Source organism: Methanobacterium petrolearium, assembly GCF_017873625.1.
In the GTDB taxonomy this organism is placed as follows: domain Archaea; phylum Methanobacteriota; class Methanobacteria; order Methanobacteriales; family Methanobacteriaceae; genus Methanobacterium; species Methanobacterium petrolearium.
The window spans coordinates 198014-255684 of record NZ_JAGGKL010000001.1 but is presented as its reverse complement, the minus strand read 5'-3'; the positions used below and the strand labels follow the sequence as shown (position 1 = coordinate 255684).

The 57671-nt window shown below is 40.1% G+C and carries 56 protein-coding genes and 1 tRNA gene (2 of these 57 running past the window's edge); 32 read left to right on the top strand and 25 right to left on the bottom strand.

The annotated features are described in order from the left end of the window. The 8 genes from cfbD to J2743_RS01170 all read left to right on the top strand — a co-directional run. A protein-coding gene (gene cfbD, locus J2743_RS01205) for a Ni-sirohydrochlorin a,c-diamide reductive cyclase catalytic subunit (protein WP_209624568.1) crosses the window boundary here: on the top strand, positions 1-226 show its 3' portion. It extends 842 nt beyond the left edge of the window; the window shows 226 of its 1068 coding nt (coding positions 843-1068); the start codon falls outside the window, past its left edge; the stop codon is at positions 224-226. A gap of 9 nt (positions 227-235) precedes the next feature. Beyond that, positions 236-844 carry an imidazole glycerol phosphate synthase subunit HisH gene (hisH, locus tag J2743_RS01200; RefSeq protein WP_209624566.1) on the top strand — a complete coding sequence of 203 codons (609 nt, stop codon included), beginning with the start codon at positions 236-238 and terminating at the stop codon, positions 842-844. A gap of 68 nt (positions 845-912) precedes the next feature. Then, positions 913-2277 carry an AIR synthase-related protein gene (locus tag J2743_RS01195; RefSeq protein WP_209624564.1) on the top strand — a complete coding sequence of 455 codons (1365 nt, stop codon included), beginning with the start codon at positions 913-915 and terminating at the stop codon, positions 2275-2277. A gap of 80 nt (positions 2278-2357) precedes the next feature. After that, complete coding sequence (locus tag J2743_RS01190) at positions 2358-2789, top strand: hypothetical protein (protein ID WP_209624562.1); 432 nt, start codon at positions 2358-2360, stop codon at positions 2787-2789. A 97-nt stretch (positions 2790-2886) separates the two neighbouring features. Then, complete coding sequence (locus J2743_RS01185; protein WP_209624560.1) at positions 2887-3495, top strand: PAP2 family protein; 609 nt, start codon at positions 2887-2889, stop codon at positions 3493-3495. An 80-nt stretch (positions 3496-3575) separates the two neighbouring features. Continuing rightward, the gene (locus J2743_RS01180; protein ID WP_209624559.1) at positions 3576-4043 is read left to right on the top strand and encodes an HIT family protein; all 468 of its coding nucleotides are present in this window, start codon (positions 3576-3578) and stop codon (positions 4041-4043) included. 185 nt (positions 4044-4228) lie between these two features. Further along, a tRNA-Arg gene (locus J2743_RS01175) sits at positions 4229-4300 on the top strand. Between the two features lie 69 nt (positions 4301-4369). Beyond that, positions 4370-4822, top strand: coding sequence for a DUF3795 domain-containing protein (locus tag J2743_RS01170; protein ID WP_209624557.1), 453 nt, complete (start codon positions 4370-4372; stop codon positions 4820-4822). A gap of 21 nt (positions 4823-4843) precedes the next feature. Here J2743_RS01170 and tfrA read toward each other — a convergent pair whose 3' ends face one another. Further along, a complete protein-coding gene (gene tfrA, locus J2743_RS01165; protein ID WP_209624555.1) occupies positions 4844-6490 on the bottom strand; it encodes a fumarate reductase (CoM/CoB) subunit TfrA in 1647 nt (548 codons plus the stop codon). 134 nt (positions 6491-6624) lie between these two features. Here tfrA and sepS point away from each other — a divergent pair, with 134 nt between their 5' ends. The 4 genes from sepS (at position 6625) to ribB (ending at position 10236) form a co-directional block, all read left to right on the top strand. After that, positions 6625-8286 carry an O-phosphoserine--tRNA ligase gene (sepS, locus tag J2743_RS01160; RefSeq protein ID WP_209624553.1) on the top strand — a complete coding sequence of 554 codons (1662 nt, stop codon included), beginning with the start codon at positions 6625-6627 and terminating at the stop codon, positions 8284-8286. Positions 8287-8361: 75 nt separating this feature from the next. Beyond that, on the top strand, positions 8362-9018 hold the full coding sequence (locus J2743_RS01155) for an endonuclease V (RefSeq protein WP_209624550.1): 657 nt from the start codon (positions 8362-8364) through the stop codon (positions 9016-9018). A gap of 25 nt (positions 9019-9043) precedes the next feature. Beyond that, a complete protein-coding gene (locus J2743_RS01150; RefSeq protein ID WP_209624548.1) occupies positions 9044-9418 on the top strand; it encodes a DUF120 domain-containing protein in 375 nt (124 codons plus the stop codon). 140 nt (positions 9419-9558) lie between these two features. Further along, the gene (gene ribB, locus J2743_RS01145; RefSeq protein ID WP_209624546.1) at positions 9559-10236 is read left to right on the top strand and encodes a 3,4-dihydroxy-2-butanone-4-phosphate synthase; all 678 of its coding nucleotides are present in this window, start codon (positions 9559-9561) and stop codon (positions 10234-10236) included. Positions 10237-10350: 114 nt separating this feature from the next. Here the strand turns inward: ribB and J2743_RS01140 are convergent, their stop codons facing one another. From J2743_RS01140 to J2743_RS01130, 3 genes are all read right to left on the bottom strand, one after another. Further along, positions 10351-11859, bottom strand: coding sequence for a nucleotide-binding protein (locus J2743_RS01140; protein WP_209624544.1), 1509 nt, complete (start codon positions 11857-11859; stop codon positions 10351-10353). Between the two features lie 119 nt (positions 11860-11978). After that, positions 11979-13355 carry an Asp-tRNA(Asn)/Glu-tRNA(Gln) amidotransferase subunit GatA gene (gene gatA / locus J2743_RS01135; protein ID WP_209624542.1) on the bottom strand — a complete coding sequence of 459 codons (1377 nt, stop codon included), beginning with the start codon at positions 13353-13355 and terminating at the stop codon, positions 11979-11981. A gap of 159 nt (positions 13356-13514) precedes the next feature. After that, positions 13515-14294, bottom strand: a complete 780-nt coding sequence (locus tag J2743_RS01130; protein WP_209624540.1) for a heparan-alpha-glucosaminide N-acetyltransferase — start codon at positions 14292-14294, stop codon at positions 13515-13517. Positions 14295-14563: 269 nt separating this feature from the next. On the opposite strand from J2743_RS01130, the gene ala reads away from it, so the two are divergent. The 3 genes from ala to J2743_RS01115 all read left to right on the top strand — a co-directional run bounded on the left by ala (position 14564) and on the right by J2743_RS01115 (position 17221). Continuing rightward, positions 14564-15547, top strand: a complete 984-nt coding sequence (gene ala, locus J2743_RS01125; protein ID WP_209624538.1) for an alanine dehydrogenase — start codon at positions 14564-14566, stop codon at positions 15545-15547. 174 nt (positions 15548-15721) lie between these two features. Continuing rightward, positions 15722-16354 (top strand): LysE family transporter, encoded by a 633-nt coding sequence (locus tag J2743_RS01120; protein ID WP_209624536.1) that lies wholly within the window; start codon positions 15722-15724, stop codon positions 16352-16354. 78 nt (positions 16355-16432) lie between these two features. Further along, entirely contained in the window at positions 16433-17221 is a 789-nt protein-coding gene (locus J2743_RS01115) for an HAD family hydrolase (protein WP_209624534.1), read from the top strand. Positions 17222-17260: 39 nt separating this feature from the next. On the opposite strand, the gene J2743_RS01110 is transcribed toward J2743_RS01115, so the two are convergent. The 4 genes from J2743_RS01110 to J2743_RS01095 form a co-directional block, all read right to left on the bottom strand. Further along, positions 17261-17947: a TMEM175 family protein gene (locus J2743_RS01110; RefSeq protein ID WP_342451622.1), complete on the bottom strand. Its 687-nt coding sequence runs from the start codon at positions 17945-17947 to the stop codon at positions 17261-17263. Beyond that, a complete protein-coding gene (locus J2743_RS01105) occupies positions 17916-18446 on the bottom strand; it encodes a DUF6790 family protein (RefSeq protein ID WP_209624532.1) in 531 nt (176 codons plus the stop codon). Before J2743_RS01105 ends, J2743_RS01110 begins: the two co-directional genes overlap by 32 nt. Positions 18447-18642: 196 nt before the next feature. Next, complete coding sequence (locus J2743_RS01100) at positions 18643-19746, bottom strand: DUF362 domain-containing protein (protein ID WP_209624530.1); 1104 nt, start codon at positions 19744-19746, stop codon at positions 18643-18645. A 76-nt stretch (positions 19747-19822) separates the two neighbouring features. After that, the gene (locus J2743_RS01095; protein ID WP_209624528.1) at positions 19823-20572 is read right to left on the bottom strand and encodes a sugar phosphate isomerase/epimerase family protein; all 750 of its coding nucleotides are present in this window, start codon (positions 20570-20572) and stop codon (positions 19823-19825) included. A gap of 290 nt (positions 20573-20862) precedes the next feature. On the opposite strand from J2743_RS01095, the gene J2743_RS01090 reads away from it, so the two are divergent. The 4 genes from J2743_RS01090 to J2743_RS01075 are packed head-to-tail and all read left to right on the top strand — an operon-like array spanning position 20863 to position 24899. Continuing rightward, entirely contained in the window at positions 20863-21318 is a 456-nt protein-coding gene (locus tag J2743_RS01090) for a PadR family transcriptional regulator (protein WP_209624526.1), read from the top strand. A gap of 12 nt (positions 21319-21330) precedes the next feature. Continuing rightward, positions 21331-22419: an ATP-binding cassette domain-containing protein gene (locus J2743_RS01085; RefSeq protein ID WP_209624523.1), complete on the top strand. Its 1089-nt coding sequence runs from the start codon at positions 21331-21333 to the stop codon at positions 22417-22419. Further along, a complete protein-coding gene (locus J2743_RS01080; protein WP_209624521.1) occupies positions 22416-23615 on the top strand; it encodes an ABC transporter permease in 1200 nt (399 codons plus the stop codon). Before J2743_RS01085 ends, J2743_RS01080 begins: the two co-directional genes overlap by 4 nt. A gap of 45 nt (positions 23616-23660) precedes the next feature. Continuing rightward, positions 23661-24899: an outer membrane protein assembly factor BamB family protein gene (locus J2743_RS01075; protein ID WP_209624519.1), complete on the top strand. Its 1239-nt coding sequence runs from the start codon at positions 23661-23663 to the stop codon at positions 24897-24899. A 123-nt stretch (positions 24900-25022) separates the two neighbouring features. Here the strand turns inward: J2743_RS01075 and albA are convergent, their stop codons facing one another. From albA to J2743_RS01040, 7 genes are all read right to left on the bottom strand, one after another. Continuing rightward, positions 25023-25307: a DNA-binding protein Alba gene (gene albA, locus J2743_RS01070; RefSeq protein ID WP_209624517.1), complete on the bottom strand. Its 285-nt coding sequence runs from the start codon at positions 25305-25307 to the stop codon at positions 25023-25025. A 224-nt stretch (positions 25308-25531) separates the two neighbouring features. Then, positions 25532-26308 carry an ATP-binding response regulator gene (locus J2743_RS01065; RefSeq protein WP_245247900.1) on the bottom strand — a complete coding sequence of 259 codons (777 nt, stop codon included), beginning with the start codon at positions 26306-26308 and terminating at the stop codon, positions 25532-25534. Positions 26309-26361: 53 nt separating this feature from the next. Beyond that, the gene (locus tag J2743_RS01060; protein ID WP_209624514.1) at positions 26362-27105 is read right to left on the bottom strand and encodes a response regulator; all 744 of its coding nucleotides are present in this window, start codon (positions 27103-27105) and stop codon (positions 26362-26364) included. A gap of 126 nt (positions 27106-27231) precedes the next feature. Further along, positions 27232-28749, bottom strand: a complete 1518-nt coding sequence (locus tag J2743_RS01055) for a 2-isopropylmalate synthase (protein ID WP_209624512.1) — start codon at positions 28747-28749, stop codon at positions 27232-27234. Between the two features lie 124 nt (positions 28750-28873). Further along, entirely contained in the window at positions 28874-29668 is a 795-nt protein-coding gene (locus tag J2743_RS01050; RefSeq protein ID WP_209624510.1) for a DUF63 family protein, read from the bottom strand. An 85-nt stretch (positions 29669-29753) separates the two neighbouring features. After that, positions 29754-30401 carry a PHP domain-containing protein gene (locus J2743_RS01045; protein WP_209624509.1) on the bottom strand — a complete coding sequence of 216 codons (648 nt, stop codon included), beginning with the start codon at positions 30399-30401 and terminating at the stop codon, positions 29754-29756. After that, positions 30401-31432: a DUF1786 domain-containing protein gene (locus tag J2743_RS01040; protein ID WP_209624507.1), complete on the bottom strand. Its 1032-nt coding sequence runs from the start codon at positions 31430-31432 to the stop codon at positions 30401-30403. Before J2743_RS01040 ends, J2743_RS01045 begins: the two co-directional genes overlap by 1 nt. A 291-nt stretch (positions 31433-31723) precedes the next feature. On the opposite strand from J2743_RS01040, the gene J2743_RS01035 reads away from it, so the two are divergent. Beyond that, positions 31724-33016 (top strand): TrpB-like pyridoxal phosphate-dependent enzyme, encoded by a 1293-nt coding sequence (locus J2743_RS01035; RefSeq protein WP_209624505.1) that lies wholly within the window; start codon positions 31724-31726, stop codon positions 33014-33016. 209 nt (positions 33017-33225) lie between these two features. Then, on the top strand, positions 33226-34446 hold the full coding sequence (locus J2743_RS01030; RefSeq protein WP_209624503.1) for a bifunctional 5,6,7,8-tetrahydromethanopterin hydro-lyase/3-hexulose-6-phosphate synthase: 1221 nt from the start codon (positions 33226-33228) through the stop codon (positions 34444-34446). Positions 34447-34564: 118 nt separating this feature from the next. Here the strand turns inward: J2743_RS01030 and J2743_RS01025 are convergent, their stop codons facing one another. Then, positions 34565-35497, bottom strand: a complete 933-nt coding sequence (locus tag J2743_RS01025) for a DUF4013 domain-containing protein (protein ID WP_209624884.1) — start codon at positions 35495-35497, stop codon at positions 34565-34567. A gap of 229 nt (positions 35498-35726) precedes the next feature. Between J2743_RS01025 and J2743_RS01020 the strand changes: the two genes are divergently transcribed. The 5 genes from J2743_RS01020 (at position 35727) to J2743_RS01000 (ending at position 38519) form a co-directional block, all read left to right on the top strand. Beyond that, positions 35727-36326, top strand: coding sequence for a flavodoxin family protein (locus J2743_RS01020; protein WP_209624501.1), 600 nt, complete (start codon positions 35727-35729; stop codon positions 36324-36326). A 190-nt stretch (positions 36327-36516) separates the two neighbouring features. Continuing rightward, positions 36517-36744: a 4Fe-4S binding protein gene (locus J2743_RS01015; RefSeq protein ID WP_209624499.1), complete on the top strand. Its 228-nt coding sequence runs from the start codon at positions 36517-36519 to the stop codon at positions 36742-36744. Further along, entirely contained in the window at positions 36707-37285 is a 579-nt protein-coding gene (hisB, locus tag J2743_RS01010; RefSeq protein ID WP_209624497.1) for an imidazoleglycerol-phosphate dehydratase HisB, read from the top strand. Before J2743_RS01015 ends, hisB begins: the two co-directional genes overlap by 38 nt. A 54-nt stretch (positions 37286-37339) precedes the next feature. Then, complete coding sequence (locus tag J2743_RS01005; protein WP_209624495.1) at positions 37340-37930, top strand: TMEM175 family protein; 591 nt, start codon at positions 37340-37342, stop codon at positions 37928-37930. A 118-nt stretch (positions 37931-38048) separates the two neighbouring features. Then, complete coding sequence (locus J2743_RS01000; protein ID WP_209624493.1) at positions 38049-38519, top strand: flavodoxin family protein; 471 nt, start codon at positions 38049-38051, stop codon at positions 38517-38519. Positions 38520-38600: 81 nt separating this feature from the next. Here J2743_RS01000 and J2743_RS00995 read toward each other — a convergent pair whose 3' ends face one another. Next, positions 38601-39800 carry an HD domain-containing protein gene (locus J2743_RS00995; RefSeq protein ID WP_209624491.1) on the bottom strand — a complete coding sequence of 400 codons (1200 nt, stop codon included), beginning with the start codon at positions 39798-39800 and terminating at the stop codon, positions 38601-38603. Positions 39801-40255: 455 nt separating this feature from the next. Here J2743_RS00995 and J2743_RS00990 point away from each other — a divergent pair, with 455 nt between their 5' ends. Then, positions 40256-40645: a hypothetical protein gene (locus tag J2743_RS00990; protein ID WP_209624489.1), complete on the top strand. Its 390-nt coding sequence runs from the start codon at positions 40256-40258 to the stop codon at positions 40643-40645. A gap of 214 nt (positions 40646-40859) precedes the next feature. On the opposite strand, the gene J2743_RS00985 is transcribed toward J2743_RS00990, so the two are convergent. From J2743_RS00985 to J2743_RS00970, 4 genes are all read right to left on the bottom strand, one after another. Continuing rightward, a complete protein-coding gene (locus J2743_RS00985; RefSeq protein ID WP_209624487.1) occupies positions 40860-41690 on the bottom strand; it encodes a F420-dependent methylenetetrahydromethanopterin dehydrogenase in 831 nt (276 codons plus the stop codon). A 427-nt stretch (positions 41691-42117) separates the two neighbouring features. After that, complete coding sequence (locus J2743_RS00980; RefSeq protein ID WP_209624485.1) at positions 42118-43284, bottom strand: oligosaccharide repeat unit polymerase family protein; 1167 nt, start codon at positions 43282-43284, stop codon at positions 42118-42120. Between the two features lie 447 nt (positions 43285-43731). Beyond that, complete coding sequence (gene cfbB, locus J2743_RS00975; protein ID WP_209624483.1) at positions 43732-45084, bottom strand: Ni-sirohydrochlorin a,c-diamide synthase; 1353 nt, start codon at positions 45082-45084, stop codon at positions 43732-43734. 132 nt (positions 45085-45216) lie between these two features. Then, positions 45217-47034 carry a DUF2207 domain-containing protein gene (locus tag J2743_RS00970; RefSeq protein ID WP_209624481.1) on the bottom strand — a complete coding sequence of 606 codons (1818 nt, stop codon included), beginning with the start codon at positions 47032-47034 and terminating at the stop codon, positions 45217-45219. Between the two features lie 246 nt (positions 47035-47280). Here J2743_RS00970 and J2743_RS00965 point away from each other — a divergent pair, with 246 nt between their 5' ends. Next, entirely contained in the window at positions 47281-48402 is a 1122-nt protein-coding gene (locus tag J2743_RS00965) for a radical SAM protein (protein WP_342451621.1), read from the top strand. Between the two features lie 160 nt (positions 48403-48562). Here J2743_RS00965 and J2743_RS00960 read toward each other — a convergent pair whose 3' ends face one another. The 4 genes from J2743_RS00960 to J2743_RS00945 all read right to left on the bottom strand — a co-directional run bounded on the left by J2743_RS00960 (position 48563) and on the right by J2743_RS00945 (position 53122). Then, positions 48563-48958 (bottom strand): AAA family ATPase, encoded by a 396-nt coding sequence (locus tag J2743_RS00960; protein ID WP_209624477.1) that lies wholly within the window; start codon positions 48956-48958, stop codon positions 48563-48565. Continuing rightward, entirely contained in the window at positions 48955-49782 is an 828-nt protein-coding gene (locus tag J2743_RS00955; protein WP_209624475.1) for a ParA family protein, read from the bottom strand. Before J2743_RS00955 ends, J2743_RS00960 begins: the two co-directional genes overlap by 4 nt. 171 nt (positions 49783-49953) lie before the next feature. Then, entirely contained in the window at positions 49954-51144 is a 1191-nt protein-coding gene (locus tag J2743_RS00950; protein WP_209624473.1) for a M24 family metallopeptidase, read from the bottom strand. A gap of 142 nt (positions 51145-51286) precedes the next feature. Next, on the bottom strand, positions 51287-53122 hold the full coding sequence (locus J2743_RS00945) for a threonine--tRNA ligase (RefSeq protein ID WP_209624471.1): 1836 nt from the start codon (positions 53120-53122) through the stop codon (positions 51287-51289). A 275-nt stretch (positions 53123-53397) separates the two neighbouring features. On the opposite strand from J2743_RS00945, the gene ilvD reads away from it, so the two are divergent. The 4 genes from ilvD to J2743_RS00925 form a co-directional block, all read left to right on the top strand. Beyond that, the gene (ilvD, locus tag J2743_RS00940; protein WP_209624469.1) at positions 53398-55053 is read left to right on the top strand and encodes a dihydroxy-acid dehydratase; all 1656 of its coding nucleotides are present in this window, start codon (positions 53398-53400) and stop codon (positions 55051-55053) included. An 8-nt stretch (positions 55054-55061) separates the two neighbouring features. Further along, a complete protein-coding gene (locus tag J2743_RS00935; protein ID WP_209624467.1) occupies positions 55062-55556 on the top strand; it encodes a signal peptidase I in 495 nt (164 codons plus the stop codon). 73 nt (positions 55557-55629) lie between these two features. After that, on the top strand, positions 55630-57324 hold the full coding sequence (gene argS, locus J2743_RS00930) for an arginine--tRNA ligase (protein WP_209624465.1): 1695 nt from the start codon (positions 55630-55632) through the stop codon (positions 57322-57324). Positions 57325-57533: 209 nt separating this feature from the next. Continuing rightward, positions 57534-57671, top strand: the start of a protein-coding gene (locus J2743_RS00925; RefSeq protein WP_245247899.1) for a TetR/AcrR family transcriptional regulator. It continues 444 nt past the right edge of the window; only the first 138 of its 582 coding nucleotides appear in the window; its start codon is at positions 57534-57536; its stop codon lies off the right edge, out of view.

The window sequence follows — 57671 nt, the reverse complement described above, 5'->3', positions numbered from 1 at the left end:
AAACAATTTTGACTGGGTGGTGGTCGCAGGAGTTCCCCATGCTCTGCCCATTGAGAAATTGAAGTGTAAATCCATTGCAATTACTGATGGTCCGAGATTGGTGGAACCACTTAAGGATTTAGGGTATAATTGGGTGGTTACTGAACTGGATGCTCATGCGAAAACTTTAGGGACTGATAAAATCGTTTCTTCAGATTTCGGAACTGTTTTAAGGGAAAAATTATAATCTAAAACTATGATAGCTATTATCGATTATGGCAGCGGAAATCTGAAAAGCATCCGCAACGGCTTCCAGCATGTTGGTGCTGAGGTCCTGGTTACCCACGATAAGAAAGAACTGGGAAAAGCAGATGTAATGATCCTCCCCGGTGTAGGTGCCTTCGGAACTGCCATGCAAAACCTAACCAAATATAAAGAAGTTATTTATCAGCATATTCGCGATGAAAAACCATTTTTAGGAGTTTGTTTAGGTCTGCAAGTTCTTTTTAGTGAAAGTGAAGAAAATCCTGGAGTGGAAGGACTGGACATATTCCCAGGAAAGGTAGCTCGATTCCCAGGAACTCTAAAAAATGAGGGCCTGAAGGTTCCCCATATGGGCTGGAATAAGCTTAACATAAAAAAGAAATCACCCTTACTTAAGGGAGTAGGCAGTGATTACATGTATTTTGTCCACTCCTATTATGTGCAACCAGATGATGATGAAATAGTGGTTGCAACCGTTGATTATGGTGTGGATGTTCCAGCAGTGGTGGTCCAGGACAATGTATTTGCCACCCAGTTCCATCCGGAAAAAAGCGGTGCAATTGGTCTGAAAATACTGAAAAACTTCCTTAAACGAGTTTGATGATATTTTTTACACACAACAAGAGTAAGAAAAATTTATATATTCGTAATACATAAGAAGGTGTAAGTGTGGATATAGAAGGTTTCACCAGGCGCGCCCTGGTAGATGGTGACGAAGAATCCGTTCAAAAAAGTCTCCAGAATAAAATATTAGAATTTAAAGACATTTCCCCCCAACAGGCTAACCAGATGGCAGAGGCGGTGCTTGATGAAGTTAAATACACTCTGAAAATCGAGGAACACCCTGATGAATCCCTGAAAAACCTCATAAATTACCCTAAATCAGGAATAGGTATGGGAAAGATGGGTGTGGGTTCTCGAGGTGCAGGAGACTTCTTTGTTCACCGTCAAATCGCTGAAATCGTGAAAAGCAGTCACACCGATGCCTTCATAAACCCCACAGCCCAGGATGACGGAGGAGTTGTTAAGGCACCCGCCGGAGCAGAAGAAGTATACATAACCACTGCAGTGGATGGAATACACTCCCGACTGAGTGAATACCCATTTTTGGGCGGTTTTCATGTGGCCAGAGCATCCATGCGGGATGTTTGTGTCATGGGCTCCCAGCCAGTGGCCATCTTAAGTGACCTGCACCTTGCAGATGACGGAGAAGTGGGAAAACTCTTCGATTACACGGCAGGAGTCTGTGCTGTGTCAGAACTAACTGGAGTGCCCCTGGTAGCAGGAAGCACCCTCCGAATAGGTGGAGACATGGTCCTGGGAGACAGGTTGGTCAGTGCCGTAGGTACAGTGGGAATATCACCACATCCACCCACTGCCAGGAAACGAGCCGAGGCCGGTGATGTGATCCTACTAACTGAAGGTTCAGGAGGGGGAACCATAACCACCACCGCCCTATATCATGGTCTTTTTGACGTGGTATGGGAGACCATGGACATCAGCTTCATACAGGCTTCAGATGCCATACTACAGGCAGGTTTGCTTCCAGAAGTACATGCCATGACTGATGTGACCAACGGCGGACTCAGGGGTGATGCTCATGAGATATCCCAAACCACAGGATTGGGATTGGCTTTCTGGGAGGATGAAATACGAAAACTGGTAAACCCCAAAGTTCTGGAGATGCTGGAAAACCTGGATATCGACCCTTTAGGTGTTTCTGTAGATTCATTGATGATCATAGCCCCGGAAAATGTGGCACGTGAAGTAGAAAATACAATTTCCGGAGTTGGTGTTAAAATAGGCCAGATAGGGGAGGTAGATGATACTGGAATTCCCCGACTGGTAGGTGAACAGGGGGAAACAGAGTTGAAACCACTTTTCCGTGAAGCAGCCTACACCAAGATCAAGAAATTTGTGGGAGATGTGCAGCCCGAGGACTTTGAAGAAATGAAGCAAAAAGTAGAAAAAGCAGCCCATGAAGCAATTCTTAAAAAAGACAAAGTTGTAGAAAGAATAAGGGAAAATCAATAGGAATTACAATAAATTGTAGAATTACGCTGATGGTAGTTTAATAAAATAATCAAGGAGTCACTAAATTAACTGTGAGAGGTATGGATGAAAAGGGATTTGCTTACACCCTGGATGCGGTTCTAGCTTTAATACCAGTTATGATTGTTCTTTTAGGAATTAGTAACCTTGCTGTACCTCCTGAATCCCACTCCCAAATCCAGTTCACCCAGAAAGCCCAGGATACCATGGATTTGATGGTTCAATATAAAGATGGTAATGGGAGGTCTGTTTTAGACACCATATCATCCATTCTAAAATCAGGGAACAACAGCCAGGCCAGTGTAAGAAGTGCTGGAAGGATTGCCTCCTGTTTTCTCGACGAACAATTGCCGGGTGGGGATTACCTTTTTACCGAAGAAAACCAGCTAGGTGGGGAAGTCCTGGCCGGTGAACTGGACCCTGAAAACACAGAAAAATTGGCTACTGCCTCCCGGAACTGTGGCAACTACACTTTCCGCATTTATGTTGAATAAAATCAGGACCCCTCCTTCTATAAGTCAATGAGAATATTTTATTAGTTACTATTTTTAAAGAGGATATAACCTAAAAAACATTATACACGAGATTTGCATGGCCAGTTCTAATCAAAATCAAACACAGTTTAAAGAAAAACTTGCCAATAACATATCCACTCTAACTAACCCCTCATTTGTGGCTATTCCTGTATTTCTGTTGATCAATTACACGGTGTTGTCTGGTGGGGAATGGTTATGGTTTTCTGCTGTCAGCATCTTTTTTGTAAGTCTGATGCCCATTATAACCAGTTTTTTGTGGATAAAAAAGAATAACCTGGAAGTGGACATGCCCAACCGGCAAGATAGGATTTATCCCCTGTTACTGGTGATCTTCGCCTACATTATAGGGTTTGTGGTCCTGTACATAATAGGAGCACCGCAACTGACTACAGTCTTAATGTTCTGTTACCTTACCAACACCATTGTGGTGTTATTGTTCAGTTTGTTCTGGAAGATCAGCATACACGCCATGGGCATTGCTGGTCCGGCAACTGCAATGATTTACCTGTTCGGATGGCCTGGATTCCTATTCAATTTACTGGTTCCTCCTGTAATTTGGAGCAGATTCTACCTGAAAAGACATAGTGCATCCCAGCTTATCACCGGGACGGTTTTGGGTTATTTTTTAACTGCTATCCAGATCTATATTCTAATAGGGTTTTGATAATTGAAAAAAAATGGTTCTAACGATTACAAACACCAACGTAAATTATTGCAGACCTTGACGTGATGGAGGTGTTCTAAGTGGAATGCGAGTATTTTGAGAAAATAAACCATCGTAAGTATGGTGAACTCCTGGCTGAAACTGGACACTGGCTTATCATCCTGGCCCCTGATCAGAGGAACCTGGGAACCTGCGTTGTGGCCCTTAAAAGGAATGAAACCGAACTTTCTGGTCTGAATGCCGATGAATGGGCTGACCTGGCATTTGTTGTCAGGAAACTGGAATTTGCTGTTAAAAAGGCGTTCCATCCCACCATGTTCAACTGGGGCTGTTTGATGAACTCTTCCTATCTTGAAGATCCTCCTTCACCCCATTTACACTGGCATTTCATCCCCCGTTACCAGGACACCGTGGTATTCCATGGTAAAACATTCGAAGATCCCTGTTTCGGTAGGAGCACCATGCATGACCGGGGAAGATCAATGAAACTTTCAGAAGAGTTCACAACCAAGATCAAAAATGAAATAACAAAATATCTGGAAATTTAGGTTAGTTACTGTAGCTTATTTGCAACCAACCACTGGTAGGTATTCAACTGGCCTGAAAATTATCTACTGACCGGTAAAATAAATACCTGAGAAATACCTAAAAAACACTTAAATACAAAAAAAATCAACTAGTTTATAGGTTTCAACTAATTCTTGTTGGAACATTTAATTACTATTTTACTTATGCCCTGATAGTGTAGTGGATATCACGTAGGATTGCGGATCCTATTACCCGGGTTCAAGTCCCGGTCAGGGCACTACCACTCTCTGATTTTTAGAAATAAATTTATTCTTCAATGTTCAAAATATCATTCAGGTGATTAAAAATGGGGGAAGAAGAACTAATCAGTTATTGCGGGCTTTACTGTGGTGATTGTTTCGGTTATCATGGTAAAATAGCTTCACTTGCAGATGAACTGAATACAGAACTTAAAGAGATTAATTTCAAAAAAAATGCGGATTTTTTCGCAGAAATACCTGTTTTTAAAGCATTTAAGAATTATGATAGCTTTGTAGAGCTATTAGAAACTTTGAAAGAACTTAAATGTGAGGGTTGTAGGACTGGGGATGGACCTCCTTTCTGTGAAATCCGGAAATGCTGCGGTGAAAAAGGTATTATGGGTTGTTGGGAGTGTGATGAATTTAAAGATTACACTGAATTAAAAGAGTGTGAGAAACTTCAATTTCTAAAAACCCACGGAGATGGCCATATAAAAAATTTAGTGATATTAAGGGATAGGGGAGTTGAAGAATTTATAAAAGGGGATAGGAACTGGTAAAACAATTTTTGTAAAATAATTTTATCTTTTTTTAAACCTAACCTCTTCATTTTTATTCAATATTATACTTTTATTCCATTCATCCCTGGTTTCCGGATAATCCCCACGATAATGTGCCCCTCTACTCTCCTCACGTATAATGGCAGATTTAGTGACCAGTTCCGCGATTAAAATCATGTTTTCAAGTTCCAGGGCGTCTTGAAGGTGCCGATTATAGCCAATAACATCAGGAACAATCATGCGGGTCATTTTCTCTTTAAGTGCATTGATTCTTTCAAGAGCAGATTTCAGACCTTCTGACTGTCTGATGATAGCCACATCATTCCACATTACTTCCTGCAGTTCTTCTTTGAGCTGGAAGGGATAGTAATCTCCATCTTGGAATAGTTTAGTAATTCTTCCCTGTTCCATTTCTACAGAAGCAGGGTTCAATGTGAATTTCGATTTTGATACATTTAATGCGGCTGTTTCACCGGCTCGTTTTCCAAAGACCTGGGTGTCAGCCAGTGCATTCCCACCTAGGCGGTTAGCTCCGTGAACTCCTCCTGATGCCTCCCCTGCCACGTATAAATTAGGGATGTTGGTTTCACAGTGTGGGTTTATTCTGGCCCCTCCCATGAAGTGATGGGCTGTGGGTGCTACTTCCATTGGTTCTTTTCTGATGTCTGCTCCCACGTCCTGGAATTGTAGGAGCATGGTTTCCAGTTTTTCTTCAATAACTTCTGCAGGTAGATGAGTGACATCCAGATATACCCCACCATTTTCTGTACCTCTGCCTTCCATTATTTCATTGTAGATGGCACGGGCAACCACATCCCTGGTGGCCAGCTCTCCGCGAGGGTCATAGTTAGCCATGAACCTTTCACCCTCAGAATTTATGAGTTTACCCCCTTCCCCTCGCACTGCCTCAGTTACCAGGACTCCGCGACGGGAATCCGGGTATAACATGCCAGTGGGGTGGAATTGGACCTGTTCCATGTCCAGAAGATCGGCCCCTGCATTCCATGATAGGGCATAGCCGTCTCCTGTTTTTTGTAGGGCATTGGAAGTCACTGGATAAATCCAACCTGCGCCTCCAGTGGTTATGATGGTTGATTTAGCCAAAAAGGTTACAAAATGGGTGTTTGATAATGATATTCCACACGCTCCACCTACATTTCCTTCACTGTCCTGTAGGAGGGTGGTGATCATGACCTCATCTACCGTTTCTATATCCAGACGGGTTACTTCCTCTCTAAGGGCAGTCATCATCTCATGACCGGTGCGGTCCCCCTGGAAACATGTTCTGCGGTAGGTTTGGCCTCCAAATGGCCGTTGGTTCAGTTTTCCTGATTCCTGGCGGTCAAATAATGCTCCATAACCTTCCAGTTCAGTTAACCTGTCAGGTGCTTCTTCCACCAGGACATGTACCAGTTCCTGGTCATTTAGGTAGGCCCCCCCTTTGAGGGTGTCATCCAGATGGGCTTGTGTACTGTCTTCAGCATCCACATAGGCAAATGCTGCATTGTATCCTCCTTCTGCCAGGGTGGTGCACCCTGATTTATATGATAATCCTTTGGATACTATTATTACATCTTTTCCATGTTTTTTGGCTTCTATGGCTGCTCTGCATCCGGCTCCTCCGGATCCGATCACCAGCACATCAGTAGAGTAGGTCTCCTTTTCCATGATATGAGATTGCACCCGGTTTTATTTAAGTTTTTAAAGTAGGCCAACAGAAGTTTAAGAGTACAATTAAAAACAAATATAAAAATGATCTTAAACAATTTCTTATTATCTTATAACCACTAGGAGGATGTGCAGTGAAGAAGAAGGAGATATTGAAACTGGCAAAGAGGGATTTTGAAAAGGCCTGGGTAAAATCTGGCCTGAACCTTAAAAAACCCCATCATGATGACGAATATCCTCGACTGCACCTTAAAACTGGGCAAACTCACCCGTTAAATGACACCATTGCCAAATTAAGGCAAGCATATCTTTTACTGGGTTTTTCTGAGGCTATCAACCCATTATTCATTGAAGATGATCATATTTACCGTCAGTTCGGACCAGAAGCCCCTGCAGTTTTAGACCGCTGTTTTTATCTGGCTGGCCTACCACGTCCCGATATAGGGATCGGAATGGATAAAATTGAGCAAATAGAAGGATTGGGAGTAGGCTTAGATGAAGATAAGATCCAGTCCCTGAAAGAAGTGTTCCGCAGTTACAAAAAGGGCAATACCAGTGGGGATGATCTGGTACACGATGTTTCTGTTGCCCTGGAAGTGGAAGGGGAAACAGGTCTCAGAGTACTGGAGAGAGTTTTCCCAGAACTTAAAGAACTCACACCCATCTCCAGTAAAACCACTCTACGTTCACATATGACGTCAGGATGGTTCATAACCCTGGAATCAATGGTTAAAAATTATCCATTGCCAGTAAAACTGTTTTCAATTGATCGTTGCTTCCGTAGAGAACAACGAGAAGATGCAAGTCACCTCATGACTTATCACTCAGCTTCGTGTGTCTGGATGGATGATGAGGTATCTTTGGACTTAGGAATGGCTGTGTCTGAGAGTTTACTGGAGTATTTTGGTTTTAAAAAGTTCAAATTCTTACCTGATGAGAAGAAATCCAAATATTATATTCCTGGCACCCAGACTGAGGTTTACGGTTACCATCCCCAATTAAACGACTGGGTGGAAGTGGCCACCTTTGGATTATACTCCCCCATAGCCCTGGCAAGATATGGAATCGGCCAAGAAGTTATGAACCTTGGTGTAGGGGCAGAAAGGATGGCCATGATCCTGGGAGGATATGAAGACATCAGGGAAATGGTTTACCCCCAGACATATACTAAAAGAAGTCTTACTGACCGTGAATTAGCATCTATGCTTCGTATGAACCTTTATCCTGTGACTGATGATGGGAGGAAACTTGCAGAATCCATTATTAACACCGCAAGGGAACACAGTGATGCAGAATCACCCTGTGAGTTTACCATCTTTGAAGGAGAGTTTTTGGATAAAAACATTGCTGTCAAGATCGTGGAACCAGAAGCAGGCACCAAACTACTGGGACCAGCCAGCTGGAACCGAATATATGTTTATGATGGGAACATTGTGGGAGTGCCCCATCCCCGCACCCTCAACACTGTGCAACCACTGGATGATGTGATTGAAGATATCATTGATAGTATGGGGAATGAGATCGTGGATGATCTGGCTATACAGGCACTTAGAAAGGGCATCCCAACGGGTATCACCTACTTGGATGGGGTGGCAGCTCAGGTTGCCTATCGTGTGGAGGAAATGGTGGTTAGTGGGGAAGAATCTACTCGTTTAAGGACAACAATAGCCAAATTACCCTCTGATGTTAACCTTAAACTGGATGATGTGGCCATGCGTTATATCACCAGTAAAAACAAGGTTATTGACATTCGTGGCCCTATATTCTGCACGATTACTGGGGAAGTTAAAGATTGATCCGTGATGAATACTAATGTGTGTGGAGATAATTGGAATTCTATTACACTGAACAATGGTGGAATATGAAAGATAATGCCTTCTATTAACCTTACCCAACTTTTAACCAATATTCAACGTTCATTAGCAGACAAGGTGGTCCAAAAAAACTGTTTCAACAACATTACGAAGGTGGCAGGTGTTGATGTTTCATTTTCCATTGATAATGAAGCAGTTGCCGCTGCTGTGGTTCTGGAAACCGAAGGTCTGGACCTATTAGAGAAAAAAACAGTGGATATTGAATTATTTTTCCCATATATGTCTGGTTTTTTAGGTGTAAGGGAGGTTGATGCTGTAGTTTCTGTTGTTAACTCCCTTGAACATGATTTTGATGTTTTGATGGTTAATGGCCATGGGGTTATGCATCCTGCAGGTTTTGGCCTGGCTTCCCATGTGGGTGTACTTATGGATGTTCCCACTATGGGTGTGGCAAAAAGGTTAACTGGTGGAAGTTATATAATGGAGGCCACCCAAAAAGACCACACCCCCCAAGAAGTTCAACTTTTAAAACAGGATAATCGTGTGGTTGGGGCCTTTTTTAGGGGAATCTATGTGAGTGTTGGCCATAAAATGTGCCTTGAAACCGTCTTAGACGTTGCACTGCAAACAAGCATCTACAAAACCCCTGAACCTGTAAGACAAGCCCATATGCTGGCAACTGAAACCTTTAAAAATCAGTTAAAAAAGTGTTGATGATTTAAAATATTGAGGATTTAAAATGGAAATTATCGGAACCGTAGTCTCTGGAACAGGTAAAGGCAGTTATTTCATGTCTTTGGAATTTTATAAGGAGAAATTTCTGGAAAATCTTGGCTTTGAACCATTTCCTGGGACTCTTAACCTGAAAATTTCAGGAAAAGATGCCAAGTCATTAAATGATCTTGATGATGAAATGGGGATCATTAAGGGTGACGAAGGATTTGGTGATGTTAAATTTCTAAGAGCTCAGTTAAACGGAGAAATGGATGGAGCAATCTTGTTTCCAGTTAAAACCCAACATTCCAGTAAGACTTTGGAGTTCGTGGCCAGGGAAAAACTCAGGGAAAAACTCAAACTTGAAGATGGAGATGTGGCCACCCTTAAAATAGAATAAATGATTTGCTGAATCAGATTGATTATTGGTTTTGAAGATTTAATATATTACAAAAACCAATCAGTAGACGTGAACAACGGAATTGAGTTTAAAAAAATAATAACCAATTTACTACGGAAAAAATCTAATCCTGTGATTATATGATAAAAAAAGCAGTAGAAGCGTTTAAAAATGGAGAAATAGTTTTAATATTTGATGATGATAACCGTGAACGGGAAACAGACATGATCATGTCTGCAGAGTTCATGACCCCCTCTCATATGACCACCATTAGAAATGATGCTGGTGGACTGGTTTGTGTGCCTATATCCTCAGAAATCTCAGATCAGTTGGGTATACCATTCATGACCGATGTAATGGAAGCTGCCACTGATAAATATCCAGTTTTAGGTGAATTATCACCTAATGACATTCCTTACGATGAGAAATCAGCATTCTCCATAACCGTGAACCACAGAAAAACCTTTACTGGCATCACCGACAATGACCGGGCCTGCACCATCAAAGAACTTGGATTTTTATGTAAAAATGGGAATTTCGCTGATTTTGGCAAATATTTCCGCGCCCCAGGACATGTAACTCTTCTTAGAGCCACTGAAGGCCATGTTTTAAATAGAAAAGGACACACTGAGATGAGTGTGGCCCTGGCAGAAATGGCAGGGTTAACTCAGGTGGCAGTTTGTTGTGAAATGATGGATGATGTGACTGGTAATTCCATGGTCACCGACGATGTGGCCAAGTATGCTAAAAACCATGATCTTGTGTTTTTAAGCGGTGCAGAATTAATTGAAGGTTACCATGAATTTAAAGACATTTAATTTACCTTAAAAAAATATTGCCTTAAAAAATCCATGCTATAACATTGAAATCCATCTAAAAAAAAATTTTCAATGGTCTGTAAACATTAATGATCTATGAAAACCCCACGAAAATTAGTTCATGAAATCCTTTAATATCTCTTTATAGGATATATAACCATCGAAATATGGTTTTTGAGCCATTTTCATAATTCCGGCAACATCCAGATGTTTTTCAACAGTTTCCATAGCTTTCAGGCAAAAGTCTTCCAGTTTTATCTCCACCTCAGGAGTTCCTCCCCGGGCAGCCAACTGGGTCTTGGGAACTCGGCCCACCCATTCAAGTCCGGTGGTTTTTTTAAGATAATCTGATGCAGTTTCAGCTATTCCTTCATGGTAAACCTTGTTTAAGATAACTCCGGTGGTTTTTATACCTAAATTATCCATGATATTCACATGAGAGGCCAAATCAACGGCGGCAGTTTCAATACCACCCTTGTTACAGCCAGTGACCAGTAATGTGGGAATATTTCCCGCCCTAGCAATTTCAGCTGCTGAAAATGGAGTTTTTTCGTTCAAAAGCCCTGTGAAAATGCTCATAACACCTTCTATTAAAATTAGATCATAATTTTTTCCTTTAACATTTCTAATTACTTCTTTTAAGTCTTTCCAGCCCAGGCCACCTATCTGGATGGATGAAAAGTTCTCCATTTTCTCTTTATTCAAGTAGAGTGCTGGTACCAGGTCCCTTATATCCGGACCAACCTTTAGCACCCCCACCCGGTAACCTTTTTTCCGTAGTGCCCCCACCAGTCCAGTGGTTAGGAATGTTTTCCCAGAATCAGATCCGGTGCTGGCAATCATAAGAAATGGAGGCATTTGTGAAATATCATTTAAACCTTTAAAAACACGATTATCTGAGTGAATATCCCACCCTATCCCTATTTCTCCTTTGATTTTCTCAACCAGATCTTGATTGGCTGATTGAATCTCCTGAATATCTCGTTCATCTGTATCCAGGTAAGCTAAAATGTTGTCCCTGAGGGAGGGGTTTTCATCCAAGGATGCGTGGACCATGGTTCCCACCACATTACCCTCATCATTCCGGACTCCTGAAAGTATTTTCCGAGGATTATCTGTGTAATCCGTCCTTTTAACCTTTGAAAAGAAGACTGGTTGTGCATCACCCTTTATATCACCATAGGTGTGGCAGTGAAAACCAGTTACACTTTCTCCAATCATTCCCTTAGTCAGAAAGGATTCATCCATTACTTCAGCTTCCACTCTATCAGTGCCTATGAGGGGATGAAAGGTAACATCTAGTATTCCCAGGCCAGGTCGTTCCACTGGACAGGGAGATTTCCGCCCAATATCTGTTTTATGGGCAAGAACCTGGAATCCAGAGCACATTCCCAGTATGAATTTGCCCTGGTTGTTCATTTTCCTGATGACATTTTCAACTTCCGGGCTGATGCTCACAGACTCCATGATACTTCCACCTGGAATTATGAGGCCATCCAAGACTTTATGACCTTCTTTACCATTTACCAGACCATTATCCTTTAAAACATGAGTAGGTAACTCTCCGAAGTTCTCGAAGTTGGGTAGTGATCCTTTAACATAAAGGATGCCTATTTTTTTCATGAAATCCTCTTTTTAGTCGTTTAGGTAATTTAATTAGGATTTTAGATATTCACTATTTTAGATATTCGCTTTTCTAAAAAAATATTCAGTTTTCTAAAATAAATAAAATATTAAATATGTTAATTCAGTACTTCATTGGCAGCCATCAGTTTAACTATTTTTTCATCATCCAATGGTTTGGCCTGTAACTGCATTCCCACGGGTATTCCATTAACATCCCCAGCAGGGGTGCTGGCTGCGGGTATGCCTGCCAGGTTGGCTATTACTGTCAAGATGTCATAGGCATACATTTCCATTGGTTCCAGTTCCGTGCCCACTTTATGGGGTAGTTTAGGAACGGTTGGACCTACCAGCACGTCAACATCCTTTAAAAGTCCGGTTATTTCTTTTCTTATTAGTGAACGGGCCTGTAATGCCTTTTTATAATATTTGCCACTGAATTCTTTCTGGCTGATGTATGATCCCATGTATATCCGGCGCAGCACTTCTTCTCCACACACTTCTTCGATGCGTTCACCATATTTTCGACCATCATATTTTCTGGTGGCTGAGAAGAACTCCACATAGTTTATGAGGTAGTAGGTAGGCAGACATAATTTGAGATAATCAAAGTTTAATTCAACTACTTCCGCCCCTGCCTCTTGCATTTGCTGGATGTTTTCTTCAATAATATTAACGATTGCCTCATCAGAGACATCAAAGAATTCCTTTACTACACCCAAACGCATGCCTTTAAGTGCATCTTCTGAATCAGCTATGCTTTTGGTGAACTCTGGCACCTGCCAGTTGATGGTGGTACACTCACGACGATCCTCCCCAGCGATGACCTCTAACATCAGGGCCACTCCACTGGCATCCAGAGAGAAAGGACCAATCTGGTCAAAACTCATGGCCAGATCCAGTAGTCCTTGGCGGCTTACCACACCATAAGTTGGTTTGAACCCCATCACTCCACAGTGCGAGGCAGGATTACGTATAGATCCACCAGTATCAGAACCTAAAGCAATATCACACATGCCAGAGGCCACTGCTGCAGCACTTCCACCACTGGACCCACCAGGAATTCTGCCTGGTGCCCGGGGATTATCTGTGGGGCCTCGGAATGATGTTTCAGTGGAACTTCCTGCGGCAAATTCGTCCATGTTGGTCATTCCAATAATTATCCCGTCTTTATCCTTTATGCGCTGGACTACTGTGGCATCATAACTACCAATATAGTTTTTCAGGGTAGGAGAAGCAGCAGTGATATGGAAATCTTCTACATTGATATTGCTCTTTATTCCTACAACTAAACCAGCCAGTTTTCCAACTTTTTCACCATTTTTAATCTTAGAATCTATTTCTATAGCTTTTTTGCGAGCATTATCAATGTTTATCTCTAAAAAAGCGTTAATTTTAGGGTTATCCTTGTTTATTTTTTTGATAAATCCTTCCAGATTTTCTGATGCGGTTGTTTTGTGATTCCTGATTGATTGTGATTTTTCCAAAATATTCATATTCCCACCCAAGTACGTGAGTAGCGATCTTTCTACACTTTATTCATTACCATTGTTGATTTAGGAAATGAATCTTATTATATTTACCATTGGTTCACCAAGAGTGGTTAAGTGAAAAAGAATAGTTATCTTTTCCCATTTAGTTTAATCCCATTTAGTTCAATAATTCAAAAGATGAAACAAATTCCCCAGATCAAGGACTCCTAACATGTAAAGGACCATTATGAGTATTGGTTGATGTATTAAATAAATTATAAGAGAGTGCCTGCCAAGAAAACTGAATATTTTGATTACCAGATTTTTTGAAAGGTCTGGAAGGGGATATCTCCTCTTATATTTAGTGTATAAAACTTTCCCAATGAACAGGCCCAGTGAAACCACACCCAACCAGGGAAATAAGGGGAAATAATCTACTGTGACAAATACGCTAGGTTTCAAACCCAACCACAAAAGCCAGGGATAGTTAACTGTGAATTGAGCCACTATGAAACCAATGATTATGAATACAATCCCCAGGACCAAGTTAAGGTATTTTTTATCTAAAAATGGATACTCCAGTATTATGGCAATTCCAATGAAATGCAGGATTCCGAATACTATGAAGTCCTGGGGGATGAATATCCAGGTGATCAGGGTGATGAACAGGCCCAGAATTAAAAGTTTCACCCCTCTTTTCATGTATTTGGGGAATAAACTGTTTTTCCCCTGATCTTTACGTATAATATCTGCACGAGAGTAACTTAAGGTAAGGGAAATCCCCACCAGAAAAATAAAGATGAATGCAATTATTCTGGGGAAAATCCAAAAAGTTCCTGAGGATAAGTTCAGAGAATATATTCCAAAATAGTCCAGATCGAACATTAGATGATAAGTAACCATCATCAATATGGCCAGTCCCCTTAAAACATCTATTTCCCAGAAACGTTGATGAATATCCATGCAAATACCTGCAGTTAATTTAAATTCTCTAAATATCTAATAATTTGGTGTTGTTGAATTGAAACTTGGACCTACTTTGTAGTTATATGCAAGTTATCGTTGGGTTATTATTAAATCCATATGCACCTTTATTTCCTAAAAAGTGTTTCTAGCTGCACAAATAGTTAAAGTTAAATGTTTAGGTCGTTATAATAAAACACCGTGAAATTCCTGTAAATACTGTTACTCAAGTATTGATTATTCAATTTGGATTAACTTGAGGTGGGAACATGTCTGGAACTCTTTTATTAAAACAAAGTGAAATAAAGAATCTCATAACCATGAAAGAAGTTGTTAGTGCTGTTGAAACAGCTTTTAAGGCTTTTGCCCAACGTGATGTTCAAATGCCTCCTAAAGATTATTTATTTTTCCATGAAGGAGATCTGAGGATTATGCCCTGTTACGTACGGAGCACAGAGGAAGCTGGAGTTAAATGTGTCAATGTTCACCCCAAAAATCCTCAGAATCATAACATACCCACGGTAATGGCCATCATCGAACTCATAAATCCTGAAACAGGATTTCCAATGGCAGTTATGGATGGAACTTGGGTAACAGACATGAGAACCGGTGCAGCGGCCGGTGTAGCCACCAAATACTTAGCAAGACCAGATTCAGAGACATTGGGAATAATCGGAGCAGGGAAACAGGCATGTGCTCAACTGATGGCTCTTAATGAAGTAATGAACATTAAAAAAGCCAGGGTATATTGCAGGACATGTAGCACCAGAACTAACTTCGCCAAAACAGCATCTGAATTATATGGTTTCGATGTGGAAGCTGTTGATTCTGTTGAAGATGCGGTTCGTGATGCAGATGTAGTTGTAACCACCACCCCATCCCGTAAACCAGTTATAAAGGCTGAATGGATTAGTCCAGGCACCCATATCAATGCCATGGGCGCTGATGCACCTACTAAACAGGAGTTGGAAACCAGATTGCTCCTTAACTCAAAGATCGTTATAGATTCATGGGATCAGGCCAGCCACAGTGGGGAGATCAATGTTCCTGTCTCTCAAAAAGTTCTTAAACAGAAGGATATCCATGCCAAAATTGGGGAAGTGATCATTGGTAAAAAAAGTGGCCGAGAAGATAATGAGATCACTATTTTTGACTCCACTGGTCTGGCTGTTCAGGATGTGGTAACTGCAGGAATGATTTACAAGAGAGCCAAGGAACAAAACATAGGTACAGATTTCAATTTTATGGAATAAATGGGAATAAAATTTTAGGGCAGAATAAACCCTTTTATTTACCTTTTTCTTCGTTTATGGGACATTTATCTATAATAAATTTTTTTGGGAAGATGTTATGTTATTTATTCTTAGAATGTAAATTATAGAATGTAAGTTATGGAAATTTATGATTTGAGGAGTTTATGATTATTAATGTGGATTGAAGTTTTATTATTCGCCGTAGCATCTTTTTGGGTTGGTTTATCCGGTGCAATGGTCCCAGGGCCAATGCTCACTGTCACCATCTCTGATTCCTTGAAAAAAGGCTACAAAGCCGGACCCCTGATTGTTCTGGGACATTACATTGCCGAAATAACTCTGATGATACTCCTGGTGCTGGGGCTTGGTTGGGCCATTGGATCAAAGACAGCAACCATGATAATCGGGGGTTTCGGTGGTTTGATGCTTATTTATATTGGTTATGTCATTGCTAAATCCCCAGTGCCCTCAAAAATTCCTGGAGAAGAAGAATCAACTGAAAAACGAGGATCAATCATTAGTGGGATAATAACCAGTGTTACCAACCCTTACTTCTACCTATGGTGGGCTACTGTAGGTTGGGCTTTCATGCTTAAAGGAATAGAACTGGCAGGGGTTATCGGGGTTCTAAGTTTTTTAGTGGGCCACTGGGGTGCAGATCTCACATGGTACAGTTTAGTCAGTTTTTTCACCAGCAAAGGACGACACGTGCTGCCTGGAAAACGTTACAAAATCATGATGATTGTTTGCGGTGTTTTCCTGGTACTGTTAGGGGTTTACTTCATATACTCCACATTAATAGCGTAAATGGGGAAAATGAAATAATTCCAATCCTTCTTTCAAGGGGGATGTAATTATTTAAGTTATTGTATACTATTAAGGAATATGAAAGCAGTAGTTTTTGATAACTCCGGAACCCTGATTTCAAGATACCGGGCAATTAAAGATATCAAATCTGGACTTATCAGTGATCACACCAGTTCCATTGATCTGGTAGATCAGCATCCTTACCGGGCCCTGGTCGTTCTGCAGACTGATCCTTCCACTTGCATTATAAATGCACGTTCAAAACAGAGTATCTACCAATTTATTAGTAGGAACAATGTTCCATTTGATATAAGCTATTCTTCTCTGGACATCGATAAAAATAAATTATTAAATATTATAAAAGATGATAAAACCCAAGTCAGTGATATTCAAGATACCATCAGAACGGTTATTGACAAAGGATACAACGTACAGATCTGCAGTGGTTCCGGTTTTATTGTGGACTTTCATAGTGGCCAGATCGAGTTTACCATTACCGCTGGTGGAAAAATATTCCCTGAAGTCCCTATGGTAGTGGAAAAACTCAAAAGGAGAGGTCTTCGTATCTTTGTTGCATCAGGAGATCGGACCAAATCCCTGGAACAATTAGCCAGTTTCATTCACATTCCAACTGAAAATGTCTTTGGAACTGCCCATTCCAAAAGAAAAAAGGAAATTGTGCAAGAGCTCAAAGGAAACTATCGGGTTATGATGGTGGGTAATAGCGCCAACGATATCCTGGCGCTTAAAGAAGCAGATGTTGGTGTTTTAACCACACAGCAAGATGAAAATCCATCTGCTAAAGTTTTGAATGCTGCTGATTTTGTGGTTGACAACATTAAAGATGTTTTAGATATCGATTTTTAACTATTTTAACTTAAAATTGGATATTGTAAACCTGACTGACTATTGAAAACGTTTTAATAACGGAATAGCCAGATAAGCCAGGCTTGTCCAACCGTACCCATAAGTTTTAAAAAAGGGGATGAAAGTAAGGCCCAGTGCAATTAGGGAAATTGCAGGTAACATTAAACTTATCTTTAATGAAGATTTACTCCCCTCAATTTTACTTTCATCCACCAGGTCACTGCGAATGGCATGGCGCCAATTGAGGAACAGGAGAAATCCTATGGCAAAGAGGTTCAGATCAAAAAATACGTTGGAAATCTGGAAATTACCATATTCCCCTACAAAAAATGCGGAAAATGGAACTAATGCCACAAAAAGCAACCAGAATACCATTATCCACAATAAAACATTGTCGGCATTTTTAATCCTATTAAATTGATTATGGTTTATCCTCCAGAAAACAGCTAAAAGGATAAAACTGATAAAATAACTGTAAAAATTAGGTAAAAGATCATATAACGCCCCGTATAGGTCTGCTTCAGTGGGATTGGCTATTGATGGTACGGTTATTCCCAGAACTAAGAGTGTCATGGCTATGGCGAAAATTCCATCAACCAGGGTTTCTATACGCTTGACATTAATTCCTTCCGGGTTCATAACCTGATTATTGTCCTGCAACTCACTAACCTCGCCTTTGCATACTCGAATTAGCCTATAAAGATCTTTCCAAACTCTTAATGGCACTGCGAACATCCCTGTCTTGCAGGAATTTGTAGGCTACTAAGAGACCTATCAGTAACAAAGGCACCAGTATATCCAGAACTAGAACTGTCCCTACATTTCCAGGAGCATAGTTACCTGTAGAAAACATGTTACCTATGTGACATATGGCATCACCCAGGAGGAAAATAGAAACACCGATTACCGTAGCAGTCCAGAAGTTTTCTCTCACCCAATAACACAATATTCCCAGAACCCCAAATGCCAGGTTAGCAAAGGCTATTTCCTGTTGAAACGGACTTCCCGGAGCCCACCCAATATAAGAAGCTGTTTGAACCGCGAAAAATGTGTGGCCTATGAATGCCCATAAAGAACTGAAACCAACAGTGATGACCAGAAAAGAAAGAAGGAATGTTCTAACAATTTTTTTAAAGGTCAAAACTCGTTTGGAATAAAATTGTACTATCAGGATTACTAATGCTCCGATAATGCCCAGTATTAACCAGATATAAGCTAAGTCCATTTAATAACCCCCTCAAATGGCCAAAGTTAACTATAACCATAAAATTAACACTTTAATATTGCCTTCCATTCTCATTTATTTAATACCTTGTTCTGGGAAAAAAATGGAAAAATTTATAACCTATTTCTTTAACTCACACACTACAATTTCAAAAGGATTTAAACCTTATAATCTACCCAAAAACAAGAAATGGCACTTATACTGTTATTAAATTATATTTTTGGGTTCCAAAGCCAATTTTTTCCGCGTATCTGATTTGTACTCTACCATCAACATCTTCCCACACCCCTCTGAATTTATCACCACCTTGATGGTGTTGATGTTCAAGTAAGGAGCCTTCCAATCCCATTTGCTGGTTCACCAGATCATAAGATGCTGCATCCAAAGCAACTGGATCTTTAGAGGCTATTATTCCAATATCCGGAACAATTGCTGTGTCACTGAAGGCTTCGCAGTCACAGTCAGGAGTAATGTCCATGAGGAAATTAATGTAACCCACCCTTCCTTTTTTATGTTTAACCGCCCCGTAGGCATATTCTACCATTCTTTCTGAAAATTCCGGCAATGACTTTGAATCTAACTCGATAGCGGATTCTGGACAGTTAGATATGCAGTTATTACATGCTATACATTTTTTCATGTCAATTTCTGCCTTTTTATTTTGAAGGGTTATCACTGATATAGGACAGGAGTCCACACAGGTCCCACATGCAGTACATTCATTGTTTATAACTGGTTTGGAACATTGGTGTTGTTCCACCTTCCCAGGAGCAGCAGAACATCCCATGGCCAGGTTTTTTATGGCTCCTCCAAATCCACTCATCCCATGACCCTTAAAATGGGATAAAACCAGCATACTATCAGCTTTTTCAATGTCTCCTGCTATTTTAACATCCTGAAAATGTTTTAAATTCACATTCACAGAAATCCAGTTATTTCCTCGAATTCCATCAGCAATGACTAGCGGCACCCCAGTAACTGCATAGGCAAAACCATTTTTTATGGCAGTTTTGAGGTGGTCAACCGAATTATGGCGGCTTCCATAGTAAAGAGTGTTGGTGTCGGTTAGAAAAGGTTTAGCCTGGCAATCCAAAGTTTTTTCAACTATTGAACTCACCAAAACTGGTTTAAGAAATGTGTCGTTGCCTCTTTCCCCGAAGTGAAGTTTTATGGCAGTTAAATCTCCGTTCTGAATGAATTCTGCAAAACCCACCTTATCAAATAATTGTTGTATTTTGCTGATTTTGTTTTCTTCCTTGCTTCTGGAACGAAAATTAGAAAAATACACTTTGCTAGACATAACTCATAACCCCATTAAGTGGTTCTTTTATTTTATATCTATTTTTTTACTATCTGGTGTGAAATTTATTTTTAGTTTATTTATCAAGACTCAAAATGACTTTTCTACTTTTTAAAACATCTTCATAGTTGTTAAGTTCTATTATTCCCAGATCAACCATATTAATTAGTTTCAAATCAAGTGTGCCCTGGCCTAGTGCAAGGTGCTGGTCTTTTTCCCCATCATTATCATTCAAATGGTAGTAATGAATATTTTCCAGTTTTAGAAAGGATTCGGGATCTCCTGTGGTGTTAGCATGTCCCAGATCTACGGTTCCATGGCAGTTGCATTTATCCAGGAAGTAAGCATGTTCTTGGGCAGTGTTACAGAAGTAGGCATATCTATGGGGCATGTTCTCCACGGAAAATATAACATCCACATCTTCAGCATATCTATTGGCTTCAGTGAGGGTTTCTAAAGAATAAGATTTTGCCATATTCCTTACCCGATCTTCAAGGCGGTGTATAAGTCCAGGGTGAGTGGTTATGGCCTTAGCACCAATTTTAACTGCCATATCTAGAGTTTCTTTAAGTTGTCGGAGCGTTTCGTCCCTTATGCCTTTATTTAAACTGGCAGGGTTGAGATCAATGGTGGGTGTGTGCAGGAAAACGTCTATATCATAAGAAGAAAATATTTCAAAATTTTCCCCAATGTTAAGCATGTTTCTAGGCCAATAAGGGCCTTCACAAAGTATTTCAATTAGGTTAAACCCATCTTCAGTTGCTATATCTAAAAATTCCTCAAAGGACCCCATGAATAATGCCAGGGTGGAAAATCCGATTTTCATGTTTCACAATTTTCTATCAGAATTGTGATATATCTTTCGAAAAAGTTTCCCATTTGATCCTATCAAAAACGGATCCTGAAAGTTTTTTTTTATCGCAGTGGTGGCGGACTGATTGCTGCATTTGATCCTACCAAAAAAAAAACAAATCCTGAAATCATACTGGTAAAACCGACCCATTTATATAGTGCTAGTTACATTAGATTATATCCCAACACAATATATCATATTTTGATATATTAAAAAGTTATATATCAAGATTATATGTAAACATCTCTAATTGGAGTTCTAAAATGGTAAAAGAAGATTCAAATGCTGTAGAAACAGGAGATGATGGAAAAAAGCATGATTTTGAATGTGAAATCGAAAACCTACCCAAATATGATAAAAAAATGATCAAGGGATTCATGAGAGGTTTTGGTAACATCATGATCCTGTGGCTCATCAGCAGGAAACGACAACATGGATATGAAATAATGACCCAACTACATGCCGCATCACCCCTGGATAAAAAAATGCCCAGTGCCAGCGTAATTTATCCTGTACTGCACAAATTGGAAAAAAAAGGACTTATAAGCGGGAAATGGGAGCATCAGGGTAAAAGAAAGGTTAAATATTATGAAATAACTGAAGAAGGAGAAGCTAGCCTTGATCGCATACGACAGATAATTGTCCATGGCAGAGAATTAGGTGCGACTGACATGTGGAAAGAATTCATGGGAGACATGTTCACCCTCAAAAGAAGTTAGGAGATATGTTTTATGAAATACGCCATAGAAACCTTCGATCTTACCAAACACTATGGAGACTTCACAGCGGTGGATGAACTGCAGTTGAAGGTTAAAAACAAAAGTATTTTCGGTTTTTTAGGACCTAATGGAGCAGGTAAAACCACGACAATTAAGATGTTAACTTGCCTAATCCCACCCACATCCGGAACCGCACATGTGGCAGGTTATGACATAATAAAAAATCCCAACGAAGTTCGCCATAAAATAGGGATGGTTCCACAATTAGTGAGCCTTTATGCTGATCTTACAGCTCGAGAAAATGCTGAACTCTGTGCAGATTATTACGGAATGCCTGAAGACCTTAAAGAACAGAGAATTGATGAATTGATGGAATTGGTGGACATTAAGTACGCAGAAAATAAAATGATCAAGCAAATGTCAGGCGGGCAGAAACAGAAGGTATCTGTAGTTGCCAGTCTGGTGCACCAACCAGACATTCTCTTCCTTGATGAACCCACCATTGGCCTGGATCCCACCACCAAAAGTGTACTGTGGGATCTTATCGATGAATTAAACCAGAAAGGTCATACTATAATTCTCTGCTCACATGACATGTACGAAGTGGATATGCTGTGTGACCATGTGGGTATAATCAACCTGGGAAAATTGGTAGCATTTGACACTCCCCAGGGCTTAAAAGACACTATACTTACACAGGAAAAAAGTGTTGAGAGCAATATAGGAAAAATTGTACGTGAAATGGAGGATTCTCCCACCAATGACAGTGAAAATCCTTCATTCTGCAAGTTAAAAGAAGTTGTTAATGAATCTGAAATAGATAAAGCCAGGGAAATGAGTTTAATGGTCACTAGTTCAGATAATGAACTGATTAACAAATTATCTCAAATCCCCTGTGTTCTGGATATTGAAACCCACCGGTCGGGTAGGCTGGCCTTTAAACTGGCCAACACCAAAACTGCAGTGACCCAGGTTATTGCTGCAATTATGGAAAGTGGAGGTAACATAACCTCAATTTCAACGAAAGACCCTTCATTAGAGGATGTATTCATGAAAGTTACCATCAAAAAGCCCAAAAAAGGAGAAGGTGAAGAGGAATGAAAAAGGTGGAAACCAAAAAAATCATATGGATGATTAAAAAAGACTTATTAGTCCTGTGGAGACATAAACCCCGTTTGTTCTCCATTTTCCTTTTTCCCATACTCATGATCGCCCTTTTCGGCTATGGTATGGGGGGATCCATTGAAAACGTCCCCATAGTTGTGGTTAAACAAACAGATGGTCAGATGACTGATACCACCATTAACGCCATTAAAAATAGTTCACTTTATGATGTGAAGGACATAATTGGCGACCCTCAACGGGGGCGGGAAATGGTAGAATCTGGGCAGGTCAAAGCAGCCATTATATTACCTTCAGATTATGAGGATCTTAACGATAGTAACTCCAAGTCAGTGGTAGTTTACGTTGATTCATCAGACCAGATGGCAACCAGTGTGCTGGTTCCGGCAACACAGGCACTTTTCAGCCAGATGTCTGCAGAAATTGGGATGCAAAAGTTGGAAGCCTTGCAAACACAATCTGCAGCCCTTCAGGTGCAGTCCCAGGGAGTGCAAGCTTCTTCTGGACTATCTGGCATAAACTTCCAGAACATCATGAACTCCATCAATTTCCAGATCAACAAGATCTATGGAGATATCAAATACATTGACTTCTTGGTGCCTGCAATTCTGGCCATGACAGTTATGATGGGTGCTATGATGAGCATGGGAGAATCCCTGGCAGGTGAACGAGAACGAGGTGAGTTAGCCCGGTTATTCATGACTCCTACCAGTGTTTCTACTGTGGTGGGTGGCAAAATAATATCCAGACTCATCATTCAAACAGCTACGGCCATGGTACTGCTTGCTGCAGCCATAATACTGTTTAATATCACCATAGCAGGTAGCATATTACTCACCATACTCCTCCTGATACTTACCGCCTTGTGTTTTGTGGGTTTCGGAATAATGGTCTCGGCACGGGTCAGTACTCAGGAAGACTATGTTCAGATGGTAATGCCCTTCAGCATGCCTATGATGTTCATATCAGGAGTATTTTATCCTCTGGAAACCATGCCCTGGATATTCCAAAAAATAGCATACATCGCACCATTAACCTATGCTAACAATGCATTAAGGGCGGTTATGTTACAAGGAGCTGGAATTGGAGACATATGGGTTGAATTAGTTGTTCTCCTGGGCTTCACACTACTATTCTTTGCAATGGGTGTAACCCGATTTAACAGAGACATCTAGGAGAGTAAGGATTATTAAAAATGTAATTTGAATCAGGTGAATATTATGAATATTGGAAAAAAACAAATAATCTTAGGAGTTATGATAACCTGCCTTCTGGCATCACCTGCTGCCGTTGCAGGGGCAGATTGGAACATGTTCCATGAAAATGCTCAACGCACCGGTTACCTTGATCAGGCTGCTGATTTCACACCCACTGTCTGGTACTTCAGCACCCAGGGTGCCATAACATCATCCCCCGCCATCTTAAACAAAATAGCATATTTCGGTTCAGAAGATGGACATGTATACGCAGTTAATCTGGAAGATGGCACTAAACTGTGGGATTATAAAACTGACGGCGCTATTGTATCATCCCCAGCAATATCCGGAGACTATTTATATGTAGGATCAAATGATGGGTATCTTTACGCACAAGATATTAAAAACGGAGATGTTAAATGGAAATACAAAACTGGTAATTCCATAGAATCCTCCCCCATAATTTATAACAACACCATTTATGTAGGTTCAAATGATGGGAGGGTCTATGCTATTGATGCAACCGATGGTAGTAAAAAATGGGAGTACGAAACTGGAAATGCTGTTAAATCATCTCCAGTTATCTCCAGTGATACTTTACTTGTTGGATCAGATGATGGTAAGATATACGCCCTAGACGTTGCCAATGGAAATAAAACCTGGGAATACACAACAGGAGATAAAATTGAATCATCTCCAGCAGTGATGAATGGTGTGGTGTACGTTGGATCAGATGATGGTAAAGTGTATGCTGTTACCATCAACAACGGAACCCTTAAGTGGAACTATGATATGGGAAAACCAGTTGCCTCTTCACCTGCCATTGACACCTATGATAACAGTTTGTTTATCGGTGCGGATAACGGCAGAATGGCCTGTTTAGACACCCGAACCGGAGACGAAAAATGGGATTATAACACCAGTGGAACAGTAAAATCATCTCCAGCTATTGTTGATAACAAAATAGTCTTCGGATCCGACGGTGGAGCAGTTTACATATTAAACAAATACAACGGGAACGAAGAATGGACTTACAACCCAGGTTACGGTATTATTAACCAGCCCATACAATCATCTCCTGCAGTTTACGGAAATATGATCTATATCGGTGCAGGTGACGGATCCCTATATGCCCTGAACAATGACAAAATGAGTGGTCCAACATCTCTATATGCCTACTACATAGGAGGAGCCATAGTAGTTATCATTGCATTCCTAGTAGTGGTTAGAACCATCCGTAACAGAAGGAAAAAAGAAGAATAAAGGAATAAATATTCCTTTAAATTTTCTTTGGATGAACATTCTTTAGAATAGAATTAGAAAAAATAGGGAAAAATAAACAACTACCAATAAAGGAAAAAAAATAAAAAACAGTAGTTTTAAAAACTATTTGCTGAAATCCTTTGAAAGTTGTATTTCAATGGCAGAAACATTGGTTGAAGTTCCTTCGTTGCTCATAATTTCTTCGGTGCATATATCGATGCTTCCAATAGTCACGTCGGTTATGAACCTGTTTCTGACTATTTCTGCAACATCCACTGCCCGAGAAATGGCTCTTCCCCTTGCTTTAAGTATTACTTCGGGCGTTCCACCGTTCATCTGAGTTACAACAGCTAATACATAGTTCATTACCGGTTTGTTTCCAATGTACACTACATTTTCCTCTGACATCGCTTTAACCTCCATTGATATACAATGATTGTTTTGTGTTACTAAGTATTATATATAGTTTATGCAAACTGTTCTTTAAGGAAATAAGAACTTCTAAATCCCTAAAAATAAAAAATGTTGATAATCAACGAATATCTAAACTGATACGGTTTTTATAAAGATATTTCATTATTAAACCTTTATTTTTCTAGTTCATTTAAAAACCAATTCATACTAAAGTGTCATCATTCTACGGAACGGAATATCACCACGAAACCATCCATTACACCATCAATACTGCGAATGGGAGTTACACTACCATCAACCGTAATGGTACTCTCATCTTTAGTTGTGAGTATGGCCTTATTAAAAGAAAATTCTTCTTTTAAAGTAATATCTTCAGCAATAGGAAACTTGTAATCCATGGGCTTGAATATATTCCGTACATCATGGCCTAAAGCATCTTCTTCCAACCAACCAGTTAATTCTTCAGCCATGATATTCATGAACCTCACCTGTCCCTTGGGGTCCGTGGCAATGACCGCGTCACTTATACTTCTAAGCATGGCCCCCAACCATTGATCATGTTTTCTGAGCCTTTTTTCCAGCCTATGCCTATAAAGAGTAATTTCAATAGCAGTGCTAAGTTCACTTTCTTCAAATGGTTTTCGTAAAAATCCATAGGGCTGTTTCAGGATAAATCCAGAAGGTTCAGTTACTTTTGCCCTTTGAACCGTTTTTTCATCAGAATAAGCAGTTAAATAGATAATTGGAATGCCCAGCTTAGATCTGATCTTTTCTGCTGCCTGGATACCATCCATTTCACCCTCCAATTTAATATCCATTAGAACTAGATCTGGTTTTAACTCTTCAGACATTTTAATGGCATCTTCACCAGAAGAAACAATGGCAGGAACCTCATATCCCACACTATTTAGAGCCTTTTTTATGTCTTGAGCTGTTATTCTTTCATCTTCCACTATCAAAATATTTACAGTTGCCACTTCATTAACCTCCCTCATTATCTCCCCAAATGAATATTGACATTGCATATCTTTGACAATACCCAGTCAGATTATTCTTCTTGAACCTTAAAAACCACTACCAGACCAGTTACCCTTTTTTTATAATCTTTAATTGGGGTTACTGTGCCTTGAATCATGACCCGTGACCCGTTGCGAGATATTAACTCAGAAATCTGCTTTTCTGGTAGGACTTCTTCCAGGGAAACCTCATCAGTCACTTCCCCCAATGGTAAAAAAACTTCTTCTAAGTCTTTTCCAAGTGCTTCTGTCTTATTCCAACCAGTCAAAGTCTCAGCTAAAGAATTAATAAACCTTATTTGGCCTGTGGAGTTGGTCGCGATCACTGCTTCTGTAATCTTCCGAAACATTGCAGAAGAGATCTGATCATGCTCTTTTTCCATCTGATGTCGGTAAAGGGTTATCTCTATAGCAGCATTAAGTTCACGCTCGTCAAAAGGTTTGTTTAACAGACCCTGACCCTTAACCAGGAACCCTGAGGGTTCAGTAATTTTAGCCCTCTCCACTGTCTTTTCATCAGCATAAGCTGTCAGATAAATTACTGGAATGTCTTGTGACTTTCTTATCTCAGCTGCAGCTTGAATACCATCCATTTCACCATCTAACTTAATATCCATTAGAACAAGATCAGGCTCCAATCTTTGAGCCTGCTTAACAGCATCTTCCCCTTCAGAACAGATTACTGGGACTTTATATCCAACCGATCTCAGTCCCGCCCTGATATCTTCGGCAGTGATCCTTTCATCTTCCACCACCAGAATAGTTGCACTGTTCACTTCATCTGCACCCCGGACTTCACCACTAGATTTTATTTTTTTATTGTTACTTGTTAATATTTTGCTGTTAGTTGCTAGTATATCCTTGATTCAATATAAGGATTCTTAAGAAACATGCCACCAGTTTTATCTTTCCATGAGAATCTTGTTTATTGCATCTAAAACAGCCTCTACACTGGCCATGACAACATCTTCAACTGTAGAACGCCCAGTAGCACTGTTACCTTCTTTATCAGCCACTATGACAAATACCTCTGCCAGGGCATTTGTACCCCCGGTTATGGCATCTATATGATATTCCCTGAGTTCTATCTCAGCTATTTCCCTCACTAAACTTTGAATGGCATTTATAGCAGCGTCAACCGGACCCACCCCAGTTTTTGCCGCAGTTTTAACTTTACCCTCAATATTGAGTTTAACCGTAGCTGTAGGGAGTACGTTATCTCCAGTCATGACGGTGAATCCTTCTAACTTGACTTTTTCTTCTTTTGGCTTTCCTATGACTGTTTCAGCTAGGGCATGGAGATCCGCATCAGTTACCATTTTCCCCTTGTCTCCCAGTTTCTTCACCTGGTCGTATAGACTGCAGAACTGATCTTCATCCATTTCAATTCCATAATCATCCAGTTTAGACCGTATAGCGCGGGCCCCAGTGTGTTTTCCCATGACTATGCGGCGGGAGTGACCCACCATCTCTGGTTTAAGGGGTTCATAGGTTTCGGCTTTCTGCAGTACTCCATGGACATGTATCCCTGCTTCATGGGCAAAGGCATTGTCCCCAACAATGGCTTTATTCGGAGGCATTTTCACCCCTGTGATCCTGGAAACCAACCCCGAAGTGCCCACCAGAAGTTCGGTGTTGATGTTGGTTTTAACACCATAAGTAACCATAAGGGCCATCACAACCTCTTCTAAGGATGTGTTTCCTGCTCTTTCTCCTAAACCGTTTATGGTTGCATGAACCTGCTGGGCACCAGCTTCCACTGCCACCAAGCTGTTAGCCACTGCTAGGCCAAAATCATCATGACAATGGACACTTATAGGGATGTTTACAACCTTTTTAAGGTCTTCAATGAGTTTACGCATTGATGCCGGAACCATGACCCCTACAGTATCCGGGACATTGATTACATCCGCCCCGGCATCCTCTACTGCAGAGTAGATCTCTTTCAGGTATTCGAACTCTGTCCTGGTTGCGTCTTCTGCTGAAAATTCAGCGATGATTCCATGATCTTTAATGTACTCCACTGCATCCACAGATTTGGTGAGTATCTCCTCCTGACTCATGTGTAACTTGTATTCCCTGTGGAGGGGAGATGTTCCAATGAAGGTGTGAATGTAATCCACATCTGAGTCTATAGCTGCGTCTAAGTCTTCCTGCAGTACTCTTGCCAAACCACATACCCGTGCATTAAGTCCAAGACTTTTAATTTCCTGGGCAGCTTTACGCTCACCTAGTGACGCGGCTGGGAATCCCACTTCTATAACATCCACTCCCAATTTATCCAGTCTTTTGGCTATTCTAATCTTTTCGTCTGGTGTTATAGCCACCCCTGGTGTTTGTTCACCATCACGGAGGGTAGTGTCGAATATTCGCACCTTTTCAGGTAATTTCATTTCTTTTTTTACTTTATCTATGTACATGGGAAGACCCCTTGTGGTTTGACATAATTATTTTTGATCTTTATATGGGATTTAATAAAAAAATTGTGTTAAAAAATGAGTTTTTGATTGCATCCTTAAAAGGAGTATAAAACCATTGTAAGACTCATGTACCCATACTCAGACTTAAAAAATTTCTTAAACCGGGTGCCAGTCCCAGAATAAATATGGCCAATTTTAACATGTTTCGAATGGTTTTATCCTCTACATATGTGTCAATAATGTAGAGTGCAGGGAGGATAACTGCTATTTTTAATGGGTACATTACTATGGCACTGTCTGCCAACTGGGTGAGGGCATTAGGCAATACATGTTGTTCACCATACCCATAGAAATCCACCGCTATAAAGGTGGTGCTGGCATCAAAGATGTGGGCCAAGAGGACAGCAAGATTGAATTTATCCTTTAAAAGACTCCATTTCCTACTAAGTAACACAAATGGAGCAGACACTAGAGCCCAGGATCCAAGAACCTGGAATAATGCAACCAGATTAAGATGTTGAGTATAATATATGTTAGGGATGCACATAGCCACACCAACAGCAAATATGATGTAACGGTAGTCCCAGCCAGTCTTACGTTCAATTAAAACCGATGCTAAGAGGGTGAATATGGCTGAAAACCCTGTTAAAAGATATATTCCAGGGGTTACCAGGATGTAAGTTAATGGATATATCCCATTATCCACCAGGGCACGTGCACTGGATCCGAAGAATATGAAAGGGATGAGCGGGATGAAAAGGTCCTTAGGATCCTTATCTATCCAGCGAAACATTCTGATAATTAAAAGAATAACTAAACCCAGAAGGATACCAAATACAATGGTATTAAAGAGCGTGTACCCCGGGTGTAAGTAAACGAAGTTCTCATGAATGTACTGTATAATGGAATCAAAGACCATGGCACTAGATAGGGAGTTAAAATATTTAAACTTATCTTAATTTATCTTAACTTATTCAATACGAGTAAAAAAGGAGAAATAATAGTTAAATACGCCGGATCTTCTTATTTATAACCTCTTTAAGGATGAGAGGTAAAGGTGTGCGATCCCCGTAAACAGTGGTTTTACCAGCAAGAATTCCTTTAAGAATACTATCCACTGAGAAATCCGCTTCCAGTTCAGTGACACAACTCCCAATAGCTCCCAAAAAGTGAGCATCACTGGAACCTATTTGAGGGATGTTTTTCTCTTCTGCCAGCTTTTTAGCCCTCCAGTTGGAGTATCCAAAAATATAACGAGAGTTAAGGGTTTCCATGGCATCCACCTCCACGTAATCCACATTAGTGAAAAGACCGTCCCTATAGGCAACAAAAGGATGAGCAACTACTGCAATCCCTCCTTGAACCCTTATGAGTTCGATTGTCTCTTCTGGTGAGATTTTCTTGGGTATTTCCTCACTTATACCCAGAGCAACGATGTGTCCCTTGCTGGTGGAAACTTCCATGGCCGGGATGATGACCAGATCATCCATCCTACCGAACTCTTTTAAAGCAGCATCAGATCCCTTTAAAGAGTCGTGATCAGCGATGGCAATGGCATCCAGACCAATTTTACGTGAATGTTTGACTATGTCTTTTACTGTAGCTGTAGAATCTCCTGAATAAGTGCTGTGAATGTGAGGATCGATGATCATCAGTAAACTCCTTTTCCAGTCATTATGGCCTTGATCAGCCCAGCAGGTCCAGTCATCATCACATCCCCCCCGGGAGCGGCGTTATGAACCTTTAAATTAGTATCAGCAAGAATAGCACGTTTTGGTCCGGTGGCCACCACGCATTCAAAGGCCCCAATTGCATCGATGGTCCATGCACCATGGCCTCCATCCCCATGAACTTCTTCGTGAGTGATGATCCCTTCAGAAAGCCTGTTAACCAGTTTTTCTATTTTTTGTGGGGTGAGAAGGCCTGTGTGGTGTTCAAAAACTCCGTGTATTTTCCCATCCATGAATGCTGCTGCCAGAGTGTGTCCATTACCCACATCCATAGCCACATAGGTGTCAATTTCAGCAACCAAAGGATCCACGGTGGCTCCACATATGGATGCAAATTTGGAGTCCATGACCATGGGATCGTACCCTTTAAGAGTTCTAAGTACCCCTTGCATGCGGGTGAAATATTCCGGAACCTCACCATAATATGCAAATTCTTCAGGAGTCCGGGGAATATCCAGTTTTTCCTTTATCTTTTGGAATCGGAAGTTCCTATCTCCGGTTCCCTCCTGGTATCCATGATCCTGCACTGCCACACCCACATAGTCAAAATCTAATTCCACATCAAAATTGGATAATGAATTTCCAACCGCCCTTAAATCAACATCTTTAAGTTCTAATTCTGCAATTTCCGGGTGTTTTTCCCCAGCAGGAACTATCTCCACCCCCAGGGATCTGACCCTTTCCAGGTCATCCCGAACTGTTCTGGCAGAGTTCTCAGTCATTAACACCCGGTATCCCTTTTCAAGATGAGTTTTTATGGCCCTGTTAACAGGACCTCCACCCACGGTTTCTCCAGTTAAAAAAATGTCATGGTGATGCTTTCTTATTTTGTTCTCCATGATTCTGGTTGGAGAAGGAAGAACCAGCTTCACCGCATTTTCCATGGGCTCGTAAGAATCATATAACATTATATCCTGGGTTCCAGTACCCACATCTATGGCCAGTATTTTCATGGTTTAATTTATATGTTCAAGGTTTTTATTAAAGCAATCCGATAATGTACATATCTATACAACAAAGGTTTAAATAGTACGTTAAGTATATTTTGGTGTTAGCAGCTTGGGAAATATTTACACTTGAAGTTGATGTTTGCTAGAATAAGATTTTTATAACGAAAAATTCTAAACTTTTAAATTATATCTGAAGTGCATTAATGAAAAAATTAGTGAAAATAACGGTATTAACATTAAAATAAGCTATTTCAAATAATATTTCTTAAATCCAAGAAAATCGAGGTAAAAACCATGTACAGTGTGAAATTAACTGAAAAAGAAATCCCTAAAAAATGGTACAATATCGCCGCGGACTTACCTGTGGAATTTCCACCCTACGACCAGACAGAAGAGGGGCATCAACTGGAAAATCTGCCAAAAATCTTCTCCAAAGGAGTGTTAGAACAGGAACTATCCACAGAAAGATACATCAAAATCCCTAAAGAAGTAAGAAACATTTACAAGCAGATGGGCCGTCCCAGCCCCCTGGTCAGAGCTAAAGCCCTGGAAGCACATCTGGACACACCTGCCAAGATATTCTACAAAAGAGAAGACACATCCCCCACAGGAAGCCACAAACTCAACACCGCCATAGCCCAAGCATACTACGCCAAAAAAGATGGTATAGAACGTTTAACCACCGAAACCGGTGCTGGACAGTGGGGAACTGCCCTTTCACTGGCCTGCAAACTGATGGACATTGACTGCACAGTTTACATGGTTAAAGTATCATTCAACCAGAAACCCTACCGAAAAACCATTATGGAACTTTACGATGGGGAAATTTTAGCATCACCAAGTGATAAAACAGAATTTGGTAGAAAAATACTCAAAGAAAACCCAGACCATCCTGGAACTCTGGGTGTGGCCATTTCAGAGGCAGTTGAAGACGCTTTAAACGATGAAAAAGTTTACTATTCCCTGGGAAGTGTTCTAAACCATGTAATGCTACACCAGACCATTATAGGTCAGGAAATCCAGAAACAACTGGAAATCTTCGATGAATCACCTGATGTCATGATTGGCTGTGTGGGTGGAGGTAGTAATTATGCAGGAGCAGCCTTCCCCCTCATCAAAGATCAGTTAGATGGAAAAATCGACTGTAAATTTATAGCTGTGGAACCATCCCACTGTCCCACCCTGACCAAGGGTGAGTACTGTTATGACTTTGGAGACACTGCAGGACTTACTCCACTAATCAAAATGTACACCCTGGGCCATAACTTCATTCCCCCCGCTGACCATGCCGGTGGCCTCAGATACCATGGAGTTTCACCATTAGTAGCTTTACTGGTTCATGAGGGTATTGTAGAATCAAGAACTGTTGAACAGACCGACATCTTCAAGAGTGGAGTGCTGTTTGCCAGAACTGAAGGGATCGTACCTGCCCCAGAAACATGCCATGCCATAAAAACTGGAATAGACGAAGCACTTAAATGTAAAAAGACCGGTGAAGAGAAAAACATCGTTATTAACTTCTCTGGTCATGGCCTCCTGGATTTAGCAGGCTATGCTGATTATTTAGAGGGTAAAATAGAAGATTAACCATCTTTTATCTTTTTTTATCTTTTTTAATAAAACTCATTTGATCTTGTTTACTGCAAAAGTTTCCGAATTTCCAACTGGATTTTCAAAGGTTAGTCTTTTTCTAAAAAAGTTTTTGTAACCATTCCCACCCTCAAGTTCATCGCACTCTATTTATACCAGTTAACCATATAGATACAAATGAGACTTATAAAAGGAGGATCATGTTTATGTACCTAATAGGGGAAGCCTTGATCGGAAATGGTAATGAAATAGCTCACATTGATTTGGTAATTGGAGATAAGAACGGCCCTGCCGGAACAGCATTTGTAAACAATATGTCGAATCTTTCACTGGGCCACACCCCCCTGCTTTCAGTAATCAGACCCAATTTGATGACCAAACCAGCGACACTCATAGTGCCTAAGGTCAGCGTGCGCTGTTTGGATGATGCCAACAAAGTATTTGGACCCGCTCAAACTGCAGTAGGCCGAGCCGTGGCTGATGCAGTGGAAGAAGGAATTTTACCCAAAGAAAATGCTGAAGATATGGTTTTAATCATCAGTGTGTTCATCCACCCTGAAGCAACAGATTACCGTAAAATCTACCAGTACAACTATGGAGCAACCAAACTGGCTCTGAAAAGAGCCATGGAAGGATATCCATCCGTCGACAAAGTTTTAGCAGAAAAAGACAGAGGAGCACACCCCATAATGGGATTCAAAGTTACCAGACTGTGGAAACCACCTTACCTGCAGGTGGCCCTTGACCTAGATAATCTACAGGAAATGGAACGCATAATTGAAAGTTTACCCGACAGGGAGAGAATCCTCATCGAAGCAGGAACACCCCTGGTTAAGAAGTTCGGAGTGGGAATTGTCAGCAAAATCCGGGAACTCAGAAAAGACGCCTTCATAATTGCCGACCTCAAAACATTGGATGTGGGTCGAATTGAAGTTAAAATGGCTGCTGATGAAACTGCTGATGCCGTGGCCATCTCTGGTCTGGGTACAAAGGAATCAATTGAAAAAGCAGTTCACGAAGCCCAGAAACAGGGCATCTACTCCATCCTGGACATGATGAATGTGGACAACTTCACTGAAAAGCTTGAAGGACTTACCTACAAACCTAACATCGTCCTCTTACACCGTAATGTGGACTTAGAAACCTTGAAAGCCGAACGTGGCGAAGTACAGGAAGAAATGACCGAATGGGGTAACATAACCAAGATTAAAGAGATCCTGGGTGAAAAAGGATTGGTGGCTGTGGCTGGTGGAATAGTGCCTAAGAAGATGGACGAAGCCCTGGACAGTAGCGCGGATATCATCGTGGTAGGTCGATACATCATCGGTTCCAGAGATGTACGCTACGCAGCCGAAGAATTCCTGGAAAAAATGCCTCAAGATCCAGACACCATGCGGTTAGCCTTGGATGAAGATGAATCTATCTAAAACTTAAAAAATCTCAAGAGCATTTTGCAAATGCTCTTAAATAACCTTTTTTTTACAATATTTTTTACTAAATTTAACCTTACAGTTTATTTTTAGTTTAATATGGGGGCAAAAATTGTTATTTCTTAATTTTTTTGGAATATTTTAATTTTCCACCACACTCACATTCTTGAAAATCTTCTGGAGACTCACCAGACTGTAATTCATAGTAACCTCCACATTTTTCGCATATCAGATACTTTTCATTTCCTGAAATGTAAAATAATGCCAATGCTCTGGCAAAAAACATGGCATAATACGGAACTATGATTAACAAGTCTAGAATGCCTAAAATCGGATTAATATTCATCCCAAAATGAAGGACCATGACAACAAAAAATAACCTAATTAAATATCCCATCATGCTTATTGCAAAAACTATAATTTCTACCACAATATACCATATTACTAAATCTTTCCATCCTACTTCATTAATTTTATTGGATATTTCACGGAATTTGAAAGCTGTGCCTATTTTACTATCATGGCAGGCCATGTGAGCTACTGCAACATTCATAATAGGATACACAATAACGAGATATACAGTTCCAATGTAGGACCAAATTCCTCCCGTTAAATACCATAACATATACTGGATCATTTTACCAGCAGACAGGGGATGATATTCAATGATGTTTATGGCAGTTACAATAGTTGAAGGAAATAATATCAAAAAACATATTATAATCAGAATAATGGGGATCAAATAAATAATGTATACAAATGATATTTTAACCCCATTTACGAACATAATTTTCCAATCATCAAATTCTGGAGGTTTTAATACATTGCTTAAAGATGATTTCACGATTTTAAAATAATAACCATCAACTAAAAATATTACGATAAAATTAATTACAACTAAAAGAGGAATTGAAACATTACTTAAAATACTTGTAAAATAATTTAAACTTGTCTCTGAAATCACAATAAGAATACCAAAAAACAAAAATTTCTTCCAATCTAATAACGGATATCTTAAAGAATCCCTTACAATTTGCTTAATATTCATACCAGAGCTCCATTTGAAATCATCCCACTAATCAATCATCCATCCATATTCTATTTATAGTTACTACGCTTAAATAAATAATTCATACTCATTTATCATAAGTTAAATAGTTGAGAAATAAAATTGCAACATGATTTCAACCTCTCTTATCTCAATTGCCCCTATCTACAACAAAACTAAAAAAAGTTAAAACATAATAAATTCAAATTATCCTTAAGTGGGGGAATTGATGGTGACAAAAACAATTTTAGGAATATGTGGAAGCCCCAGAAAACAGGCCACCGAGCACGTGTTAAGTGAAGCTCTGAATATGATGGAAGAAAAAGGGTATGACACTCAACTATTCACTGTTCGAGGCAAAGATATAGGTCCCTGTAGGAACTGTGATTATTGCATTCGTAAAGGAGAGTGTTTGTTAAAAGATGATATGTATGAACTTTACCCTCTTTTAAAAGACATTGATGGAATTATTATGGCCACCCCCATCTACAATGGTGGTGTCAGTGCCCAGATAAAGGCAGTTATGGACCGTACCCGTGCTGCGGCAGCTGTGGATATTGATTTTTTAAAACATAAAATAGGAATGGTGATTTCAGTTGGAGGAGACCGTGCTGGTGGTCAAGAACTGGCTATTCAACAGATAATGACGTTCTACATCCTAAACGGAGCCATACCTGTCAGTGGCGGGCCCTTCGGCTCTAATCTGGGAGCCAACTTCTGGTCCCAGGACACACTTAACGGCGTGAAGGAAGATGAAGAAGGTTTCAGGAGTCTTAAAAAAACCATTAAAAGATTTGATGAATTTCTGGAAAAATACCAAAATGAATAAAACATTCCATGAACTACTTTGGGAAAAATCACTGAATTGATTAGGGAAATCCCCTGAAGTATAAGGTATAAGTTATAACTAACAAAAAGTTTTATGGTCTTTAAAAGCAATTTAACACCATATTCAAATATTAAAAATTCAAAATTAAATTCTTATATATTATAAGTTATAAGTTATAAGGAGTGTTGTGATGCGAATAGAAGTTGATAATGAAAAGTGCACCGGCTGTGGTATTTGCAAGGAAGAATGTCCCAAGGGAGCCAAGATATGGGATGTGAATAAAAAGGCCATGGCCACCAATCTACGTTACTGTCATCTGTGCACGATATGCGCTTCCAAGTGTCCGGAAAATGCAATACTTATTATAAGGGATGATGAAGATGAATCGAAAAAGCAAGATACAGAGGAAGACCTCTGAAACTAGCATAGTTGTTGAACTGGATGTGGATGGCACAGGCCAGTACCAAGTGGAAACCGGGATCCAGTTTCTAAATCACATGCTTGAATCCTTCGCCAGGCATAGCCTTTTCGACCTAAAAGTGGAAGCCAGTGGCGATGTAGAAATAGACGATCACCACACTGTGGAAGATGTGGGGATAGTCCTGGGCGAGGCCCTGCATGAAGCCTTGGGAAATAAAAAAGGAATCCGGAGGATGGCTCATGCCCTGATCCCCATGGATGAATCGTTAGCCATGGTGGCAGTTGACCTTTCCGGTCGAAGTTACACTGTTTTCGACTTTCAATTTCACCAGGACAAAGTAGGTGATCTTAGTACGGAGAATGTGAGTCACTTTTTGGAGTCACTGGCCCAGACTGGTAAGATCAATCTTCATGCCCGTTGTGAAGGGGAAAATGACCACCACCAGGTGGAAGCCATCTTCAAAGCTCTGGCCCGTGCCCTGTATGATGCCACCCGAGTGATTCATGATATGGTGCCTAGTACCAAAGGTATCATCTAAAAAAAGAGGATTTTATACTCCATGTCAAAAAATAACGGAATAAAAAAGCTTCCAATGCCAAAAATTCCAAGAAACAGACTTGAAGCACTGTCTGATGGTATATTTGCTATCGTTATGACCCTGCTGGTCTTGGGTATTGAGGTACCTACACTGCCGGCTAATGTAACTCCCATCGTTGTCGGAGATTATATATTTAACACATTGCTGCCCCAAATAGGTATTTACATAATTAGTTTTGCGATTTTAGGCAGTTTGTGGTTGAATCATAATATTTTTTACTCCATAAAATACACGGATGTCAAATTTCAAATTTTAAACATGCTCTGGTTAATGCCAATTGCCATTGTGCCATTTACAGCAGCATTTGTGAGCAAATATGGGCAATATCAGTTTGCACAGCTCATATTCGCTTTGAACATGTTTATTATAGGTGTTATATTTTATGCAAACTGGAACTATGCTGTAAAAAATGAACTGTTACAAGAACCCGCAAAACCATATGCGAAGATGATCAAACAAGGGAACCTTATTTTACCCATACTATCTTTGATAGCAATTGCTGTTTCCTTTATAGTCCCAGAAGGATGCATGCTCGTGTTTATATTAGTAATTTTTTATAATCTACAAAGTTATTTCAAAAATTAGTGGGATTAATTATTGAGATTTAAAAAGGTTGGCTTAACTGGAAAACTTATTCAAATATGGATAAAACATAATATGTATCCCCTAAAATAATTATTAGTAAAATTAGGAGAGAAAAAAAATGAAAACCCTAATTGCCTGTTATTCCTATTCTGGGAGAACCTTCACTGTATCTCAGAAACTGCAAAAACACATAAACGCTGATTTAGTACGTATTGAACCCGTAAAAGATAGATGGTATATGATAAAAGCTGTGCATGCCTACTTAGAAAAGAAGTGGCCCATTAAACCTTGCACTACTGATATCAATGATTACGATTGTTTGATTGTTAGCTGCCCTATATGGGCCAGCCGAACCCCACCGGGTGTTAACCAGTACATGGAAGAGTTAAAAAACACTTCCGGTAAGAAATGTGCTGCCCTGGTTACCATGGGCGGGAATGGTTCTCAGATAGCCACCACCCAAATTCGCAACACCCTGGAAGATAAGGGAATGGAATTTGTAGATAAACTGGTCATTGGAAAAACAGCCCAGGAAAGTGGAGGATGGGAAGCAATGACACAGGAATTTGCCGGAAAATTCATTGAATAACGTGGAATTAGAACCTGATTCTAATCCACTTTAAAAAACCGCTTTTAAAAACATATATCTTTAAAAAATAGTAATTTTATTCTATTCTTTAAAATAGTCAAAAATCCGTCCAAAATCTATTCCTGAGATGGTCCTACCCTCATATTCATGGTATATGTTTTCTGCAGCTTCTTCCAGTTCTGTTGATTTTATGCCATGATCTATGGAAAGTTTGGCTTCTATAAAAGCAGCCAGACGATCAACTGCGTGCAACAGCTCCCCATCCAGAGGAGAATACTCATCTTTATTATATTTTTCATTGAGATCCTGGAAGTTCACACCTAAAAAGATCTTTTGATTCTCCTGTACCTTGTTTTCGAATTCTGATTCAGAAAAATATTTCATATCATCATGCCACGGTCTTGGTAAGAGTGGGAAAAGTTCTTCTTTCATCTGAAAATCTTCATAATCCTTGATGATCTCCTTGAGTCCTTCAACTGATCCCTTAACTGGAGATATGATGTCTTTGGTAAGAACTTCAGGCAGATCATGGAATAAACCCGCATAGAAGTTGTTGTAGAAACGTTTAGGGCATGGTTCAATGCCCATCTCCATGGTACAAAGGTAACTGGTGGCAGCCACAATGAACATGTGCCCCAGTACCGAAGTTTCAGGTATGCGTGGAATATGGGCCCAGCGTTTCTGGAAACGGAGCTGACCGCAAAGATCTATGAATCCAAAGGACTTTTTACCCAGAAGGATCTTCTGCACACCAATCAGATCGTAATGATCCTCAATCTGGTTTTCAATGTTCTCTTTGGTCTTGTCAATACCATAAATAAAAGGTGCAGTGTGATAGATGATCTTGAACTCCCACTGGGTGGCCAGGTAGTGGGCTGCCCTTAAAATTCGTCTTTCCAGGGTGTTTGATTGTTTTAAATAGTAATCCCTAAAGCGTTGCTGGAAATCTTCATCCAACCCATCCAGATCAGTTTCTAATTTCTTAAAAACGTGTTTATTAAGCTCATAACCCTTTTCCTTCATCATCCTATGAAATACTGGAGGTTTGATGTCAGTTAAAATTGTTCTGTGAAGAAATTCGAAAATTCCACCCTCTATAAGTGCTATCCAATCCACACTACCCGCACCCATATGGTCTTCCTCAAAACGAGCTATAACATATGCAATTACCATTTTATGAGCCTGTTTATCCAGTTCTGTGAATTTGACTGGACGGATATGGTCATTCCAGCGTTGCATGCTGGCTGCTTTAGAAAAACGTTGGATGAGATTTTCGATCATTACTACACACACCAGAACATATTACGTGTGAACTTGTTATGTATCAACTGACATTAAATAATAATGGTGTGTTGAATATCAGGATGTCTGAGTTGGTGTGAAAATTCATGGGTTATTTTGGGTTTATTTCATGAATTGATAGATTGAAGAGTGCTTTAGAAAATTATCCTAGAAAACCCTGAACACACAAATCAGCCTAAAAAATGACATAAAAGAGAAGTTAAACCATTAAAAGACAACCCTTTAACACTGTTGGTAAGGGATGTGTGTCTTACCTACATGATAACACCTGTTATAACCATCGGATTAGGACATCAGAGCCAACAATTGGTTCAATATAATCCCTTCCAAAATAAATTCACTAACTTAGTATAAAACTAACTTAGTATAGAATAATAAACTCAAAATCTTTAAGAAGTTCTACCAATATATTCCTTTTTTGGAGTGGATTAACGATGAATTTAAACAAAATTTTTAAGTTAATAGGATTTGGATTTATAATATGGTTAATACCAACCTTAGCGACACTTTCAGTATCTTATTTAGACGCTTTGAACTATTTCGATGTTATTTCCCCAGTATCTATAGCAGTAACTGTAATCGCTCTCACCTACCTGTATTTCAGGGATATAAATGAAAATTACGTTAGAGAAGGAATAATGTGCGGCATAATCTGGTTAATAATAAGTATGGCTTTGGATATTATGTTAATCTTTCTGGGAATTAATAAGATAACCCTAATAGAATATGTAATAGATATTGCTCCGATTTACATCATAATACCGGCAATCACCATTGTACTTGGACTGTACAGGAATCAAAACCAAGATACCGGACATGTTTAAGAGAGATCTCCATGGTGGAAGTGGAATTGAAATTCATTGAAACAGATAAGATAAGTTAACAAAAGCCACTTGATAAACTATAATTTAAAAAAATACGAGATTTTGAAACTGTTTTATTGATTCAATTAAAATATATGACCAATTTTAAAATAAACAGAGATTGAAAAATAAAGAAAGATAACAGTCCATTAAGGACTGTTTTTGGAGAAAACACTTATTCTGGTTTGGAAATTAACACTGTCTTGGACAGGGTCTGACCTTGGGCACCGTGTGGTTTACGTAGTACGGTGTCGTTGGCTTTTTCGATTTCACGGGCTTCAGTTGCTAGTTTAGCAGCTGCAGCGATGAGTTCGTGTGCGGAAGCCACGATTGGTACGTATTTTTCCATTTCTTTAACCATGAAACAGCCTTTAAGGTCGATGTCACCTACTTTTGCAGCCATTTCATAGGCAGCCAGAGCTTTTGCTTTGGCGTATGGGCTGGCAAATCCTGCAGCTTCGGTTGCTTTAGCAGCGTCAATGACTACTTTTGGTAGTTCAATTTCTTCTCCTGCTTCACAGGCAGCGATCATTCCGTCGATGGTTTCCTGAACCACTCGGTAAGCACCGGTAGCGGCCAGTACTTTTATTACATCAGCGTTGAATGAAGCCATTTCAGTTGGGTCTAGGAATTCTCTTCGAGCTCCAATCATTGGGTCGCCCAGAACAACGATGTATCCTAATTCCTGTTCGTCCATTTCTTCTCTTTTACCCATTCCAGGAGCGTCACCAATGATTAATGCAGGGACGTCCATTCCAGATAATAGTTCTCGAGCTTTAGCTGGGCCTGGAGCACCAGGGTTTGGGCTGATGAATATTACGAAGTCAGGTTCGAAATCCATTATTTTTGGTACTACTTCTTCAACCTGTTCTGGGTTCATCTTTGCTCCGGAACCCACTCCTCTAACGTCTATGTTAGGTCGGTCGGCCCTTTCGTCTAAGACTAGGTCAAGTACAGGAGAGGTACCGATGTTACCGCTTTTAATAACTCCTATTTTTACTACCATATTATCACCGTTTTGCTATTTGAGAGATCGGCATAAGTATTTTTTCATTTAATTTTTTGGGGAAGGTTTATATAGGAGATCTTGAGGCCCTCTAAAAATGGCAGTAATATACAAATGATTCATATTATAAAATCACTTTGTTAAAAAAAAAACTACTACCAACTATTTTATTCTTGAACCACCCTTTAAAAAAATATATTGCTGAGAAAAATGAATTTTAGAAGATTATAAACCATTAAAACACCGTAGTATTAATTTATCCGATTTTTAGATGGAATAATGAAGATGATGACAGACAGATTAATACAAATATCTAAAAGTAGACATGGATTTCCAGTGTAACTTTGTCAAAAAAAAGTCAAAGTTACCTGAAAAAAATGTCATTAATTGAATAAAAATTAAAAAAAAAACTTTTAAGTTGATGCTGCTAATTTTTTGCCGGTGCTCTGGAAATTCTAACTAGTTGGGTTGCATATAAAACTGTTGCAATCAAAGCCAGTGCGTAATACACGTAAACCACACTATCAGTAGGGCCGGTTTCCACCCATATCATGGTATGGGTCAGGATAATTGCGTATAATGCAGTTAATGCTCCGTTGACCTTCATCTGAGCAGCATAAACTATCCTCAAAGCCAGGCCAATTAGGAACATCTGCATGGCCATGGCCCAGAATCCGAAATCCAGTACTGCTGGTCCGAAGATGGTTGATGTGATGCTGGTGGTGGGTTTGCTTCCTCCCACTGGATATCCGAGGACCACCTGTCCCACTGTAACTCGGGGGTGTCCGGTGGAAAATGCCTGATGGAAGAGATCTCCCCCGGTAGCACCAGCCATGTGCACGATCTTGTCAAACACCATCATTGTAAACCCTGCACGGTAAGCAACAAGTTCCAATGGATTTAACGCCCATTGCTGCCACTGAATGGATTTAACTGCAATGTAACCAGCTGCTATTCCAATTAAAGCTATCAGTAAGATAGAAATTAGGATATAACTCGTTTTCATTTTCCTTGTATAATAAAAGGTTATAAAGCCACTGATAAGTATAGCCATGGTTGTGGTTCGGTAGCCGTTAATGGCAAAGACTGCGAGCCCTATGATGAAAAGAAGATAATGCCATTTACGTGGATATTTAGCCAGTAATATGGTAATTGCCAGGAGGAATACGGGATATGCTATTCTCCATAAATCTGTGGTGGCTTTGAACTTTAAATAGCCGCTTAAAATGGGTATTCCACCTAAAAGATATAGATTTACTACCTGTAGGAGTATGCCAATTATGGCAGCGGCCAGTAAAACTCGTTCATCCAGCAATAATCTGAGTTTATTGTACCATGGTGCTGAATTTTCCCTGGAAACATTTCCACCAAATAAAGATTTGAGTTTTTCATTGCGATTGTAAATGAATTTAGGGATGAACACTCCGGCAATGAAAAATAGTGTTCCCATTAAAACGTAGAAAAATGTTGTAGTTGAAATCCACTGTAGATTTCGCAGATGCTCCTGGTAGGCAATTGCTGCCAGTGCAACGTACAATGCAATGATCACGACCATTATGTATGGTGAGAATAGATCCACCTTTTCGAACTTCATCTTACTTCTCCTGATATAGTAAAACAATTATTATAATTGTCAAAATATGATTTGCTTTAATTCTAATATAAGACATGTTTTGTTAAGATAAAAAGTTTTGTTTAATTGTAATGTCTTCCCATTTCTTTGATTGTACTCATTAAATAATGATGTTAAACTCAGTTAAAAGTTCCAAATATAAAGTGTACTTTTTTTAAGATCCACCCACCAATATCTCAAAAATTCTTGTGATCCATAGACTGTTGAATTCTACGGTAGACTAAACGATGGAATTTATTGTAAGAAATTTACGTAAAAATGCAACATTTTATTCTACTGTAGAAAATTTTTTCCAGATTACGTGTGAAATTAACCCCAAATTAATTCTACGGTAGAATAATTTTTTAAGTCCTAAATAGATTTTAGTGAAGTTAAACAAAAAAAATCGTTTAATATAACTTAAATTATTTAATAATCTTTCAATGCACTTTCAACAAATTTACTGGCGAAACTGGGACAAGCAGCCACATGAGTGTGCACATAACTTGCCAGAGTATTCTTACTCATAAGCCCATCCATGGAACCAGTCACTCCCTTCCCCCGAAGAATTTCAAATGCAAATTTTGGATTTGCACCCTCCAGTTCCAGTTTTGAATAATGGAACTCATGACCATGGAAAGTCTCCCCCGCAGGTATGATGATGTTATCATGGGCAGCCCTGGCAATGACATAACTTAAGGCCTGGGGTTTTTTGGTCATATGTGAATTGTAACCAAATACATCACACATCTGGTACTGGTTTATAGAACGGGTAAGATACATCAAGCCCCCGCATTCTGCATAGATGGGTCTTTCATCCTGATGGAATTTCTTAATGGAGGTGCGCATGCACTGGTTGGCCTCTAATTCCCTGCCAAATATCTCAGGGTAACCCCCACCAATGTAAATCCCATCCACATCAGGCACCTCTTCATCGTGTAAAGGACTGAAATAAACCAGATCCGCATGGTTAGCCTCAAATGCCTCAAGATTATCCTGATAGTAAAAGGTGAAAACTTCGTCCCGGGCAATTCCTATTTTAACCTTTTTTTTGTTTTCCTGCTGGAAAAGCGGTTCTCTGCCAGCAGGTAATTTTCCAGCCCCTTTCATTATGGTAATAAGTGCATCCAGGTCAATGTTTTCCTCCATGACCCGACCCCAGTCTTCGATGTTGCGCATAATGCTTTCTCGTTCCACGGCAGGTACCAGGCCCAAGTGTCTTTGTTCCACGGTGATGGCATCATCTCGGGGTATTCCCCCAATCACTGGAGTATATGCCAGTTTTTCCACGGCTTCCTTGGTTTTGAGGTAGTGTTTTCTGTTTTTAACCAAGTTCAGGATGACTCCCTCGATCCGGATGGTGGGATCCAGGGTTTTAAACCCGATAACCACTGCTGCTGCACTTTTAACCAAACTTCTGGAGTTTAAAATTAGGATAACTGGTGCGTTAAGTGCTTTGGCAATGGAAGCTGTGTTTCCAACATCTTCAATAGGACTCATGCCCTCATAAAGCCCCCTTACACCTTCAATCACCCCAATTTTGGAATCAGAAATTTTCAACCCCCTTTCAAATGCTTCCCTGATCTGGCCGTCACTCATGAAAAATGAATCCAGATTTCGACTGGTATTAGCTGTGGCCATAGTGTGATAGGTAGTATCAATGTAATCAGGCCCTGCTTTGAATGGTTGAACATTTTGCTCCTCTGAAAGGGCTTTCATTATTCCAGTGGAGATGGTGGTCTTTCCCACTGCACTGCCAGTGCCTGCCAAAACAACTCTCATATTGGTTAGTAATCCATGATGTTATTTAAAAGCTTTTAATCAAAGAGGGGAGTAGGTATTAAAAACAGTAGCTAAGCGAAAGATTATTAAAAAAAATTAGGAAAGAATAGTTAAAAGAGGTCTAAAGAAGGATTAAAAGGCTCCTCCCCCACCTCCACCGGAGCCTCCGCCAACTCCGCCAACTCCGCCACCACCACCTGCACCTCCACTGGTGGCAGTGGTCATACCAGCATCCAAGCTGGAAGACAACACCACATACCCACCATAGTAATGGAATAGGTAAATATCGCTTCTATCCAGTTCTTCAGCAGGTACAGACATTTCCATGGATTTTTTGACCTCATCAGCTATTCCCAGGGCTGTGGCATAGACCAGATACTTGTTCCATACTTTAACTGATTCGGGAGGGTATTCTTTTATCAGACTGAAATCTTTAATGTACTTCTTAAAATTCTGCCATTTGGCATCATATTCCTCACCATGGGTGGTCCACTGTCCTGCGATTTTTTGGGGCATAACAAGAGAAATTATGGCCACTATTCCTAGAAATATAGATGCATAGCTAGCGTAGGTTGACTGGGGTAGAGGATCAAAAAGGCTCAGCATCAAAATGATGAAGGCTGCAAACAGACCCACAACTCCATAAATTTTAAGGTAAGTGTCTCCCTTTTTGAGGAAAAATGTATTAAGAACATCATCTGGTAAAAAATCTCTTTTCAAATCATCTTTCCATAGGTTGAATGAATCTCTGAATGCCTCGGCAGTTGTACGGTCTTTGAGATCCTCCTTGATAGTTTCCAAGTAAATTACTCCATCTTCCTCAAAATAGAGGAGGAAGTTGATCACGTCACGTTCAAAGTAATTAAGTTGAGACTGGTCCTTCGTTTCATTAATTTGGATTGAAAGTGTGTTTTCATCGAATTCATCAGCTCTTGATGGGATATTTTTAATAAGAAGGTATTTACGGTTTATTAAATCCATTATGGTGGCCCTGAAACCATCCATGTCAGGTACCCCTATCCTTTTACCAAATCCTGAACCGCAGATAGCATTGACCACAGCAGGAGGATCATGGGTGGGGAGATCTCGCTCATATTCTGCCTGATAATCGATTTTAGGTTCTCTTCCATATTTGTAGTAGATGATTACTGGAATCACAGTGCTTAAAACCATCAAAACAGCCAATATAGAGTATAACGTTCCTTTGAAATTTAGTTCATTAGCATAATCATTCTGAATTCTTTCCATTTCAGCCAAACCTTCCATGTCCACCTGCTGGGCATAGGGAGGGTTGTTTTGGAACTGATCCTTGGGTATGGCCATTCGCACTTCAAACCAATTCCCAGAAGGTAAGGAAGTAGTTGTAATCTGGAGTGTAGAGTTCTGCCAGGAACTGCCAGCAACAAAATACGGCGGATTAAGCCAGTATTTCACTCCCTGATTTGATTTGAGATGAATGTTGGCGGTGAGTTTTCCCACATCCACATCCCATTCATCACCCCATAATTTGAAATGTAAACCAGCCACATCATTGTAGATCTTAACTACGTTGACAAAATCGTATTCAATATAGACATCCACATCCTGATCAGTGACGGGAATGGTTTTCTCGGCATCAGAATAAAGATATATCTTTAAATATTGTTTATCGCTGGAATTAGTTAATTCAACTCTTGAAAAAGCTCCAGAAGTGGATACTTTAATATTTTCTATTTGTTCACCACTTTTTATGGAAATATTTCGGTATACACCATTATAAGTCCCTGAAAAGGAGTAATGAAGATGTTCCTTTACATGTAGCATGCCATCCTCTTGAGGGTAAATGTCGATATTGGCATAGGGAATGGAATAACTCCGATCATCACCATCTGCATAGGAAACTGCAGGGACTAAAGATAATGTAAACAGGAACAAAACAGTTAACCAAACAAAATATGTTTTTTTATTCATTTTAACACCACACCACCAAACAGATAATTCTAATTTGCTTGAACAATAATCTTCAGTTTAAACCATTATTTTCCTACCCATAAAAATACTGTGGAGTCTTCATTGTGTTTAAACTTAACAAGATAAGGCAATTTTTTTTATTAGATGTTTGTTTATGTTTACAAAAATTAATAAGTTATACTGAATTTACTTTCCATGTGCTCTTTCTAAATTTTTATTAACGGTGGCAGACATAAAAAGTGTTTGATGGAGATACAAAAGCTGCGAATTCTGGGTGAAGCCTCACAATATGATCTCTGTAACTATGTGAGTTTGAATCAGGAGAATTTCACTTCAAAAAACCTGCCTGGAATCTATCATGCCCGAACACAGAGTGGCTGCCAGGTCCCCTTATTCAAGACCCTGATGAGCAACCACTGCACCAATGACTGTAACTACTGTATCAACCATTGCCATAATAAGTTTGAAAGGATGGAATTTAGTCCAGATGAATTAATATCATTTTTCCTACATTACTATCAGAATCATTATGCTGAAGGCCTGTTTTTAAGTTCAGGAATGCCTGGGGATGCGGACAGGGCCATGGAAAACATGTTAGAAGTAGCCCATAAATTAAGGTTGGAACATGAGTACGATGGTTATATACATCTGAAAATTATCCCTGGTGCTTCCTATGATATGATTAAAAGGGCCATGAATTTGGCGGATCGGGTGAGTGTTAATCTTGAATCAGCCACATTATCCGGTTTTGATGAGCTCACCAGTACTAAAGATTATCATAATGATGTTCTGCGTAGGATGAAATGGATTGGACGCTTGAAAAAACGTCACCCACATCTGGCACCCTCTGGCCAGAGCACCCAGTTAATTGTTGGGGCCAATGACGAAACAGACCAGGATATTTTAAAACGTGCCCAATGGCTCAATAAACATCTTGATATTAAGTTAAGTTACTTGAGTCCCTTCCAGCCAATTGAAGACACTCCCCTGGAAAAACATGCCCAACCAAAGGATAAACGAACTCCTCGCCTTTATCAGGCCCAGTTCCTCTTAAATTCATATGGTTTCTCTTCAGACGAGTTAATTTTAGATGATGAGGGTTTCCTTTTCCTGGACGAGGACCCCAAATTACTCTGGGCCAGGTCACATCCTGATTTATTCCCAGTAGAGGTAAATGAAGCAAGTTTTAAGGAATTACTTCATGTCCCAGGAATAGGTAAAATTTCCGCCAAAAAGATCATTGCGGCGAGAAGAAAAGGAATGAAATTTACCAAACTTGATGATCTTAAAAACCTGGGAGTGGTGGTTAAAAGAGCAGACCCCTTTATTCAGTTGAACCAAGCCCATCAAACCACGCTACACTTTTAATAGGTAAAATTAGCCAGATACCATTTTAATATCTGTTTTAATCCATTTTTCCAAAATTCAAAATATTGAGTAAAAAAAAAGTTATAAGTTATAATTTATAAGTTCTAACTTACAATCGATTATAACTTATAACTTCTCGCCTCCGAAAAACATGATTTAACTAAAAATCTTCGTCTTCAAACATTTCCCAAATATCAGGATACTTTTGTTTTACTGCATCTTCAATTAGAGATGATGCCTCCTTGCTGATGCTGAAAGCCGGTGTGGTGTTCTTCAGGAACCTTAAAACTGCAGCTGATTTTGCAGACCACAATGAAATCCTAGGGTTACGACGAACCTCCAAAACCACCTCATCAATAATGATCTTATTTGGATCTTCCCGGGGTTTTTGCTTTTTTTTAGGCTTTTTCGACTGTTTAGAGGCAGTTTTTTGGGTAGTTTTCCTTTTTATTGGGGTTTTTTCGGTGATTTCATCCTTTTGTTCCGGTTGTTCTTTACGTATAAGGGCATCTAACCCCTTTCCCAGTGCACTTTCACCCTTTTTAGCAGGAGTCATTGGTTATCCTCCATCACCGAATATTTTGTATCATCAGTTGCATTCTCCTCAGCCACTGCCTCCCTTAATTCCAGTATTTCCAGAGCCAAATCCTTGTAAGCTTCACTACCAATACATTCTTCATCATAGATCACGCAGGGTTTGCCATGACTGGGTGCCTCAGCCAGCTTCACATTACGGGGAATGGTTGTTTTGAAAATGTATTCGGTGTCACCAAAGTATTGCACCACGTTCTGCAACACATCCCGACCTAACCGAGTCCTGGAATCGTATAAGGTGATTAATATACCTTTTATTGGTGATGGACTGTTTAAACGATTTTCAACCAGATTCATAGCATCCAATAAATCAGCCATTCCTTCTAAGGCATAAAATTCTGCCTGAATAGGGATGATTACGCTGTCAGCCGCCACCAAAGCGTTGATGGTTAAAATGCCCAGGGAAGGGGGCACATCCACCAGAATGTAATCGTAGGGTTCTGTCATGCCATCCATAGATTCTTTGAGTATGAATGGAAATCCAATGTCTTTACTGAGTTCTATTTCCGCCCCACTTAGTGAGATGTGGCTGGGAACCAGATCCAATCCCTTGATGTCTGTGGACACAATGGAATCATTGAGGGTTTCCTCTCCAGTTAATACTCTATAGGTTGAATTTTCCTCATTTTTCTCCACACCAAAGGCTGTGGTTGCATTGGCCTGCGGGTCCATGTCGATTACCAGAACTTTCTCACCTAAAAGAGCCATTGCCGTTGAAAGGTTAACTGCAGTGGTGGTTTTCCCACATCCCCCCTTCTGATTTAAAATCGCTATTATTTCCGCCATGATGATTCTCCTTGAATAAGTTGATTTTCTTATAAAAATAAGTTGATTTACTTATAAATTATAAGTTATCAAGTATAAGTTATAAGTTATAATATTTATAGTTTTACCAGTTTAAAGCATTAAAAAGCATGTTACAGTTTGAAAAAATCGCCAAACAAAAAATAAAAATAATCAGAAAACAGGGATTAAACCAGGATTAGTTCCAGTGATGCATTCCCCACCACGTGAGGTTACAATAAAAGTATTTTCAATCCCCACCATTCCAACATCTTTAATACCGTTTTTCGGCTCCACTGCAAATACCATGCCTTCCTGCAGGGGTTCATCGAATTTTTCTGCAATTACCGGAAGTTCATCTATCAGCAGGCCAATTCCATGCCCCAAAAACGTGACTTTACGGTCCTCAAAACCCATGAAATTTTCGAGGAATTCCTCATCAAGACTATCCATTATGTGCTTGTAAATTTCTGATGGTATATTCCCCGGTTTAAGCAACCTTGCTATCTCATTTTGTATTTCCACACATCTTTTGTGAACTTCAATAGCATGTTCAGGAAGTGGGCTTCCAAACATATAGGTCATGGTCTTATCAGTATTGTAACCGTCAACAGCACAACCCACATCCACAAATACCAGATCCCCATTTCTCAGTTTTCTCTCACGACTCCCTAAAACTGGAGCTGCTGGGCTTATACCTCGAGTTCCGCTGGCTCCATCAAAATATGTGGGGTAAATTGAACTGTCACCGAAACCAAGATGCCCCAATACCATCTCATTATCGAACATCCCAAAACGGGTTAAAGCATCATGCCCCTCTTTCACCAGGACTGAGAAGAGTTCAACGGCCAGATCAGCTTCGCTCATTCCCTCACGCAGCATTTCTGGTGTCAAGTCTTCCAAGACATGCTGATGGATTTTGCCACATTTTCGCATTAAAGAAAGTTCATAATCACTCTTAACTGCACGCACTGCAGCTAAATATGGATCAACCGCTTTAAATTCGTTAAAATTGAAATGTTTAGTGAAACGATGATACAGGGCCAGTGGCACCATTTCAGTTTCCAAGTATACAGTGTCGGGAAGAGTTTTGAAGTCATGACGAGCATCACGAAAACTTCTCATGGGCCTAATGGATGGAAATATGGATTCGTCTAGGGCACGGTGATAACTGCGTCTTACCCAGAAAGTGGGATCTTCATCTCGAGGTATGATGAGTATACCATCCTGCATAGTGCCGGTAAAATAGTACAGGTTAATTTTACCGAAAATAACTGCCATTTCCCAGTCTGGATTGGATGATGACATCAACTCCTTAAAACGTGTCATCCTAGTTTCCATTTCAGATAAGGGAGTTTTTTCCATTTATTAACCTCATTTAGTTTTTTACGTCCAATTAAACCATATAAACTTTTCATATAATATTTAACCGCTTTAGATGACTTAATTGAACCACTCTGATGCAATTTTTTAAAAATCTGAAATCTATTATCAGAAATTTGATCTTTTAGAATGCAACTCGTTTGGATAGTTTCACTGGCAGTGGCAGGGGTCTGAATGGCATCGTTTTGGTTTCAAGGTTTATGACATCAATAAGTTCCTGCACCCCCATTGACACCTTTTGGCCTGTTTCACGTACCGTAACTGTAAGTTCAGAACCTTCCATTTCCCTATCCCCTATTACAACCACGAATGGCACCCATTCTCCGCCTGCATTCCTGATTTTCTTACCAACTGTTTCTGGCCTGTCATCCACATCCACCCTGATTTTAGCATCTTGAAGTTCACTTGCCAGATTCTGGGCAAATTCCATATGCCTCTCAGCAATGGGTATAACTCGCACCTGGGTGGGTGCCAGCCACAATGGGAACATTGGAACTTTTTCCTTCATGTCCATGGCTGATTTTTCCAGTAAACTACAAATAACACGTTCTATACTTCCAGTTGGGCTGCAATGCAGTATGAGAGGATGATGTTCCTTCTCTTCAGAGTCAATATAAGTGATTCCAAATCTTTCTCCACTTTCAACATCTATCTGGATGGTGGGATTTTCTATGGGCCTTCCCAGCGCATCAATGGCTGCAAAATCCATTTTACATATCCAGTAATGTTTACGTTTGGGTAAAATTTCCATGAGAACTGATTTGCCAATCATGGCTGCTGCCCTGTTGATCCATTCCCGGTTATCTTCCATGAAATCTGCAGTTGCCCGGAAGATAACCTCGTAATTCACATTCAGGTCATCTCCAGTGCCTTTGCACATTTCAATCTGACCTTCAAATTCCTGGAGAGACTGTTCCATATCTGCACACACGGTGTGCAGGTCTGGCATGGTGAATCCTCGAAGCCTTTTCAGGCCCACAACTTCTCCCTTTTTCTCCAGACGGAAACTATAGGTTGAAAGCTCGTACATCCCAACTGGAAGATTTTTCCAGGTTAAAAATGAGTCTGCCAGAATTCTGAATGCTCCGAAACAGGCTGCAAACCTGAGCATAAGATCCTTTTTACCACTGGTCATACGGTACTGTCGTTCCCCGAATTTTTCAGCGTGCACCCGAATGGCTTCATCTGCCAGATCATACATGATGGGCGTTTCTACAGGCATGGCACCCCGGTCAGTTACCAGGGTGTAAACATAATCAGACAGGAGGTCTCGGATAAGCCTACCTTTCGGATACCATCTGAGATGGCCCACGTCGGCTGATGGCTCATAATCTGCCAGTTTTTTTTCCCGCATGAGTTTCACGTGGGGTGGTTCTTCTCCAGTGGATTTGCCAACCCCCAGCTCATAATCCACCAGTTTTTCGAGATCTTCATTGTCAAAATTGAATTTTTCAATGTCGAAAAATTCTCCATCTTTCAGGATATAAAACTCTGATTCTTCGCAGTCAGAAGTTTCATCAATCTCTTCATCAAATGACTCTGCGGATATATTTCGAGATAATTCAGATAGTGGGTGTCCTTTACAGGATATTTCAAAGGATTTATACCATCCAAATGGCGCCCTGCCAACATTCAAATTTTCCATCACCAATTTTGATTCCATTTTTGTGAGAATGTCCTTTGCAATGGCAGGTGAACCTAAAGACGAACTTAAATGGGCGTATGGATATATTACGATGTTATCTGCTTTAACCTTGGCGGATACATCCATTACTTCTTTCACCGCGTTTTGAACCACTGCATCAGGATTTTTTTCATCTTCCTTCTCTACAGCAGTGAAAACCACTAAAGCATTGTCAAATTCGCCTTTTTTCTTTTCATCGTTTATTTTCTCTGCTATTCTTGTTTTGGATTTGGTCTGGTACTTCAAATGATCAGAATGAATCAAAAGTATGCGCATAATTTTCACCCATAATGAACTTAGTTAATCACAATGTTTAATTACAATTTAGTCAATATCAGTGTACTCTAGAAAATATAAGTTCTGTCATGATGTTATTTATAAGCTATTTCTTTTAACAACTATTCCATAATTTTTAACTAGTAAAAGCAGTAGGTGTAGATCTTTTCCTTAAAAGAGATAGCATTTAAAAGATGCCGAACATATCATTATACTAATATAAAATCCACTTAAAGTTTACAAGTTTTATTAATTTTATAATCACAGGTGATAGGATGAGAAGTGATAAGATAAAAAAGGGGATGCAAAGAGCCCCTCACCGTTCCCTTCTTAGGGCTTGCGGTGTGACTGATGCTGAAATGGAAAGACCCTTTATAGGGGTTGCCAACAGTTATACTGACATCGTCCCAGGACATATTCATTTAAAACATGTCGCTGAAGCGGTTAAACTTGGAATCAGCCAGGCGGGAGGCGTTCCTTTTGAATTTAGTACCATGGCTATTTGTGATGGTATTGCCATGAATCATGACGGAATGCGTTATTCACTGGCCAGTCGTGAAATCGTGGCAGACACTGTAGAGAGCATGGCCCAGGCTCACAGTCTGGATGCTCTGGTTCTTTTACCCACCTGTGATAAAATCGTTCCAGGTATGTTAATGGCCGCAGCCCGTCTGGACATACCATCCATAGTAGTTACTGGCGGACCCATGCTCCCTGGAGAATACAATGGTGAAGCAGTGGATCTGATCAATGTTTTCGAAGCAGTTGGGAAAGTTTCTGCTGGAAAAATGAGTGAATCCGATTTAAATGAATTGGAACATTGTGCTTGCCCAGGAGCCGGATCATGTGCCGGTCTTTTCACTGCCAACAGCATGGCCTGTCTAACTGAAGCCATGGGGATGAGTTTACCCTACTGTGCCACCACCCACGCAGTTGACTCCAAAAAGATCCAAATGGCCCGGGAGTCTGGAGAGAAAATTATGGAACTGGTGGAAAAAAACATCACCCCCTCCATGATCATGACCCAGGAAGCATTCTACAACGCGGTAGTGGTAGATCTGGCATTGGGTGGATCCAGTAACACCACATTACACTTACCAGCCATAGCCCATGAACTGATTGATAAAGGTGTTGAAGTTAATTTAGACCTTTTCGATCGTCTCAGCCGTGAAATTCCACATTTAGCTGCAATCAGTCCCTCAGGTGAACATACCATGCTGGACCTTGACAAAGCGGGAGGTATACCTGGAGTTTTGAAGGTTTTAGGAGATAAAATCATTGGGGAAAACATCACCTGCACCGGATCCACTCTACATGATAACATTGCCCAAGCCAGAGTACGGGACAGTTCTGTTATAAGGCCAATGGACAATCCTGTACACCCCGAAGGAGGCATTGCAATTCTTAAGGGCAATTTAGCTCCTAAAGGTTCGGTTGTAAAACAAGCTGCCGTAAGTGAGGATATGTTAACCCATGAAGGCCCTGCAAAAGTCTACAACAGTGAAGAAGAGTGTGTGAAAGCCATCCATCAGGGCAATATAACAGAAGGGGACGTAATCATTATTCGTTACGAAGGACCCCAGGGTGGCCCGGGTATGAGGGAAATGCTTAACCCTACTTCTGCCCTATCCGGGATCGGACTCAGTTCCGTGGCTCTTGTGACTGATGGAAGATTTTCTGGAGGAACCAGAGGACCGTGTGTTGGCCATGTTTCCCCAGAAGCCATGGCTAACGGACCTATTGCTGCAGTTGAAAATGGAGACTTGATAGTGATAGACATACCCCAGAGAAAACTGGAACTGAAAGTAGAGGAAGATGAAATTCAAAGAAGGCTTGAAAATGTCAACCATCCTGAAAAACGGCTGAAAGGTTGGTTGGCACGTTACAGTAAACTTACAAGTTCTGCAGATGAAGGAGCTATCTTAAAATAGGTGGTTAAATGGGCAAACGACGTAAAGTTAGTCAAAAAAACGTGAAAGCAGATTCTAATCCTGCTGAAGAAGAAAAGTCCAGTTTGGGGCGGGAAATAATCACCTACATTGTCATCATATTAGTGGGAATAATACTAGCCCAACACTTGAACGTGGTTGTATCCGGGAGTATGGAACCGGTATTCTATCGGGGAGATGTGGTGGTAATCGAAAAAACTGACTTCCTAGGTTTTCAGGAAGTAAGCCCTTCAGACCTTAAAGTAGGAGATATCATCATATACCATGCTACCTGGTTCCCAGAACCTGTTATTCATCGTATTATTAACATACAGAAAGGATCAGATGGAGAAACATATTTTGTTACCAAGGGAGATAACAATCCTCAGGCAGATCCCGCCCTGGTTTCCACATCCCAGGTCCAGGCCAAAGTGGTGAGTATAGGTAACCAACCACTGGTAATTCCCAAAATAGGTTACATTACACTATGGATCCGTGGACTTTAATCCACGGATGTATTATTCGTTTTAATGAAATCTGCATCTTGATCAATTAATTCAAACTCATAAAGGTGAATCTATGTACAGAATGCTGGAAAAGAATGCTGCCAGTTCAGTGGAAAAAGCAATAAAATCCCTTGAGTGGGGAGATATTAAAGAAATAAAGTTTGAAGAACCACCCCAACGCGATATGGGTGATTTAGCCACTTCAGTGGCATTTCAGTTAGCAGGGAAACTTAAAAAATCTCCAGTTGAGATTGCTCAAAAATTAGAAGAGGTTTTAGAAGTTAAATCTCCATTTGAAAGAGTTAAATCCACTGGCCCCTACTTGAACTTTTATTTAAATCCTGAAATATTTTCAAAAATGGTTTTAGAATCTGTGAAAGAAGATTATGGCTCACTGGAAGATAAGAATGAGAAAGTGATCCTGGAACATACCTCAGCCAATCCTAACGGCCCTTTACATATTGGTCATATCCGAAATGCCATTATTGGAGATTCTTTATCACGCATTCTCAAGGCAGCTGGTTTTCAGGTGGAAACCCAGTACTACGTCAACGACATGGGCAGGCAGATAGCCATGATTGTATGGGGATTGCAAAACCTCAACTACAACCTAGACCCAGATGAAAAACCAGATGTAGAAATAGGAAAACTGTATTTCCAGGTCAACCAAGAGTTAAAAAAGAATCCTGAGATTAAAAACCAAGTAAGTGCGATTCTGAAAACCTATGAAGAGGAAAATCCGGTTGAACTGGAAGCCAAGTTTAAAAATGTGGTCAAACAGTGTTTGGAAGGAATAAAAGAAACTTCACAACGTCTGCACATCACCCATGACCGTTTCGTCTGGGAAAGTCAGTTCATCAGGGATGGATCAGTGGATAGAATTCTGGAAACTCTGAAGAACCACACCAGCCATAATGATGTTTTGTACCTGGATCTTACTGATTATGGTATTGAAAAAGAGTTAATACTAACCCGTTCTGACGGAACCTCCCTTTACACTACCCGTGATCTGGCTTATCATCTCCAGAAATCGGAACAATCTGATGTGGTGGTTGATGTTCTTGGTTCAGATCACAAACTGGCTGTTGACCAGCTTAAAATTGCATTGGGACTTTTAGGAGGGAAAACCCCTGAGGTTATTTTCTATGAGTTCATTACTCTTCCTGAAGGATCTATGTCCACCCGAAGGGGAGTATTCATCAGTGTGGACCAACTAATGGACGAGGCATTCACAAGGGCTATTGATGAATTAACAGAACGAAGACCAGAATTAACAGAACAGCTCTCCACTGAAATCGCTGAAATAATAGGCATAGGAGCTATTCGCTATTTCATAGCACGACTTTCACCAGAAAAACATTTAGTGTTTAAATGGGATGAAGCATTAAGTTTTGAGAGAGGATGCGCATCCATACAGTATGCCCATGCCCGGGCCTGTAAATTACTGGAAAAAGCCGGCACCCCTGATTTGTCCCCGATAGAACTCGATGATTTGAACTTCCAGGATCTAGATACACTTGAAATTGACCTCCTGAAAACCATAGCCAAATTCAGTAGCATCGTCGAAAACGCAGCCCAAGAACTTAGAGTCCACCCCATAGCCCAGTACGCCATGGAAATCGCTGGAGCATTCAACAAATTCTATAAATCGGTTCCAGTTCTTGAATCTGAGAAAGAAATGTTAAGATTGGTATTGGTGGATAAGTCAAGAATTACAATTCGAAACTGCCTAGATTTGCTGGGAATAGACGCTCCTGTTTCAATGTAGCACTATTACCTGGATTCCAAAAATTAATACAAAAAATATCCCCGGAAATGTCTTAAAACATTTATAAATACTACTACACAAAATACTATTAATGATATTTCTGATGTTTTATAAAACTTATTTCATCTAATACTAGGTAGGGTACTGCTTTCAACCCTGTCCGTTGTAGATGTTTTATAAAATTTACTTCATCTAAAAATGAAAACTCAATGAGAAAAAAAGAAAAGGATCGTATCGTTATAATGTCTGCTGAAACTGAACAAAAAATTTTAGACGCTGCCCTGCATGTTTTTTCCAAAAATGGATATGTTGGAGCAAGAACCCGTATGATTGCCAAAGAATCCGGT

What these genes read in the sequence shown, in the direction of transcription:
- J2743_RS01015 (WP_209624499.1), top strand. Translation starts at nt 36,517, where the DNA reads ATGCGAATAGAAGTTGATAATGAAAAGTGCACCGGCTGTGGTATTTGC.
- ilvD (WP_209624469.1), top strand. Translation starts at nt 53,398, where the DNA reads ATGAGAAGTGATAAGATAAAAAAGGGGATGCAAAGAGCCCCTCACCGT.
- J2743_RS00935 (WP_209624467.1), top strand. Translation starts at nt 55,062, where the DNA reads ATGGGCAAACGACGTAAAGTTAGTCAAAAAAACGTGAAAGCAGATTCT.
- J2743_RS00980 (WP_209624485.1), bottom strand. Translation starts at nt 43,284, where the DNA reads ATGAAGTTCGAAAAGGTGGATCTATTCTCACCATACATAATGGTCGTG.
- J2743_RS01050 (WP_209624510.1), bottom strand. Translation starts at nt 29,668, where the DNA reads ATGGTCTTTGATTCCATTATACAGTACATTCATGAGAACTTCGTTTAC.
- J2743_RS01190 (WP_209624562.1), top strand. Translation starts at nt 2,358, where the DNA reads ATGGATGAAAAGGGATTTGCTTACACCCTGGATGCGGTTCTAGCTTTA.
- J2743_RS01155 (WP_209624550.1), top strand. Translation starts at nt 8,362, where the DNA reads ATGCCTTCTATTAACCTTACCCAACTTTTAACCAATATTCAACGTTCA.
- hisH (WP_209624566.1), top strand. Translation starts at nt 236, where the DNA reads ATGATAGCTATTATCGATTATGGCAGCGGAAATCTGAAAAGCATCCGC.
- J2743_RS00950 (WP_209624473.1), bottom strand. Translation starts at nt 51,144, where the DNA reads ATGGAAAAAACTCCCTTATCTGAAATGGAAACTAGGATGACACGTTTT.
- J2743_RS01150 (WP_209624548.1), top strand. Translation starts at nt 9,044, where the DNA reads ATGGAAATTATCGGAACCGTAGTCTCTGGAACAGGTAAAGGCAGTTAT.
- J2743_RS00945 (WP_209624471.1), bottom strand. Translation starts at nt 53,122, where the DNA reads ATGCGCATACTTTTGATTCATTCTGATCATTTGAAGTACCAGACCAAA.
- J2743_RS01130 (WP_209624540.1), bottom strand. Translation starts at nt 14,294, where the DNA reads ATGGATATTCATCAACGTTTCTGGGAAATAGATGTTTTAAGGGGACTG.
- J2743_RS01065 (WP_245247900.1), bottom strand. Translation starts at nt 26,308, where the DNA reads ATGAGGGAGGTTAATGAAGTGGCAACTGTAAATATTTTGATAGTGGAA.
- J2743_RS01080 (WP_209624521.1), top strand. Translation starts at nt 22,416, where the DNA reads ATGAAAAAGGTGGAAACCAAAAAAATCATATGGATGATTAAAAAAGAC.
- J2743_RS00970 (WP_209624481.1), bottom strand. Translation starts at nt 47,034, where the DNA reads ATGAATAAAAAAACATATTTTGTTTGGTTAACTGTTTTGTTCCTGTTT.
- J2743_RS01075 (WP_209624519.1), top strand. Translation starts at nt 23,661, where the DNA reads ATGAATATTGGAAAAAAACAAATAATCTTAGGAGTTATGATAACCTGC.
- J2743_RS00965 (WP_342451621.1), top strand. Translation starts at nt 47,281, where the DNA reads ATGGAGATACAAAAGCTGCGAATTCTGGGTGAAGCCTCACAATATGAT.
- J2743_RS01040 (WP_209624507.1), bottom strand. Translation starts at nt 31,432, where the DNA reads ATGAAAATACTGGCCATAGATGTGGGTACTGGAACCCAGGATATAATG.
- albA (WP_209624517.1), bottom strand. Translation starts at nt 25,307, where the DNA reads ATGTCAGAGGAAAATGTAGTGTACATTGGAAACAAACCGGTAATGAAC.
- gatA (WP_209624542.1), bottom strand. Translation starts at nt 13,355, where the DNA reads ATGAATATTTTGGAAAAATCACAATCAATCAGGAATCACAAAACAACC.
- J2743_RS01120 (WP_209624536.1), top strand. Translation starts at nt 15,722, where the DNA reads ATGTGGATTGAAGTTTTATTATTCGCCGTAGCATCTTTTTGGGTTGGT.
- J2743_RS00985 (WP_209624487.1), bottom strand. Translation starts at nt 41,690, where the DNA reads ATGGTAGTAAAAATAGGAGTTATTAAAAGCGGTAACATCGGTACCTCT.
- J2743_RS01030 (WP_209624503.1), top strand. Translation starts at nt 33,226, where the DNA reads ATGTACCTAATAGGGGAAGCCTTGATCGGAAATGGTAATGAAATAGCT.
- ala (WP_209624538.1), top strand. Translation starts at nt 14,564, where the DNA reads ATGTCTGGAACTCTTTTATTAAAACAAAGTGAAATAAAGAATCTCATA.
- J2743_RS01005 (WP_209624495.1), top strand. Translation starts at nt 37,340, where the DNA reads ATGCCAAAAATTCCAAGAAACAGACTTGAAGCACTGTCTGATGGTATA.
- argS (WP_209624465.1), top strand. Translation starts at nt 55,630, where the DNA reads ATGTACAGAATGCTGGAAAAGAATGCTGCCAGTTCAGTGGAAAAAGCA.
- J2743_RS01025 (WP_209624884.1), bottom strand. Translation starts at nt 35,497, where the DNA reads ATGAATATTAAGCAAATTGTAAGGGATTCTTTAAGATATCCGTTATTA.
- J2743_RS01045 (WP_209624509.1), bottom strand. Translation starts at nt 30,401, where the DNA reads ATGATCATCGATCCTCACATTCACAGCACTTATTCAGGAGATTCTACA.
- J2743_RS00995 (WP_209624491.1), bottom strand. Translation starts at nt 39,800, where the DNA reads ATGATCGAAAATCTCATCCAACGTTTTTCTAAAGCAGCCAGCATGCAA.
- J2743_RS01140 (WP_209624544.1), bottom strand. Translation starts at nt 11,859, where the DNA reads ATGAAAAAAATAGGCATCCTTTATGTTAAAGGATCACTACCCAACTTC.
- cfbB (WP_209624483.1), bottom strand. Translation starts at nt 45,084, where the DNA reads ATGAGAGTTGTTTTGGCAGGCACTGGCAGTGCAGTGGGAAAGACCACC.
- J2743_RS01035 (WP_209624505.1), top strand. Translation starts at nt 31,724, where the DNA reads ATGTACAGTGTGAAATTAACTGAAAAAGAAATCCCTAAAAAATGGTAC.
- tfrA (WP_209624555.1), bottom strand. Translation starts at nt 6,490, where the DNA reads ATGGAAAAGGAGACCTACTCTACTGATGTGCTGGTGATCGGATCCGGA.
- J2743_RS01105 (WP_209624532.1), bottom strand. Translation starts at nt 18,446, where the DNA reads ATGGACTTAGCTTATATCTGGTTAATACTGGGCATTATCGGAGCATTA.
- ribB (WP_209624546.1), top strand. Translation starts at nt 9,559, where the DNA reads ATGATAAAAAAAGCAGTAGAAGCGTTTAAAAATGGAGAAATAGTTTTA.
- J2743_RS01100 (WP_209624530.1), bottom strand. Translation starts at nt 19,746, where the DNA reads ATGTCTAGCAAAGTGTATTTTTCTAATTTTCGTTCCAGAAGCAAGGAA.
- J2743_RS01170 (WP_209624557.1), top strand. Translation starts at nt 4,370, where the DNA reads ATGGGGGAAGAAGAACTAATCAGTTATTGCGGGCTTTACTGTGGTGAT.
- J2743_RS00960 (WP_209624477.1), bottom strand. Translation starts at nt 48,958, where the DNA reads ATGACTCCTGCTAAAAAGGGTGAAAGTGCACTGGGAAAGGGGTTAGAT.
- J2743_RS00990 (WP_209624489.1), top strand. Translation starts at nt 40,256, where the DNA reads ATGAATTTAAACAAAATTTTTAAGTTAATAGGATTTGGATTTATAATA.
- J2743_RS01000 (WP_209624493.1), top strand. Translation starts at nt 38,049, where the DNA reads ATGAAAACCCTAATTGCCTGTTATTCCTATTCTGGGAGAACCTTCACT.
- J2743_RS01115 (WP_209624534.1), top strand. Translation starts at nt 16,433, where the DNA reads ATGAAAGCAGTAGTTTTTGATAACTCCGGAACCCTGATTTCAAGATAC.
- J2743_RS01085 (WP_209624523.1), top strand. Translation starts at nt 21,331, where the DNA reads ATGAAATACGCCATAGAAACCTTCGATCTTACCAAACACTATGGAGAC.
- J2743_RS00955 (WP_209624475.1), bottom strand. Translation starts at nt 49,782, where the DNA reads ATGGCGGAAATAATAGCGATTTTAAATCAGAAGGGGGGATGTGGGAAA.
- J2743_RS01185 (WP_209624560.1), top strand. Translation starts at nt 2,887, where the DNA reads ATGGCCAGTTCTAATCAAAATCAAACACAGTTTAAAGAAAAACTTGCC.
- J2743_RS01095 (WP_209624528.1), bottom strand. Translation starts at nt 20,572, where the DNA reads ATGAAAATCGGATTTTCCACCCTGGCATTATTCATGGGGTCCTTTGAG.
- hisB (WP_209624497.1), top strand. Translation starts at nt 36,707, where the DNA reads ATGAATCGAAAAAGCAAGATACAGAGGAAGACCTCTGAAACTAGCATA.
- J2743_RS01020 (WP_209624501.1), top strand. Translation starts at nt 35,727, where the DNA reads ATGGTGACAAAAACAATTTTAGGAATATGTGGAAGCCCCAGAAAACAG.
- J2743_RS01090 (WP_209624526.1), top strand. Translation starts at nt 20,863, where the DNA reads ATGGTAAAAGAAGATTCAAATGCTGTAGAAACAGGAGATGATGGAAAA.
- J2743_RS01055 (WP_209624512.1), bottom strand. Translation starts at nt 28,749, where the DNA reads ATGTACATAGATAAAGTAAAAAAAGAAATGAAATTACCTGAAAAGGTG.